Consider the following 57671-nt stretch of genomic DNA (forward strand, 5'->3'; position numbering starts at 1 on the left):
TGGCCCTAATGACCTGGTGGTAAACGCTTATCAGCCTAAAGCTGTACTCTTACATGTATTGCTGGAGCCGCGCACTTTTATTGCCGACTCAAACACGTATGATATTACCGCATGGGCGCTTCCTTATGCTTTTGGTCTTAAAGCTTATGGTGTAAAGGAGTCATTTAAACCGGCAAGCCCCACCTGGGGTGTACTTAAGGCGCAGCAATTGGTTAATACCCATGCTTATGCTTACGTTGCGTCATGGCAATCTGTTGGTGATGTTAAGTTCCTGGCTGCATTGCTGAAAAAGAAAATTAAAGTACGTTACTCCGAAAAGCCTTTTGAGGCCGGCGGTAAGCAGTTTCGGGCGGGATCATTGCTCATCGCGCGGGCAAGTAATGATCGTGCCGATTTTGACCAGGTAATTACCCAAACAGCTGCTGAACTTAATGAGGAATTAACGCCGCTTTCATCGGGCTTTGTTGATAAGGGGAACGATTTGGGGTCTGACGCGATACGGTACATTCGTCAGCCGCGCGTTATGCTAATGGCAGGCGACGATGTAAACTCCGAAGCTATGGGCGAAGTTTGGCACCTGTTTGAAGCACAGCTGGGCTATCCTGTTACCCTGGTTAAATATGATAATTTAAGCCGCACGCGGCTTGGCGATTATGATGTGATCATTTGCCCGGATGGGCGTTATGAGGATTTTCCTTCGGATAAGCTGCAAGGCTGGATTCGTGATGGTGGAAAGCTGATAGCTATGGAGAATGCAGTATCATTGCTGGCTGGCAAAAGCGGCTTCGGCATAAAAAAGAAGGATGATAAAAAAGACGACAAGGACGCTAAGGATAAAGACAAGCCAACAGTAAAAATATATGCAGATCGCGATAGGGATGCCATCCGCTCCATGATACCGGGTGCTATATTTAAGCTTAACCTGGATAATACACATCCGCTTGGTTTCGGTTTACCAAACTATTATTACTCACTTAAACTAAGCGATGATATTTATGAACTGCTTGGCGAAGACGGCTGGAATGTAGGCACTGTTAAAAAAGACAGCTATACATCGGGCTTTGCGGGTGCAGTATCAAAACAAAAAATTAATAATGGCTTATTACTGGGCGTACAGTCAATGGGCCGCGGCTCGGTAGTGTATATGGTTGATGATCCGCTGTTCCGCAGTTTCTGGGAAAACGGAAAGCTGCTGTTCTGCAATGCCGTATTTATGGTGGGGCAGTAGGGCTTCGGATGTGCAGATTTCAAATTACAGATTACAGATGTGCAGATTTCAAATTATAGATTTCAATTATTAATAAATGAAAAACGGCCCCAAAAGGGCCGTTTTTATATGAAAGCTATGTGGCTTCAATCTGCACATCTGTAATTTGAAATCTGCACATCTATAATCTGCACATTAATTGCTTCCCTTCACCCTGCCTTTTTCATCGTCGGCACCGCTGCGGTGTTCACGGGCTTTAATTTTATTGTTACCAAAGTTGTAGGTGAATGTTAAACGGAGTACCCGGGTATCGTTACGTTGTTTAATGGTAAAGTTGTTGTTAATAACATGACTGCTCAGGTCATTACGGCGGATGTTAAAGATATCGTCGCAGGCAAGTTTAACATTGGCTTTTTTATCCAAAAATGAATGGCTTACACCCATGTCAACAGAATATCTTGGTCTTATTTTATAAATGCCGTATGTTAATGGTGATTGATAGTCGCCCATTACCTCAAATCTGTAGGTTCCAAATTTAAATGTTTGGGTTGCCTTGGCCTGTGCGGCAACCTGGCCGTCGTTAAAATTAAAGCCGGCAAGCGAGTCTGATTTAAAGCCCATATAAAAGCCGGTTACGTTTACATTGCCTGTCCACCATTTGGTAATGGTGTATGGCGCGTTTATGTTAACGTTGTAATTGTTTTGTGTTTGCAGGTTTGCATTGGTTTGAAATGTTTTTTGACCCTGCGATAAAATAAGCTCGGTTATGGCATTGGTAGTGCGGCTGTAGCCCAGGCTTACGTTTATAGTTTTATTATAGGTATAGTTAAATTCGAAGTTTTGGGTGTATTGCGGGTTAAGGAACGCGTTACCTTTGCTAAAGGTATACGGATCAAGGTAATAAATAAAGGGGTTCAAGTCGTCGTATCCCGGACGATCTATACGGCGGCTGTATGACAGGCTGATCTCGTTTTTATCATTTAACGTTTGGTTAACAAATACACTTGGGAAAAAGTTAAGATAGCTGCGTTTCACAGGGGTGCTGCCCATAAGCTCGCCGTTTGATTCGGTTTGCTCGGCCCTTAAACCCAACTGTACCGATGTTTTTTTGAATTGCTTGTTAAGATTAATGTAACCGGCCTTAATTTTTTCACTGTAGATAAAACGGTTGGAGCGGGTGGTGTCATTAACATAATTGCTGCCGTCAAAGATCTGGGCGCGCAGGTCATTATCTGTTTTAACACTGCTGAATTTTGCTCCTGCTTCCAGTTTTATTGTTTTTGTAAGTGGTTTGGCGTAATCAACCTTGCCAGAGTATATGGTAATGTTTGATGGTGTTTGGTTTCTTAATAACTGAGGAGCGTGCTGTACGCTACCATCGGGCAAAAAGTAATCGGTATTATATTGAGAGTTGCTGTTGTTTTTAAACTTTGAGTAATCAAGATCGAAACTCAATTCCTGGCCACTGGTGTCAATTTTAAGCCTGTCGTTTAAGTTAAGGGCAAAGTTTTTGTATGATTGATGAAATTCAGACCCGGTACGTAATGATGAATCGGCAACACCAAATTGTTTACCTATAACGGTAGATGTGCTGTTGATATCATTCTCAGAATTTGAATAGCCGCTTACTACAAAACCAATGGTATGTTTTGCTGTAAGATCATAATCGGCACCTAACCGGTAGTTATTGTAATGGTAGGCACTTGGCATATTCGACATTTGGTTAAAATAGGTTTTGTTACCAACGCTATCTGTAACTATACGGTTAATACCCAGGTCATGCCCGCGTTTGTTATCGCCCCGGCTTAATGATCCAAACAGGTTAAGGTTACCTTCTTTATGGTTAATGTTTAAGCTGCTGTTATCTCTCCAGTACTTGCTTTTAGCACCGCCAACAGTGATACTGCCGTTTGTGCCATTTTGGGTGTTCTTTTTAAGTTTTATGTTGATGATGCCCGAATTACCCGCAGCGTCATATTTTGCAGATGGATTGGTAATTATTTCAATTGATTTAATGGTATTGCCATCTGTTGATTTTAGCAAGGTAGCCAGTTGCGCTGCAGATAGATAGGTAAGCTTATCATTTATCATTACGGTAACGCCCTGTTTGCCTTTAAGGCTTATGTTGTCGTCCTTATCAACGGTAACGCCGGGGGCTTTAGCTAATATTTCCATAGCGGTATTGCCGGCTGCAAGTACACTGTTTTCAACGTTCATAACGGTGCGGTCAATTTTGCGTTCAATAAGCGGTTTGCTGGCGGTAATGTTAACCTGGGTTAAGGCAGTACTTGCGGTACGCATGCTTAATGCAGGTGCAGCTACTGTGGCAGCGCTTTCTTCTACATTAAAAGGCTTGCTCACGGCTTTCTCGTAACCTATTACGGTAGCTTTGATTAGGTATTTGCCGGCGGGTATGCGGTCAAAAATGTAAACACCGTTGTCGTTACTCAGCGCGCCTTTAACAATTGTTGAATCTGCAGCACGCAGTAGGCTTACGCTGGCGTAGTCCATTGGTTTTCCCTGGTCGTTTAATAGCGAGCCGGATACTTTTGCGGTACCAGGTTTCGCGGTTTGAGCAAACGATACACCCCAGCTGATGGCTACAAGCAGGCATGTAAAGGTTATATTGATGATAGTTTTCATGTGAGTTTTTTTAAAAATTGGGCAATAAAAAGCCGTTAAGGGAAATGCTCCCTTTTAAAAATTCAGTAAATAAGTTTTTTAGTTGTCTGGGCTGTTAGCCTATGGTGTTTTTAGTATTGGTTGTTATATAAGCGTATTTTTCATAGTGTTTCGATTTATAATTCAAAGGTGCTGATAGAATAGTTTTTAGCGTAATGCTTTTAGGCGAAGACAGCTAAACTTCCGGTAAACGGCCGGAAATTACCGACGAACGCGCACGCCCCTTTTTTAATAATTTGAAAACTCTTTTATCTTTAAGCTCCGATTTATAGTTGTGTTGATTTTATATTAAGATGCAAAAACGCGGCAGAAGGTTACAGGCAATGTAAATTTTTTTAATGCCGGAAGATATTTTTAACTACCGCGTTAATAAGTATAACACCGGCAGCGGGCACATGAGCGGGGATGGTTTGCGCTGTTAATAAAGGAGTTGGCTTGCGCGATGAGGGGTGGGTTTTAAGGGGCAGCAGGTAACAAACAGGAATAATAAGCCCGCTGAATAACAGCAGGCTTATATATTTTATGAGGGTTTTCATGTAGGTAATGCGTGAGGTTTTTACTGAGCATCAACTTTAGCGGTATCAACCGCTTCTTTTTCTTTCAGTTTTTGCTGTTTTATGCTGTCGCGCCTAAGGCTGTCAAGGGTAGCCATCGGTACAGGCGGAATTTTGCACTCCAACCCATCGGCAGTCATCACAAATACCGAACCTTTGGGGTTAACCGGGTTGTTGTTTTGACCGCATTCATTAAGACCAAAATTTATGTTACGATCAAGCTTGCCGTCAATTACGAGGGTTGAGTTTAATGGAACTTTTATGGTGATGTGCAGTTCCTGACCATGCCATAAGGAGCCGGCAAGGCGCTCCAGGTGACGATCAAACTTCAGCACCGAATCTTTTTGTAAAAAGCGATAGCTGATGTTGCGGGCATTAATTAAAGCATCCTCATCGGTACGGCCACGGGCCGAGAATGATTCGATAAGTACAGGTTGCTGCACATCGCTTTTCTCTACATCAATGGTTACCCTATCCTGCGATCCAAAGTCATCGCCATTGTAATCATCATCTAAAATTATCATTCCGCTAAAACGTTCTTTGATCCTTAGGCGGGTACTGTCTTCGTTGCTCAGGTATTTAGAGTCGTTTAGTTCCAGGTAATAGGTGTTATTTGGTGTTGCCTTAATGTTGATGGTTTTGCTGATGCGCGCGCCTTCTTTAAAGTTGGCAGTTGCCCTCACCGCGTAATAAGTTACCGCACCCATTGCAGCCAGCCATACGCATAATAAGGTGGTGCCAATTGTACGGTTAAACGTAGCATTTTTAAACAAAAAGCCAATAACAAGCAGTATAACAGATAACAGCGGTATGGCCAGTAGTAAAAAACCGCCAAACAAAAATGCCAGGTTGGTATCGTGGTTAACAATATTGAAAGGGAAAATATGAAAGATATCTGTTTTTCCAAGGGCCAAAAATGCCACCAGGAAAACAATAAGAGTTATGGCGAGGCCAAAACAACCCAGTAAAATAGCACCGGCAATAAGTTTGCCCAATAAGCTACCTGCTCCCCTTATAAATGTACCAAGGTGTTCAAAAAAGTCGCCAATAAAATCGCGGGCCTGGTAAACAAAGGGGCGCGTTTCTTTGTGAAAGTTGGAGAGGTGTTCTTTAACCGAGCTCAACTCATCTTCAAAATTCTTTTTAAAGCCTTTTAAATCCTGCTTTTCGCCCTTCATGGCCATACGATCGGCACGGCTAACAGCTTTGGGAACTACTATCCACAATATGATATATAGTATAAACCCGGCGCCTGCACCCATCAGCGATATGGCGAAAGCAAGCCTTACCCAAACGGTTTGGATATCAAAGTATCCGGCAATGCCAGAGCAAACACCTGCCACCAAATGATCATCCGGGTCGCGGAAAAGCCTGCGGCGTTCTGTGTTATAAGTAAAGCTGGGGTTGCCTGCGGTTTTGGTGTCGTTTTCGGCAAATTCAAAATCTTCCACGGTACCCATTTGCTCAACAACCAGCTTCACGTCCTGCTCAACAATAACCTGCTTGTTTTGGTCGGCCAGTATTTCGTTAAACATTTCGGCAATGCGGTTTTCAATGTCGGTTGTTATTTCCAAACTATCGGCCGAGGTAGAAAAATGACGTTTTACGTCGGTCATGTAAAGTTTAAGTACGTCGTAAGCATCCTCTTCTATGTGAAATACGATGCCGTTTATGTTTATTATGATGGTTTTGTTCATGATGTGTTAAAATTTTTAGGTTTTTTTATTTTCTGTCGCCAATGGCAGTTTGCACGGCATATACCAATTCCTGCCAGGTTTTATCCAGCTGTTCCAGCACTTTTCTACCCTCGTCTGAGAGTACATAATACTTTCTCGGAGGGCCCGAAAGCGACTCGACCCAGTTGTAAGTGAGCAGGCCATTATTTTTTAAACGGGTTAACAACGGGTATAGAGTACCCTCAACTACAAGCAGTTGGGCTTTCTTAAGTTCAGCAATTATGTCTGATGCATATGTTTCGCCCTTAGCTATGATGGAAAGAATGCAGTACTCCAGTATGCCCTTCCTCATTTGGGTTTGTGTGTTTTCAACGATCATAATACAAAGATATATGTTTTAGATTGTATTATGCAATACATAGTACTAGAATTATTATAATTAGCCTTAAAAGTTATTTTTTTTAAAAAAAAACTATCTTTTTTTAGAAATAACTTGACTTTTTAATAATGTAACATTACTTTTATGATTAATTAACTATTAACTGATCTTATTTATTTAACAAATGAAAAAACTTCTACTAGCAAGTTTGTGCTTTCTGTTGTTATGCGTAACGCAGGTTTTCGCCCAAAATCGAACAATTACCGGGACTGTTATATCAAAAAGCGATGGTTTGCCATTGCCTGGGGTAACGGTAAAAGTAACAGGAACTACAATTGGTACTCAAACCAATACATCGGGTAAGTATTCCTTAAGTGTGCCGGCATCGGCTAAAACATTGACTTTCACATTTATTGGCTTTGCTGATTATCAGGCTACAATTGGTAGTGGTGATGTTGACGCTTCGTTGGTTGCAAGCTCAAGCCAACTAAACGAAGTTGTTGTTGTTGGCTATGGTAGCGGACGTAAAGCAAGTGACGTAGTTGGTACAGTATCATCTGTAAGCGGAAAAGATATTGAAAACAGGCCGAGTCCTAACGCTTTCGATGCGTTACAAGGTAAGGTTGCTGGTTTAAATATTTTATCATCTTCTGGTGAGCCTTCGTCAACTCCATCACTGTCATTGAACGGTTTGAGCTCTTTAGGAGCTAGTTCAACCCCTCTGGTTGTTTTGGATGGTATACCTGTTGATCCATCAACTGTGTTGACATTAAATCCTAATGATATTGAGAGCTTTAACGTGTTAAAGGACGCTGCCTCAACTTCTATTTATGGTTCACGTGCATCAAATGGTGTAATTTACGTTACCACGAAAAAAGGATCGCTTAATAGAGCGGCAAGAATTACTTTAACAAGTCAGTATGGTGTATCAAAATTAGCCAACACCGATTTCTTTGAAAATTTCATGAACGCGGCTGAATTTAAGGCTTTTCAGGTTAGCAGCGGGCAATTAACTCAAACGCAGCTTAATAATACCCTAAATGCTCTTGAAGTTAAAAATGCAGATACTAAATGGTATAAAGTTTATTATAAAGATAATACCCCACAGTATATGGAAAACATATCTATATCTGGCGGTGGTGGTAAAACTTCTTACTATGTTTCTGGCGGTTATACTAAAAATGAAGGTATTGCTTACCGTTCTGCTTATAAAAGATATACTCTGCGTTCAAATATCAATTCTGTTGTAACTGATTGGATGCAATTTGGTTTGAATTTAGGTCTGGCTTATGATGACAGGCAAACTAATCCATCAGGATCAAACAGTACTAACCTTGGTTTGGCTCAGTTGGCTGCTCCTTATTACTCGCCAAATGATCCTACAGGTCAGCAGTATAAATTTATTCCGGGATGGGGACGCTATCATCCAGCTTATAGGGCCAGCGTATTTACAGATGCCAATAACAACGCGCAATTTAATCCAACCGCATATTTACAACTTAACCCAATTAAAGGGTTAACCTTGAAAACACAAGGTGGCATGGATGCGTATGATTACAGGGAAACCCCTACTCAATTACCATCTTATCTTGGTTCAGTGGGTAACGGAAACATAGCAGAGTATTTTACAAGAGGCGTATCAAAAACCTTCACAAATACAGCCGAATATAAATTTAGTGTTCAAACAGAGCACCATTTTACTGCTTTAGCAGGTCAGGAATATACAGATGGTTCAACCAACGTTTTTGGTGCTTCGAGTGCCGGCTTATCTGATGATCGTATAGTCTTACTTGGTTCAGGTCCAAACAATAAGAATGTAACTTCTACTAATCCACAAGGTTTAGGTAATGAGGATTATGCTTACAACTCCTTATTTGGAAGGGTTGACTATGACTATAAGGAGAGATATTTTGTAGAAGGATCTGTACGTACAGATAAATCTTCAAGGTTTGGTATAAACCACCGTTCCGCAACATTTTGGTCGGCAGGTGGTAGCTGGAAAGCTAAACAAGAAAATTTCCTTAAAGATGTATCATGGTTAGATGACCTTACCGTAAGAGCCAGTACAGGTACAACAGGTAACTCATCAATTGGTAACTATCAAAGCCTTGCAACTGTAAGCACTATTGCAAATGGCGATGCATCTGGTTTCAACATTTCTGCAGCAGGTAACCCAGATCTTACATGGGAAAAACAAAGGCTTACTACATTTGGTATTACCACGTCATTTTTTGACAGAATTAGATTAGAAGCATCTTATTACATTCGTACAACAACCGATATGTTGGTTGATGTTCCTTTTCCATATACTTCTGGTTTTTCGTTGGTTACATCTAACGTAGGAGCATTACAAAATCATGGCTTTGATATAGAGCTAAATTTTGATGCCTGGAAAGATAAAACTCATAATGGTTACATTACCCCTTTTATAGTTGCAAATATTAACCACAACAAGGTTACAAGCTTATTCCTTGATAAAGATTATTATGTTGTGCCTAATACTGGTGTTGCATGGATAGTTGGTAAACCGGTTTCATTGGTTTATCCTTTATATAAGGGTGTAAACTCCCAAACAGGTGCACCAGAGTGGTATTTACCAGATCCAACAAACCCAACCAAAACACGAAAAGATCCTAATGCAGTAACAAGCGAATTCACCGACGATTTGCAGCAAAATACCGGGATTAGCCAATACCCTTGGTTAACTGGTAGCTTTGGTTTAGATGGTGGTTATGCAGGTTTTTATGTGCATACCTTGTTTAACTTTGCTTTAGGTAAGCACCTTATCAACAACGATAAGTACTTTTATGAAAACCCTAACATTTTTCCAGGCTTTAACCAAACTAAACGTGTAACTAACTACTGGAAAAAAGCAGGTGATAACGCTTTATTCCCGGATATTGAAAATTACCAGTTTACCCAGTTTGACTCTAACTTAATTGAAAATGCTTCATTCATGAGAATGAAGGAACTCACAATTGGTTATGCATTCCCTAAGGCATTACTGGAGCGTACTAAAGTTTTAAAAGGTGTTAAACTGTTTTTAACAGGCCGTAATTTATTTACCGTTACAAAATACACAGGACCAGATCCTGAGGTTGATTCAAACTTAGCGTTAGGTAATTACCCTAACACCAAACAGTATACTTTTGGTGCTGAAGTAACTTTCTAACATTACCTTTTATAAAATATTGACAAAATGAAAAAAATTAATTTATATATAACCACGGGATTAATGAGCTTTGTTGCCATTACATCTTGTAAAAAAATTGACAAATTACAGCCTCATGATTCTATTACTGTAGGTGAAGCTTTTAAAACCGTAAAGGATGCCGCCGCATGGGATGTTGGTACTTATGCTATTTTCAGAAATAATCAATACGGAGAGTTTATGGTTGGGACCGACGTACAAGGTGATCAACTGAATGCCAGTTTGGATTATGGAAACAGGAATGGTAGCGAGCACAGATGGGGACAGTTTTTCTTATCAAGTGACGGCCTATTAAGTGATATTTGGGGTTCTTATTATTCTGCAATTGCAAATATTAATACAGCTATTGAGGGTTTTAAAACCATTAAACCAGCAGATGCAACTGAAACCGCTTCATTAAACAAATATACAGGCGATGCCTACTTTGCAAGGGCTTTTTACTATCATAACCTTATACTAAGGTTTGCAAAGCCTTATGAGCCATCAACAGCTGCTACTGACTTGGGGGTACCTTTGGTTATCGCTTATAACTTACAGGAAAAGCCAAAAAGGGCAACGGTTAAAGCGGTTTACGATCAGATATTATCTGACTTAAATACCGCTAAAGGATTATTAGCAAGTGTAAAAGGTACGCAAGGTGCACAAGCATTTAATGTTGACGTAGTTACAGCCTTGGAGGCAAGGGTGAGATTAAATATGCATGATTGGGCTGGAGCTTATACCGCAGCAAATACGCTGGTTAATTCAAGCACTTATCAACTGATAACTGACGTGGATCAATTTAAAGATTACTGGACCAATGATGGTGTTAAGGAATCTATTTTTCAGAGCTACGTTAGCACCACTCAGTTACCAAATGCAAATACTATTTATTTAGGGTTTAATTCTGGAAATAGTAAATACGATCCGGATTTTATACCATCGCAATGGGTGTATGATACTTTTGCAAAAACGGATATCCGTAAAGCGACTTATTTTGATCTTAAAGCCTGTAATATTCAGGGTGTAGATTACAGTTTGGTTTTAGTGAACAAATACCCTGGTAATCCTGCATTGTTTACTTCTAACGTATCTAATTACGAAAATGCGCCTAAAGTATTCCGTGTTGCAGAACAATATCTGATAGCTGCCGAGGCTGCTGACAACAACTCCAATTCTTCTGGTGCTCTCACTGCGTTAAACGCTTTACGGGGTGCCCGCGGTTTAGTTCAGATATCTGCGTCTGGAGCTGCTTTAACAGATTCAATACGTGTTGAAAGATTCCGTGAACTCGCTTTTGAAGGTTTCCGTTTAAATGATTTAAAACGTTGGCATCTTGGATTCCAAAGACGTGATCCGCAGAACGTAGATGCTATTCAAACAGCAGGTAATTACTATGATAAATTAAAAATTAATGCTGATGACAATAAGTTTGTTTGGGGCATTCCTCTTAATGATATCACAGCTAACCTTAATATAAAGGATCAGCAAAACCCTGGTTGGTAATAAATTTTCAGGATTGTAATATTATTCTTGAATTAAAAATGGGGAGGCATTACGTCTCCCCATTTTTATTATAATACTGTATTTATAGTGCCAATAAATAAAGAACTGCAAATATTATGATGTCCTTAAATACTGGGATAACTGATAAATAATACATGAATGCATTAAAGGCCGCCTAAAAGCGCGACTATATCACCTTTACCTCGAGCCCGTTCACCATCAGATTTACTTTTTTACCCAAAATTAAACTGCAATTATCGGGGATATGGCCTGCCGGGAAATCGAAACATACCGGGTAAGCATATTCGTTTACTACATCCATAACAATTTCTGGTACGGTTTGGCCAAAGGGAATGTCATTGTCTTTAATGTCGGTAAAGCCCCCCACAATAAGTCCTGCCAGTTTACTGAGCTTGCCGGCCCGTTTAAGGTTGCGCAGCATACGGTCAATGGCGTAAAGATATTCGCCAACATCTTCAATAAACAATATTTTACCGCTATAGTCCATATCAGATACCGAGCCGGCTATGGCTATCAGTAATGATAAATTGCCGCCAATTAACACCCCGCTGCTATTGCCGCTGCGGTTAAGGCTATGCGATGTGAACCGGTAATCAAGTTCCTCACCGAAAAGTGCTTTACGCAGGGTATCCAATGACCGGACCGAGGCATCCGGAATATTAACCGGCATTTGCCCATGAATGGTGTGTGCCTGGTAATTGGCAAACAGATGGGCATGCAGTACAGTGATATCGCTAAAGCCTATAAGCCATTTGGGATGTTGCGCAAAATGGCTAAAATTAACCTTGTCAATCATTCTGATGGTGCCGTAACCGCCGCGGGCAGCTATAATGGCCTTTATACTGTCGTCGTCAATAAAACGCTGCAGGTCATGAGCGCGCAGGTCGTCGTCGCCGGCAAACTGGTGGTATGATGCAGTCACGGTTTCGCCCAATACAACTTCAAGCCCCCATGATTGTAAAAGCGTTATGGCATCCGTCATTGGCGCCGGTAGCTTTTTAGCCGGGCAGGTGATGGCTATTTTATCGCCTTTTTTAAGGTAGGGTGGCTGTCTGGCAGAAATTGAATCAGTTGGGTTGTCCATAAGCAATTATAGTAAAAGTTTTCTTTTCCTTATTTCAGACCTTATTGTCTTTCGGGCTTTTCCGACTTAAATAAATATCTTTGCAGATTATTTATAACCGCGCTTATAATGTCACAGCTTAACAAATATAAACGATTCACCATTACATCGGCCCTGCCATACGCCAACGGGCCATTGCATATAGGGCACCTTGCGGGCGCATACCTGCCGGCCGATATTTTTGTGCGGCATTTAAGGCTTCAAAAAAAGGATGTATTATACGTTTGCGGCTCTGATGAACATGGTGCTGCCATTACCATTAAAGCAAAAAGGGAAGGCACTACTCCGCAGGCCATTATTGATAAATACCACACCCAGATAAAGGAAAGTTTTGAAGAGTTTGGGATAGCGTTTGATATTTATCACCGCACATCATCGCCTATTCATCATGATCTTTCGCAGGAGTTTTTTCTGAATTTGTATGAAAAGGATGAGTTTATAGAGAAATTCAGCGAGCAATATTACGATGAAGATTTCGATCAGTTTTTGGCCGATAGATATATTACCGGTACCTGCCCCAACTGCGGCAATGACAGCGCCTATGGCGATCAGTGCGAGCGTTGCGGTACATCATTAAGCCCTACCGACCTGATAAATCCAATATCCACTCTAAGCGGCAAAACACCAATATTAAAGCCAACCAAGCACTGGTACCTGCCCCTTGATAAATACCAGCCCTGGCTGGAGCAATGGATAGATACTAAAGAAGGCAGTTGGAAAGTGAACGTATTTGGCCAATGTAAATCGTGGCTGAAATCTGGCTTGCAACCCCGCTCTATGACCCGCGACCTTGATTGGGGTATAGATGTACCACTTGAAGAGGCAAAAGGTAAAAAGCTTTACGTTTGGATGGATGCCCCTATAGGTTACATATCTGCCACCAAGCAATGGGCTATAGATAACAACAAAGACTGGAAACTATACTGGAAAAAGCAAGCCGACGAGCAGGATGATGCCTGTTTGCTGCACTTTATTGGTAAGGATAATATTGTGTTCCACTGTATTATTTTCCCATCTATACTACACGCGCACGGCGAATATATTTTGCCACAGAATGTACCTGCCAATGAGTTTTTGAATCTGGAGGGCGAAAAGCTATCTACCTCACGTAACCATGCGGTTTGGCTGCATGAGTATCTGGAAGAGTTTCCGGGTAAGCAGGATGAGTTGCGCTATGTGCTTACTTCCATTTTGCCAGAAACCAGTGATAGCGAATTTACCTGGAAAGATTACCAGGCGCGTATCAATAATGAACTGGTGGCCATATTGGGTAATTTTGTGAACCGGGTAATGATACTGATGCACAAATTTTACGAAGGTAAGATTGAGGCAGCTACCGATAAAGTTGAACTGCACGACGAATATCTGATTACTGAAATTGGTGTTTGTTACGATGATATAGAAAAAAACCTGGAGGCATATCGCTATCGCCAGGCATTGCAGGCCGTTATGGACATAGCCCGCCTGGGTAACCGTTACCTTACCGAAAAAGAGCCCTGGAAGAGCATTAAAACCAATCCTGAGGATGCTAAACAGACCCTGCATAATTGCTTGGTGTTGATAGGGCATTTGGCAACGGCTGCCCAGCCATTTTTACCGGCAACCGCAAAAAAAATAATAGGCATGCTGAATTTGCCTAATGAGGATATCACCTATGATCAGGAGATGTATTTTAACAATGGTCATCAGTTAAATCCGGCAGCTTTACTGTTTGAGAAGATTGAGGACGAGGTGATAGAATTTCAATTGCAAAAACTACAGGCCAAAAAGGCCGCCGCGTCGCCACCAAAATCTGTTGAAGTACAGCCGGCAAAGGAAAATATCAATTACGAGAGTTTTACCACGATGGATATCCGCACGGGTACCATCCTAACGGCCGAAAAAGTTGCTAAAACAAAAAAACTGCTGAAGCTAACCATTGATACAGGTATCGATGAGCGTACAATAGTATCGGGCATTGCAGAATATTATGAACCAGAGGCCATCATAGGCCAAAAGGTAAGTATCCTGGTTAACCTGGAGCCCCGCGAAATTAAAGGCATCCTATCGCAAGGGATGATATTGATGGCCGAAAACAGTGAGGGTAAACTTACATTTGTAGCCCCGGTTGATGATTTTCATAACGGAGCAGTAGTAAGATAAAGGCACGTATTACAGATTTAAAAAATAGCCCGAAAGGCATGTGATTTTTCATCTATAATTTGCACCTTTGCAAACTAATAAAGGATTTGCCTTTTCGAGGCCCGTCCGCCAACCGGTCCCGTAGTTCAACGGATAGAATAGGAGTTTCCTAAACTCTAGATATGAGTTCGATTCTCGTCGGGACCACAAAATGACCCACCGTATGCCAAGCATGGGAATAAAATTGAAAAGCCTTTAGATGAAAATCTGGAGGCTTTTTTGTTGTCGTATTCAAAGCGATATTAATTACCTTAGCTACAGCTATGAAACATATTATTCTGTTTTAACTTTTGAAAAAACATTACTTAGCAATCGTAGCGAGACACCCGACAAATTTTGAACCGACACATTACTGCAAATGAATGCCGACATATTTTTTCAAAAGATTAGGACCTATCACAACATTTCTCAACAAGCAGAATTGGCGTGGACCAATCTTTTACGTCTGAAAAAATACAATAAACACGACCACTTTGTAACTATTGGACAATACCCCAAAAAAATTGGTTTTGTGATTAAAGGACTTTTCTCTCAAAACTACATCAATGACGACGGAAATACGGTTATTAAATATTTCTTTCCGGAGCAAAGAATGGCAGCTTCATTAAGTGCGATGTTGGCTAACAAAGCCAGTGAATTTTATATCACTGCCATTGAAGACACAACCGTGTTGGAATATGATTTTTTTGAATTCAAAAAACTATTTCCCACTTATCCAGACCTTGCATTATTTTATATCGCCTACAACGATTTGCATTGGATAATAGAAAAAGAGCCTTTGGAAATTTCAATAAGAATTGAAACATCTGCCAAACGCTATGACGACTTTCTTAAAAAATATCCTGCTCTTCTAAAGCGACTAAAAAAGCATCACATTGCTTCTTACTTAGGCATTACGCCAACGCAGTTGAGCAGAATTTTTCTCATCAATAAATAATTCCATTTTCTCAACATATGTAAAAGTTTAGGGGAAATAATTCCCTCATCTTTGTTTCATTAATTAATAAAAAAAATGGCAAAGAAAATTTTTATTAATCTGCCTGTTGCAGATTTACAAAAGGCAACGACCTTTTACACAGAGATCGGGTTTACAAATAATCCGCAATTTACAGATGAAACGGCAGCTTGTATGGTACTGACCGATGAAATTTATGTGATGCTTTTAACGCATCTTAAATTTAAGGAATTTACAAAAAAAGAAATTGGCAATGCTTTCACAACGGCATCAGTTATTAACTCTTTATCAGTAGACGGCGAAGATGAAGTAAACACAATGGCAGAGAAAGCGCTTTCGGCAGGCGGTAAAGAAACTAACGCCCCCAAAGACTATGGCTTTATGCAGCAACGAAGTTTTCAGGACTTAGATGGGCATCTTTGGGAAGTGCTTTATATGGATGTAACAAAATTTCCTACTGAGTAATTTCCTAAGCTTAAACCTTATCTAAAATGACACACTGAGAAGGAATTAGCCATATCGCCGGTCTAATCTTTAATTATTATCCAAACCCGCTGCATTGTGCAAATCACGCATAAAAGAGTTCGAGTTTTGTAGTATAGGGACCACTTATAACGCTCTTTTCATGAACGAAAAGGGCGTTTTTTGCGTAATGGGTAAAGTAATAGGGCAGATTTTATTGACGGTTAATGAGGGTAAAACCAGCAGATTTGAAGCTAAAAGATGATTTAGCCGTTTACGAATAGGATCTGACTGATGCCAAGATAATGAGCTTTGATGACCACTTTACCCATCATCAAAACAGGTAAAATTATCTTTAAATCATCCTCATTTAAGAAATTGTTGAGTTAATTAAGAATAATAATAGATCAAATTAAACCGCTGCTTATTAATTTAGATTTAAACCGAAAGGAGAAATCTCCGGAGCGAATCGAGCAATTTAAGTGTCGAAAGCTCACACGAGCGCAACGAACTACCCTTTAAATAACCTCCCCCGATCATTTCTTAAGCCGCGGCATGACTAAAATCGCTTAAAATGAAACGCCTGTATTAAAGCGATGGATGGAAATCTGAAGGCTTTTCAATAACCCTTTTTCAAACCAATATTCTGTTAAAATTTCATCTAAATAAAGCCCTTTGTATTGCATTAGCCTGCTTTTGGCAACGATGGCAAGACGACACCCAAGAAAAACAAACATTACTTCCCGGTAATTTTCTTCCGGTGTACAATTCCCCAACCTGAAAGTTCGCTGATGATGGTTTGCAGCGTATTGCCATGCTCCGTCAATTCATATTCAACAGTTATGGGTTGAGTAGCTAAAACGGTCCGGGTGACCAGCTGGTTGAGTTCCAGTTCCTTCAATTCTTTGCTCAGCATTCTGTTGGAAACTCCTTCAACATCATTCAAAATATCAGAAAATCTTCTTTTGCCGTAGCAACAAATCGACGAGATAATAGCGATTTTCCATTTTCCGTTCAACGCGTCCATGGCATCCTGAACGGATCTCATCCTTTTCTTTTGTTCTTGTTGGAACTCTGTTATTGCACACCTCATAATGTTACTTAGTTACACCGATGTTACTGTTATTTATCAGTACAAAGTTACTAAAAATAACTTTAGTGGTATACCTTTGTTGCTCAATCTTAAGAAAAAGAAATAATGAGTAAACTAAAAAATAAAGTAGCCGTAATCACAGGCGGCAACAGCGGTATCGGGTTTGGTATTGCTGAAGCATTTAAAAATGAAGGTGCTAAAGGAGTTATTGTCGGCAGAAATCAGGAAACTTTAGATAGTGCTGTGGCTCAGCTTGGCGATAATTTTATAGCCATAAAGGCCGATGTAACCAACCTTGCCGACCTGGGCAGCGTGTTTGCGGTAACAGCTGAAAAATTTGGTAAAATAGACGTGGTTGTAGCCAATGCGGGCGCTGGAACTGTAGGAACTGTGGCAAGTTTAAGCGAAGCCGAGTTTGACAAGACAATTGATTTAAATCTGAAAAGTGTTTACTTCACTGTTCATAAAGCACTGCCCTATATGAATGATGGTGGCTCTATTATTCTTATCGGGTCAAATGCAGCACATCGTGCATATCCGAATTTTACGCTTTATGGTGCTGCAAAAGCGGCTGTGATCTTTTTTGCGAAAGCATTTTCAAGCGACCTTTTAGGTAGAAAAATCAGGGCAAATGTAATAACACCAGGTACAACAGATACACCAGCATTTGAACAGTTCGTTCCCGCAGAACAAATTGAAGCGATAAAAAAACACTTTGCAGGTGAAATGCCGATAGGCAGGATCGGGCAACCAGCTGACATTGGCAAAACTGCGGTTTTCCTGGCTTCTGATGATTCTTCATTTATGCTTGGTGCTGAACTTCTTGTTGATGGTGGTATGACCTATTTGGCTAAATAATTAAAATAATTTCAAAATGATTAATTCAGAAAATAAAGCAGCAAGCTACGCAATTATCGGCTTTGGCAAGATCGGCCAGGCTTTGGCCAGGGCGTTTGCCCGCAATGGCATCGAAGTATCTGTTGCAACCACACGCGACCCGGAAAGCTTTGCATCCGATGCCGCCGCGATTGGCCGCGGGATCATTCCCACAACACTGGCCGAAGCCGTCAAGGCAGACGTCATCTTTTTGGCTGTGCGTTTTGAATCGCACACGGATGTCGCGAAGGCGCTACCCAACTGGCAGGGGAAGATCATCGTAGATGTGACTAATGCCTACGGCGTGCCCCCTGAGAAAATGGGAGGACTGCCTTCTGCAAAGTTCGTAGCGCAGGCTTTCACTGGTGGAAAACTGGTTAAGGGCTTCAACCATTTGGGCGCTGCCATTCTTAACCAGGATCCGGCCGTACATGGTGGCAGGAGAGTGGTGTTCCTGGCGAGCGACGATGAAGGCGCAGTAGCTGAGATTGGTGCGCTTGCGGAAAATCTCGGTTTCGCGCCAGTCAAACTTGGCAGCCTTTCGGAAGGCGGACTGCTTGTGCAGGCGCACGGAAATACCTGGGGCAAACTCATCTTTCAGGACCTGGTCAAGTTCGACTGATGAATTGTGATCGTAAACAAGTATAAATTTCTTTCAAATCCCTGTTTCTTCCGGAAGCAGGGATTTTTGTTGAGCATGTGAACTTGTGGCAAACCCCGCACCTCATTAATTTTTTAGTCTTTTATCGGGCAGCTTAAGTAAATTGCGAATAATTATATACTTGAACGATGTCCAATTTTGAAGCGTTTTTCGATTACATCCAGGAAATATCAGGTAAACTGCTTTCAGCCGATGATAAGCATTTGTTGATGGCACATTTCAAACCCAAAAAACTTCGAAAACGGCAATACTTTTTACAGGAAGGGGATGTATGCAAATATATTGGGTTTATTGTAAAAGGATCTGCCAGAACCTTTACGGTAGATGAAAAAGGGCATGAACATATCCTGAAATTATCTTTGGAAAATTGGTGGCTGGCCGATTTTGAAAGCTTTTACCTGTTAACGCCAAGTCGCTTTAATATTGAAGCGCTGGAAGATCTGGAAGTTCTGCAATCAACCAATGCTCAAATTGAGGAGTTTCTTAAGCATATACCTGCCTTTTCAGCGATGGCGAACGTAATCAGTCAAAATTACACCATTGCAAACCAAAAAAGAGTGCAGGCTGCTATGAGTTATACAGCCGAAGAGCGTTACGAGGATTTGATCAGCAATTATCCGCATTTTTTAAAGCGATTCTCACAAAACATGATCGCTTCTTATCTGGGCTTATCCCCCGAAACTTTGAGCAGGATACGGAAAAACTCTCTTAAATAGATCTTACAAAGATTGCCGCTTCAGCCTCCCCATAGAAATATCTTCCTTAATGTAAAAAAAGTGCTCAACAACGCAAAATACGCCGTTGTGATCTTTCTGGCTTTCTGCTTCCCGGGTTTTCCTCGGATATCTTAAGTTACTTTTTTACAATTAGTTATCCTATTAACGTGATTTAGGTCACTACCCTGAGTTGATCTAAATCAAAGGTACTTAATGATTCATGTCAATAAACAATCCATCACGGGGTTGCATCTTTGAATATACTTCAGGAGCGGAAAATTCACCTGAAGGATTTGAATAGATTAACATATAAAATCATGAGTAAATTAAAAAACAAAGTAGCGGTAGTTACCGGTGCTTCAAAAGGAATAGGCGCATCTATCGCAAAACACTTCGCGGCAGCCGGTGCAAAGGTTGTTGTAAATTATGCCTCAAGTAAAGAGGGCGCAGATAAAGTGGTTAAAGAGATAACCGACAATGGCGGCATAGCCATTGCGGTACAGGCCGATGTATCGAAAGAAGCTGATGTAACCAGGCTGTTTGACGAAACAAAGAAGGCTTTCGGAAGCCTGGACATTTTAGTTAACAACGCGGTTTCTCAGGGATACGCACCCATTGAACAAATATCAGCAGCAGATTTTCATCAGAGCTTCAACGTCAATGTGTTAGGGTCTATACTCACTATACAGGCAGCTTTGAAATTATTTGGCGATAAGGGCGGTAATATCATCAATATCAGTTCGGGTGCAAGCAAATACCCTCTTCCTAATGCCTCGTTGTATTCAGCTACTAAGGCGGCGTTAGATGCCTTTACCATTGCGTTATCAAAAGAACTGGGTGCAAAAAATGTTCGTATCAATTCTATTTTGCCGGGTGCTACAGAAACAGAGGGTGCAACCAGCGCGGGCGTTACTGCCGGCAGCGAGTATGAAAAAATGTTTATTGCCAACACACCGCTTGGTCGCAGAGGTCAGCCAGAAGATATTGCGAAAGCCGTAGTATTTCTTGCTTCCGATGACGCAGCGTGGATCACTGGAGAGCAAATTTCGGTTTCGGGTGGTATGTATGGGTTTTAAATAGGTTGAAATACTTCTCGTGCCATTTTTCAAATCGGAGCCTAAAATAACCCATACCCGGGTATGCTTTGTAAAAAGCCTTTGGATGAAAGTCTGAAGGCTTTTCAATTTAATAAACTATAGCTATTTGACTTGAAGCTAAAACATTCTTAAATAACCTCCGAACTCTTTTTCAAGAGCATCCTTGGCCTCTTTTGGATTCAAATACCAAGTCTCATTAAATACCTTATTATTCTCATCCAGAAACTCAATCCATATTGTTGTAGAATAGGTAATACTAATCCAGCGGACAGAATATGGTACTTTAGGTGGTTCATCTGGGTTCTGGTCTATGAATCGCTTAACAGACCCATCTATACTAAAATTACGCGCTTGGGAATTAAAAACCGTCGATTTGGTATTGATGACAGAGGTTTTAAAAACTCTCAGCAAATAAAAAAAATCATCAAATGCTTTTATGTCATCGTTTAAATTACGATTGGATATTTGCCAAAAAAAACCGCCAGCAAGACCATAGTTTTCATCAATATGTCCCAGCAGCCATGTACTAAAATAACCAAAATTAGGCGTATCCGGTTGTTCAAGTTGTTGCTTGTTTGCTGCCAATAGATATCCAGTAGTGAAACTCTCTAAGGATTGAAAAGTGTACCCATTGCCAAGAAACATTGCCTTCCTTTTTTCCAATTCGTCAAATATGCAGTAGATGTTATTACACTCTTTCATTTTGCTTTAATAAGGAATAATATACTGAATATTAACTTTATATGCAACTGTGGCAATCGTTTTTTTTATTGTTTCACCCCTAAAAATTTAGAAAGCTATTAATGGTAAAATTTCTCCAAACCCGCTGCATCATGCAAGTCACCAATAAAAAGACTTCGGGGTTTGTGGCTTAGAGATCCCTGAAGTATTTTTTATAGTATATTTTTAACTATAACAGGTTGCCTGTTTTAATACAATTACCAATTGCCTATTTTCGTAACCCTAACAAAGTTTTATATTAAACCATGAAACCCGATTCTCAGAATGTAACCGACTACACCAATAACAATACCATATTTATGGTGTGGAGTTTTAACGATGGTGTAGAGGTTAGCGATGTTTTTAGCAAGCTTTGCAAGCTGATTATCAACCTTAATAATTCTGCTAATGTACGTTTCCCAGTTTCCAGGGCAAGCTGTGTAATGGGAATTGGATATGATGCCTGGCTTCGGTTGCAACTCCCGGTTCCTGTACCAAAAGAACTGGTGAATTTTGTTCCTATTGTTGGCGGGAAACATACGGCAGTTTCTTCCAAAGGAGATTTGCATTTTCATATAAGGGCAGATAATACGAGTATCTGTTACGATATAACATCGGCAATAGCTGATGTTCTAAGCCCGGTGGCAACCAGTACAGAAGAAATTCATGGTTTCAGGTATTGGGACAGCCGTTCTATTTTAGGTTTTGTCGACGGTACAGAAAACCCGCAGGGGCAGGACAGGGAACTCTTTAGCATGGTGGGGGAGGAAGACCCAGCTTATACAGGAGGAAGCTATCTTTTTGTACAGAAATATATCCACAATTTAACATCATGGAAGGAGCTCTCTACCGAACAGCAGGAAAAGGTGATCGGGCGGTCTAAATCGAACGATATAGAAATGGCCGACGATGTAAAACCCTCAAACTCCCACATAGCTTTGGCCAATGTTGGCGATGACCTTAAAATTGTTCGTGATAATATGCCTTTTGGCAATATGTCTACCAATGAAATGGGTACTTATTTTATAGCTTATGCAAGTACATTCACTACGGTACAAAAAATGCTGAATAATATGTTTATCGGCACGCCTGTTGGCAATTATGACAGGATATTAGATTTCAGCACAGCAAAAACAGGGAGCTTGTATTTTGTGCCTACATTTGATATGTTGGATGATTTTTCAGGGTAGTGAAATTCCTCAACCTTGAGTTTGAAACATCATTGCCGTTCTTACTTGCGCAATTAACATAGTAATTCCTCAAAAATCATGAGAAGCGTTATTACGACAACCCCCACTAAAACAAGCTTGAGAAACTCCTTAGCCCTGCCGAAATAGCACTGATAAACGCAAGCGAAGTATACGAGGTGTCATTGGATGGAAAAGTTTACTTCCATATAAAAGACCTGGAAGACGGCGATTTTATCGGCATAGATTCGGATAAGATCATTTATAAGATCACCCATGATCCATGCGAAATAATTCCCTTGCCAGAATCGTTGAAAACGGTGCTAAACGGGTAATTTAAAGGGCTTTGAATAATAGCATTATATTTATTTCAATCAATACTATTTCTGATGGCACATAGTTTATGATTTATTAGAACGAAGGTTATTGATGTACTCAGTTAAGAAATATATTAGGGCGATAATATTTATCATTGGTTTTTTGCTTATGATCAAAAGTTCGTTTGGGCAACAAGTCCGATATAACTTTGATCAGGAAAAACAAAAACGAATTACCTTAACCGAATTTCACCAATGTGTCGATAGAGCCACTTATCTTCTTCAAAAAAGAGAACTTTCAACCATTTCAGACAAGGATCATATAGCTATTATAATGTGTTTAAATACCATTTTTATGGCTAAGGCCGGCTTCCGCAGTTCCGACAGAAGATTTAATGATGACAGATGTAGAAAACTTGAAACTGTTGCAGATGAAAAGGAATATCGACGAAACATTAACAAGGTTTATCCTCAATCGATTTTTAGTAGGGGAATGGGGTTATATTATCCTAAGCTAAAAATGGAACTCTATGGAACTCCAAATCCATATGCCACATTTGATGTTTCGAAATAGAATGTTAACTACCACACAACCCCAATCACCCACAAAAAGTTTAGATAGGCGAAATAAACCACTACTTTGAATCCGACACTACTTTGGCCAGGTCCATTGCTTTTTGCATATTGGCTATACCGTATCCGTAAGGCATAATGGGGTTATTGTACCTGTCGGCCGATTTCCTGATCACGTCCATCAGCTCTTTATTGTTGAGTTTAGGATAGGCCTGCCACAGGCAGGCAGCCAGGCCGCATATGATGGGGCTGGCATATGAGGTACCGCTTCTTGGCTCCTGAACGCCTGTATTATTAATTACACTTGCACCGCCACCCAGGGCAACAATGTCGGGTTTTACACGTCCGTCAACGGTAATGCCCCATGACGAAAAGCTATCGATATTAAACGTTTTATTTATGGAACCTACCGTAAGCACGTTTGGCGAATCGGCTGGTGTGCCTACCCATTGTTGTTCGTTACCGGCGCTACAAACAATAAAAATGCCTTTGCTAAAAGCCATATTGGCCGCGCGACTGGCCAGGGCTGTCTTACCGTCCATGTCCTCAAATTTATACCGCGCCGAAGGCAGGTAATAGCCAGTGGTATAACTTAACGACGAATTGACGATATCTACCCCAGCACTATCGGCATATTCAATGGCATTTGCCCAGTAATCTTCCTCAATCGGGTATTCTGACGTTTGATCTTCTGTATGCAGCAACCAATAACTGGCCTCGGGTGCTGTACCCACGTAAAAACCAGGTTTATTAACAGCCATACACGATGTTACCCACACGCCATGGTCATCTGTACTGTAAGGGTCTGGCTGCTCGTAAACAAAGGATTTTGCGCCTTTGATATTAATATTGTTAAATGCCGGGTTAGTTTTCAGATTGATGAAACCTGCATCAATATCAGCAATTTCTATTCCGGCGCCTCTAAATCCTTTATCATGCAAGGCCTGTCCGTTTGATACGCTGATGTTATTCAGGGCTGTGCCGTAATCTAAAGGGCCATTAGCTGTTTGGTTGTTACCGGCCTGCGGCGCATCAACATATTTGGTTAAGCTGCCTGTACTTCTTTTGCCCTCCCAAACCAATATCACATCTTTTACAAAGGGTAAAGTCTTGTATTTATCAATCGAAAGTTCGTCGGAAGTATTTATGCTTACCGTGTTAAGCCACTTGCTTTTGGCTACTATAATACCGCCCACATTTTGTATCGCTTTAATATAATCGGGAGATATAGGCAAGTCGGATTGGTCTATCGGAATGTTCCGCTTCCTGCGGCGTTCTATTGCCCGTGCCGAAAGAAATTCGCCGGGGCTGCTTATCGAATATGCGGAAGTGCCTTTATCTTTCAGCACCAGTCGGTACTTGTAATCATCACCATCAGATACAGTCACCTTGCACTTGGCAACCGCAGTGCCGCCGGATAATGTGGCAACAATATTTGTTTCGCCGGCAGCTATACACATAACCAGTCCACTGGCGGTTACGGTGGCGATTCGTGGATTTTCTGAACTCCAGGTAATTTGGTTAGATCCGGAACCGTTGGCAACGGTAGCTTTTAACTGGTAAGAATAAGCCAGGCTTTTGGCCACGTTTAAAAAAGAGGGGTCAATGGATACAACCTGCGCTGCAGGTTCTGGCGGCGCTGTTTTTTTACAGCCAACAACAAAAAAACAGGTTAATAATAAAAATAAAGGCAGGGTATAAAGTTTGGTAGTCATTAGTTTGGCAGGCGGGTATTTTCGATCTTGATATAATGGGATGATGATTGCTGTTACAGGTAAATATACCGCCCCTTTAAACGGGGCGAATGTATTATTATTACCGGTGTGCGAAACTAAGGAATAAGAACAATCAATAATATATATTTACTGTCAAATAATAATTATGTTAAAAACAGCGATTGCAATAATGCTTTTGTTTTTTGTTGGCTGTACGCAAAATAAAACGGTTAAAGAGCAGCATAAAGCAAGAAAATATACCTGGGTTAAACAAGAAAATAGCAAATACTCATTTGAGTATCCAAGTGATTGGGTTATAACGCAAAATGCCGGGCCTTTGGCAGAGGCAATTCATATCAACTCGAAAGCCAGCGCTGCAATTGATTTTAGTTTTATGCTATTGCCGGATACCGTTCCCGGTGATGAATATATCGACCACATGATTTCGTCAATAACCCCTCCAAGATCAAAGCTTATCAAGCATGTCCTGGTAAGGAAAAACAATAAAAGCTATACCGATATTTTATACACACAGGAGGATTATGCAGGGGTTTGGAAGCACGAACATATTTTATATACCGATGGACAGAAAACATATTCCCTGCAATTTACCACCCTTGAAAACAAAACTGCAAAGCAAATTACAGCCGACGGAAATAAAATACTGCAATCGTTTAAGGTGAAATAGGCTTATAGGGTATGGCTAACCTATAAACTTCAGTTTTTTACTAACGTGTTTAATCCATTCCCGGGTCATCAGTTCGTGCCCGTTTGGCATGGGGTGTATGCCATCCCAAAGCCAGTAATCATCTGGTGGATATTTCCCTGCGGCTTTAGTGAAGCACTCCTGCAGGGGAACAAAAATGGCATCAAATTCAGCCGCCAGTTTTTTGGCTGCCGCCTGCCTGCCGGTTACCTCCCGCTGGAAATCTTCCCACTTATCTTTTACCCTGCCCACCGGCAATATAAAAGGTTCCAGAATTACCAGTTGTGTTTGCGGAAGCTGCTGGCGGGTTTTGGTTAGTAACGCCCTATACCCTTCTGTGTAACTTTCTATTGTGTAACTTTTATCGCCCTCTACAGCATGGTTGGCGTCGTTTATGCCAATTAATATACTCAGCAAATCTGGTTTTAACGCTATTGTGTCCTTATCCCACCGGGCGGTGAGGTCGTTAACGGTATGGCCGCTTATACCACGGTTAAAAAAGTGAAATTTCTTTTCCGGCAATTGAAACCATAACCTGGCTGCTATCATATAAGCATAACCATGCCCCAGTACGTGGTTCCAGTCGAGATCGCGTGTGCGGTTGCCGTCGGTAATGGAATCGCCCTGAAATAAAAACGTATAGTTTTCACCCGCTTTTGCATCCACAGGCAAGGTGAAGCTGCTCAGTGCTGCCGGTAATGCAAAGGCCCCTGCTCCAATAACAGAGGCCTGCTTTATAAAATTTCTCCGGGACGATTCTTCTGGTTTTTTCATAGTTAAATATCTTACGCTATGTTATTATGATACAGGCAAGATATAAACAATAGGGAAAAGTTTATTTTAAATCTATTTGCAGACCCATTACTTTCCAGGCGGGCATATCTGATGGTTTTGTAATTACAAGTGCATCATCTTCCTGTTTCCATTTAAGTTTTTGCTTGCTGCCTAATAGCGATACCCCGGTGATTTTTTTGTCGTTAAGTTTTGAACTTTTACCAAGAGATTTTATCTGGATATCGGTTTCAGGAGTTTCCATGCAAAAGGCGTAAAGGCTGTTGCCCTTAGTGGTAAAACGAATATCGGTATGCTGGTAAGCATGGGTATCGCTTAGTCCGCCAAATTGCCCCTTTTTTTGATTTTCTTTAATTGTTGATGGTCCTTCGCCATAAACTTTCCAGGGGCGCGTACCGTAAATACCTTTGCCATTTGCCGGCATCCATGCGGCTATTTGCTCAACTATATTTAATACATCGGGTTCAAGATCGCCCTCTGGTGTTTGCACAACGTTAATGAGCAGGTTACCATTCTTACTTACAATATCAACCAGCATTTGTATCACTTCGGTACCTGTGCGGTATTTTTGCCCGGTTTGATAATACCAATCACCTATAGAGGTATCGGTTTGCCACGGGTACGGACTAATGCTGTCCTGCACTCCCCGCTCAAGATCCTGCACCCATTTGCCGTCGGATGCTTCTTTGCAATTATAAACGGCGGTAGCTTTACCCTGGTGATAAGCCAGGTTACCATTGTAAAAGTTAGCAAGCATACTGCGGCCAACTTCATCAAAAGGCAGTTTGCTGTCTGAGTAAAGCAGATCGGGGTGATAGGTATCTACCAGCTCCTTTACATCGGCATACCACTCCTTCATCCATTCGGGGTTGGTGGTTAACCAGCCGTAATCGCCCGGGGCAGCTTTGGTATGATAAAGATCGGCCAATTGGGGATCGGCACCATCATAAGGTACGCCTTTAAACTGGCCGGCGGTATCTGCACCGTGTGCGGTTTGAAACCAGGTATAACTGGCCGCCAGGTGTTCTGATACGCCAAATTTTAGCCCCTCTTTTTTAGCCGCTTTTTGCCATAAGCCAACAACATCCTTATGCGGCCCCATGTTAAAGGCGTTCCATTTATGGATCTTTGATTTCCACAAAAAGAAATTATCATGATGGCTGCCCATGCTTACAAAGTATTTTGCACCGGCCCGTTTATATAATGCCATTAACTTTTCCGGGTCCCATTTTTCGGCTTTCCACAAGGGGATAAGGTCCTTGTATCCAAATTTTGATGGCGGCCCGTAATGTTTAACGTGATATTTGTATTGCCTGCTATTTTCTGCATACATGTTGCGTGCATACCAATCGCCCTGGCGCGGTACCGCCTGCGGACCCCAATGTGCCCAAATGCCAAACTTGGCATCCCTAAACCATTCGGGATATTTATATTCCTTTAACGACTCATTTGTTGGTTTAAACGGACCCTGATTTATGGGCAGCTGTTGCGCTTGTACAGTAAATATACTTGTTAGCAGTATCCCTGTTAAAAGGTGTTTAAGGTTTATACTCATAATTTATTTGATGTTGGTTAATCAAATAAAGGCGTTTTTAAAACGCTAAAAATTGAAAAAGTATCTGTTTATTATGGAATTTTACCCCAATATCAATCAATGGGTCAATATCATGAGTAAAAATATACCTGAAAATATGAAGATAGCATAGTTTAGCTTCCCATCCGCTTCAAAAGTTCTTTTTTATAAAGCTGCCCTACAGGTATAAATGATTGGTTGGAGAGGATGATATTATCTGGTTGAATACGGCTTATAAAAGTTTTATTCACAATGTATGACCGGTGCGTTTGTATGAAGTAATTGGGGTTTAGTTTTTCAAGGATGCCCTTAAGCGTATGGTAAATAATATGCTGCCGCTCTTGTGTTATGATCTTTACATAATCGCGGCAACCTTCTACATAAATAATATCCTGCTGTTTTATGATCTGCGAGCCCTGCTTATCTTTTACCAGCAACGTGTTCAGTAAATCGCCTTCGGCAGTATCAAGGTCGCCTTTAACCTTTTGAACCGCTTTGGTAAACCGCTCAAAAGAAAATGGCTTTAACAGATAATCCACTGCGTCCAGCTCAAAACCGTCGTAAGCATATTGTTTGTAGGCGGTTGTAAAAATAGTACGGGGCGGGTTGCTTAAGGCCTTCAAAAAAGTGATGCCGTTTACCAGCGGCATTTCAATATCAAGAAATAGCAGATCGGCCTGGTGCTTGCCCAGGTATTCAAAGGCCTCCATGGCGTTTCTGAATTTAGCCAAAAGCGTTAAGCCCGGTGTTTCGGCAATGTAATGCTCCAGCACCTGGTGGGCCAATGGCTCGTCATCTAAAATCACACATTTCATATCGCTATAGTTAACTCTGCCATATAATGATTATCGTTTTCCTGTAACAAAAGGCTATACCGCGATGGGTAATATAACTCCAGTCGTTTTTTAATATTGATTAAACCAATGCCCCCGCGTGTGTTTTTCTTGGCTAATGCTGCCTGCCCAAGTATATCGTTTTTAATACTGAAAACAATGCTTTTGCCGGTTATGGTAAGTTTAGCCTCTACCCCGGCGCTGTCTTCCAGTTTGTGCTTGCCGTGTTTAAAACTGTTTTCAACCAGGGGCAAAAATAGTAAGGGCGGTATTTTTATATCGGGTGTTATATCAGGTGTCGTTAAATTGATCTTCGCGGTTGGGAATTTCTTTTGTTCCAACTCAAAATAGCCGGTTAAAAATACCATCTCGTCTTGCAGGGTAACCAGTTCCTTATCGCAATCATACAAAATATACTGCATCATTTGCGATAGCAGCAATATAAACCTCGGCGTATCTTTTGACCCCTGCAAACTCATGCCATACAAGCCATTAAGCGTGTTGAATAAAAAATGCGGCTGCAGCTGGGCTTTAAGCATACCGAGCTGCAGTTGCAGGTTATCGGTTTCTATCTGGTGCCGCTGCACTTCGTTCTGGTAGGAGAAACGGGCAAAAGCGATACAGAAAAAAGCCAGCAGATCGGTTACCAGCAGGTTAGGGTCCATTCCGTACCAGCCCAACATATTTGCGAAAAAGGTATTTACCGGTAAACCGGCTGTTAGTTTAGCAAATATCCAAACAAAAACCATCCTGTTTAGTGGCGTGATAACTAAAAACATCAGCAGCGTTACACCGAATAGTATCCAATATCGTTTGGCATATAATAAGCGGGGCACGGCCCAGCGGTAGTAGGGAATAAGGCACAATGTACTACAAATACCGAACGCGCAAATTTGCAGGTAGGGAAAATTGCTATCGCGTTTTACCGGGAGATGCGCCAGATCCAGATAGTAGGAATATTTATACATACACACATAAAACAGCCATATAAGCAGTTCAAATGCAATGGGGAAGGTGATGGCGTATTTCTTTGGCACAATGCTAAAGTGAAGCTAATTATCAGTTTAAATATTCATTTTTCGACTAAAGTATGGTTTTGCACGATTAAACCAGTGCGCATTTTTTCTGTAGCGGATATTTAACCACCCGTCGAATAATGTATCCGTGAAGGTAATTATCTCAGTTGATTTGCATCATCATAAAAAACAAATTACTCCAATGAAAAATATTCTGTTCACTATCATCGGTACCATTACATTATTTTTTGCGGGCCGTAACCTGGTTTTCGGTCAGGCAAAAGCCGACAGCAATTCTACATTGCAAATAAGCGCCATTAAACCTGTATCGATACAAAGTTTTGAGGCTTTTAAGGCATCAATAAAACCGCTTATTGAAAAAATGAGCGCCAAACAAATTGTGGGCCTGGGCGAAGGAACCCACGGAACCGCCGAGTTTTATAAGGTGCGTTTTTGGATAAGCCGCATCCTGATTGAGGAAAAGGGTTTTAACCATATCGCTTTTGAAAATGATTACAGCGACTCATGGCTTTTAAATAACGAGCTGAATACCACTACCAATTTAGATGCCCTCATGAAAAAACGCTTGTTGAGCATCTGGCAAAACCAGGAAACTAAAGAACTGCTTGCCTGGGTAAAACAGTACAACAGCAAACACCACAAAAAAGTAACCATCGACGGGCTCGACTATGTATATATAACCCCGGATGTGGAGGTATTGAAACAACTGCTTACAAAAACGCCCGCTGTCAACCTGTTAGATTCAATGGATGTGATAACCAAAGCGGCTAAATTTCAGGATGAAGTGTGGGAAGGCTCGAACCACAGCGAGTATAAAGTTAATATGGACTCGGTTAGTAAAAGCAGCTATGCCGGTTATGTTGCCGCCGTAAAATTGGACAAAGCCCTTAATGTTGCTGTATTGCCGCAGCAGGTTAAGGACGATTGCCACATGGCCATCCTTAATATTGAACAAGCCTTTGCCCCGTTTTACGATGAAGCCGCTAAATTACCTGAAGCATCGCGCGATGATAATATGGCGCAAAATGCTGCTTTGATCATGAAAAAACCGGGTACCAAAATGATTATCTGGGCGCATAACGTACATTTGGCAAAAACAGGCATCTACAATAACGAAGTTGGTGGCACCGGCGGAATCATCCTTAAAATGTTCCCCAATAATTATTTTATATTAGGCACGGGCACGGCTACAGGTACATTTGCCGCAACAAAGGAAAGCCGCGATACTTATACCAACCCAATGGCAGCCTACCCGCTTGAAGTGCCGGTTAAAGGCTCATGGGAAAATTTATTTAGCGCGATGGGTAAGCCTGTTTTTTATGTAGAGCCATCGGCATTAAACCCTCAAAAACTGCAAAAGCAAATGCGCTTTGTAGGTTATACCCCCGAGAGCGGCCCTAAAAGTTATGATAAAACCAATATGAATGACCTGTTTGATGCCTATTTGTTTATTAATGAAACCCACGCCCCTGCCCCTTTAAAATAATAAGGCATTCATCTTTATGAAAAAAAAATATCTGTTGCTCATTGTATTTATAGCGTTATACCACAATTGTTTTTGCCAAACCATAACCCGGTATTCGGTTTACAAACTGGAAAACCGGATAGGCCGGGAAGAATCATCAGAGGATCCGTCGGGCGGTGTGCATATCAACATCACTACTAACGACAGGGGTACAGCTATGACGTTAGCAGCTTCTTTTTCTGTCGATAAAGGCAACGTCAGGTATACATCTGCAGGCAACACCTCAAGGTTTACTACAGAAAGTATAGATACCTCCTTTTCGCAAGATAAGGGTTTCCCAATGAGTAAAAACGGCTCCATCAAAACGCGGGAATTATTGATTGCAGATTGGAACAAAGCTGGCCGACCGGATTTTATTCCATCAGTACTGAATGGCCAGCCTATCAGCATCTCCGTTATCGGCAAAGAAAAAGATCCGTTGACTAATGGTGAGCTTGCCATCATAAAAATCAATACCGACCTTGATGAGATTCTCTGGGTTGATGAGAAAGGCAATGCAGTGTACCTGTCCATCTGCGATGCCGAGGGTGATAAAAGAGAAGTGATTAACGATGCGTATTTGCCATTTTTTAAAGTGTTTAACCATACATCAAATCAATACCTCATAAAAACCTATGCCGATGGTAATAAAAACTTAGGACAATCTTACGCAGTAATAGCTGTTTTGGGCGGGAACATAATTGATGTTGCCGATAGTGGTAAGATAAGCTATAATACGCTGGTGCTGCTCAAAAACGGCAAGATAGCTTATATAGGCAAGGCCGATAAAGCCCTTATTCCCGCCGGGGCAACCATCATTGATGCTACAGATAAATTCCTGATTCCCGGTCTTTGGAATATGCACGTACATCTTTTTCATCCCGAATACCTGAAGCGCGAACTGCTTACCGGTGTAACAACCGTGCGCGATATGGCCAACGAATTTGACTTTATAACCAACCTTAAAAAAGTAGCCGATGATGTTTCATTCCCGGCCCCGCGTATTTTAAATGCCGGTGTGCTGGATGGTAAATCGCCCTACGGTTTGGGTGTAATACGCGCTACCAATGAGCAAGAGATAAAGGCCAATGTAAAAATGTATCATGATGCCGGCTTTAACCAGATCAAGATATACAGCTACATTAAAAAGAACGATTTTGATGCTATTGTTAAAGAAGCCCGGCTTTATGATATGGATGTGGTTGGTCACCTGCCGGTAGGCTATACTGTTGGCTATTTTATTGATAATGGCATACAAAGCATTAGCCATATCCACTACTTTATGAACAACATAAAATGGGATGGAGATTTAAAGGCAACCAATAAACCCCTGCTGGATAAGCTGATTGAAAAGAAGATTTACCTGGATCCCACGCTTAACATATACAATTTAACCGGCGATAAAAAAATACCGCTTTATAATAAACTGGTTAAACTGTTTTTTGATTATGGCGTGCCCATTGTTGCCGGTACCGATAACGAAGGAACAATACCCGACGAGATACAAAGCTATGTAAAACTGGGATTAAGTCCACTTGATGCGCTCCGTTCGGCTACTATTGTTCCCGCAACCATGATGAAACTGGATGCCCAAAGCGGCAGCATTGCAACCGGCAAAAACGCCGATCTGCTCATCCTTAACTCAAACCCTTTAATCAATATGGATGCTTTGGATAATATTGCCGTTATTATTAAAGGGCAGCTGGTTATCAATAAAAACGCAGATAAATAAATATAAAGCCCCGAAGCAATAGCTCCGGGGCTTTATGTTTAAAAGGTTTATTAAAACTCAATGTGCGCTATGTGCACCTACTTTATAATCACCGGCCGGGGTGCGGAACGCGATGTTAAAGCGATTATAGGTATTGATGGTAGTAATCGCTAAAGTAAGGTCGATAAGTTCCTGGTCGGTAAATTGACTTTGGACTTCAGTGTAAGCTTCGTCGGGTACATTACCATTGGTGATCTTGGTTACCGCCTCGGCCCATGCCAGTGCCGCGCGTTCACGGGCGGTGTAGGCGGTAGCTTCGCGCCAAGCATCCAGCATATACAGGCGTTGTTCGGTTTCGCCTTTGGCGCGCAGATCCTTTGAGTGCATATCCAAACAGTAAGCACAACCGTTAATTTGCGATACCCTGAAATAAATAAGGTTTAAAAGCGGCTGCTCTACCGGCGATTTTGCAAGATATCCGCCTATACCATATAAAGCCTTCATCGCGTTTTGACCTTTTTCGAAAAAATTGATTCTCTGTTCCATTATGTATTGATTTTATTTAAATATTGATCTATACACCTATAAGGAACGAGATCCCAGAAATTGGACAACCGGATGAAAGTTTTTTTTCGAGGGTTATATTTTCTTTTAATTAACCGGATTAACCTGTTGCAAATGAGCCAGGGCTATCTTTTTTAAATGGTCTATATTATCTACAGGCACATGGGTTTCTTTGGCCATATCATCCCAGTAACGCAATCGTATAATAAGTTCGGCATCGGGGTTAAGCTCAAAATCGGCAGCCTCTGATTCGGTCATAACACCGCCCTGGAAATTTAGCGTTGTTTTGCTGGCGTCAGACAAGCGGTTGTAATATTCAGGGAATTTATAGGTAAGGTATCTTTTGGCAATTACGTGGCCTTGTACCAGGTTTGCCACCCTTTCAGAAAACCCCCGCTCCAGCAGGTAATCGGCACCTAATTGTTCGTGGTCAACATTGCCAAGGCCGTCCATGCTTTCTGTTCCGTCTTCATCATCAGCACATAAATGTCCAATATCATGAAAAAAAGCTGCGAGTATTACCTCGTCGTCAAAACCTTCGGCCTGCGCTAATGCAGCCGCTTGCGACATGTGCTCCAGTTGCGAAACCGGTTCGCCTATATAGTCTTCGTCGCCATATTTTTCATATAGTGAAAACACTTCTTTAATTACACACTGCGGATCATAAGAGTTGGTTGCCATATTAGGTAGATTTAGTTGTTGCAAATAAAGAATATGCAGGTTATGATACCATTAAGTGTTTGTAAAATAAAGTAGCTGGCTAAACCTTAACATAAATTTAGTTTACTGTTAATATACAAAGTTTAGTATTGCTAAATATTTAAGCTGATGCTATGCTGGTAAATTTATTTGTTTTTGATATAGCCTGTACATTAAAAACAGTTGAAATAGCAAGCTGGTAACGATGGAAATGGTGCAGCAACTACGATCAAAAGTGGCAAAATTGCCATATCCGGTTATCTCTATAATGGCGGCGGTTTCGGCGTTTGGCTTATACACATCTATGTACGCCTTTCGCAAGGCTTTTGCGGCCGGCACGTTCACCGGGCAGCAATACCTTCATATAGATTATAAAGTTTGGCTGGTAATAGCCCAGGTTATTGGCTACACTTTCAGTAAGTTTTATGGCATCCGTTTTATTGCCGAGGTAAACAGTAAAAACCGCGCCCGTTATATATTGGTGTTAATTGGCATTGCCTGGCTTGCGTTGCTGGCCTTTGCATTTGTACCTGCGCCATTTAATATTGTTTTCCTGTTCATCAACGGTTTCCCCCTCGGGCTTATCTGGGGATTAGTTTTCGGTTACCTGGAAGGGAGGCGCTCAACCGAGTTTATGGCTGCTGTATTATCTATCAGTTTGATTTTTGCTTCGGGCTTTGTTAAAACTACAGGTCGCACGCTCATCAGCGTTTTTCATGTGAACGAGTATTATATGCCATTTTTAACGGGCGCCATATTTGTATTACCGCTGCTGCTGTTTGTTTTTGTTATTGAACTTATACCACCGCCTACTGCCGAGGATAAACAGTTACGCGCCGAACGTACCCCAATGAATGCCGCCGAGCGTAAGCAATTTTTAATGCGATTTTTGCCCGGCATCATCCTCACTATTATTATATACGTGTTGCTTACCATTATGCGTGATGTGCGCGATAATTTTGAGGTAGAGATCTGGGCCGACCTGGGGATCAAAAGCAATAGTATTTATACCAATATAGATACCATAATATCTATTATAGTACTGGTTGCCATGAGCCTGCTCATCCTGATAAAAAGAAATTTGCTGGCCTTTAGCATCATCCATGCGCTTATCATAACCGGTTGTGTGCTGGTTGGTGTATCAACATTGTTATTTTCGTATAAGCTAATTGGTCCGGTTAGCTGGATGACGGTTGCAGGATTAGGTCTTTATCTGGGTTATGTGCCTTACAACGCCATATTTTTCGATCGTATGATTGCTTCCTTTAACTACCGCAGCAACGTAGGTTTTATCATGTATATTGCCGATTCTATGGGGTACCTGGGCAGTGTAAGCATTTTGCTGGTGAAGGAATTAGGCCGCCCAACCATAAGCTGGGGTAGTTTTTTTAAAGAGGGCGTAATGATAGTGGCCATTGTTGGCGGGGTATGCTGCCTGCTATCGCTGCTTTACTTTTTGCAAACGGCTAAATCCAGCGAAAAGCCGAAATTAGAGAATGAAAACACCGCCGGCGATTTGCTGGCAATCTCCAATAAATAAAAAATGAGTGATAAAAGAAGTGCCATAATCATAGGCGCAGGAATTGTAGGCTTAGCTACGGCAAGGGCATTGGCCTTGCGTGGTTACCAGGTAACGGTATTTGAACGTAATGAGCGTGCTGTTGGCGCGTCTATCCGTAATTTTGGTATGATATGGCCCATTGGGCAGGCAACCGGACCAATGTATGAACGCGCTATGTTATCGCGCAGCATCTGGAAAACAATTTGTACCGAAGCCAATATCTGGCACAACGAGGTGGGTTCCTTACATCTTGCCTACCATGATGATGAATTGCAGGTGATACAGGAATACGTGGAAGCTAACCATACTTTTCGTGATTGCGCCATACTTACACCGGCGCAGGCGCTTGAAAAATCCCCCGCCGTAAATCAAAGCGGTTTAAAGGGTGCTTTATGGAGCGGCGAAGAAATGATCATCGAATCGCGCGAGGCTGTTGGGCAGGTAGCTCAATATCTGGCCGATAAATTTGGTGTTGAATTTCATTGGAACACCGCCATTAGCGAAATAGAACATCCTAAAGTTACTGCGGGCAACCAAAGCTGGCAGGCCGACGAGATTTTTGTTTGCAGCGGTGCCGATTTTGAAACCTTATACCCTGAATTATTTTCACAAACAGCCATTACAAAATGTAAACTGCAAATGATGCGCCTGGTTTCCCAGCCGGATGAATGGCGTATCGGGCCCTCTTTGTGTGGCGGATTATCTATGATCCATTACCCGGGTTTCCAGGTTGCGCAATCATTACCTGCCCTGCGCAAACGTTATGAAGAGCAATATCCAACCCAGTTAAAATGGGGTATCCACGTAATGGTATCGCAAAATCATACCGGCGAATTAACCATTGGCGATTCGCACGAATACGGACTGGTATTTGATCCTTTTGATAAGGCATTCATCAATACCATGATAACCGATTACTTAAAAACCTTTGCCTCATTTAAAGATTGGCAGTTGTTGCAATCATGGCATGGCATCCTGCCCCGGATGACCAACGGTGCTACGGAATTTATTACCGAAGCCGAGCCCGGCGTAACCATCATTAACGGCCTCGGCGGTAACGGGATGACACTTTCTTTGGGTTTATGTGAGCAGTTTATTGCTGGCAGAGAGGCATAGATATAAGTTTTCCTAAACCTGATCGTATATATTATCAAAGCCCTTGTTGTAATCAATGAGGGCTTTGGTGTATCATTACTTGCCTTTAATAAACGCCAGTATCCTTTTCGATTCCTCGGGATATATGGCGATATAATGGGTGCGTACCATATAAGGAATTACCATTTTACCACCTGCCGACTCTACCTTTATTACATTGGATGGTTTAGCAGGCATGTGGCAATCAATGCAGTTACTGTTTATGGTTAAGCCAACAGTTGCCGTCATTTTGCAGGTATTATGGTTGGCGTTGGTATGGCAGCTTGTACAACGTTGCGAGTACGCAATCAGATTGGGCTTTGCCGCTGCATGCGTATCGTGGCAGGTATTACAATCCATATTGCTCATTAAAAAACATTTGCTGGCTTTAAGTAAGCCATTTTGATTGCCATGCACATCAATTGTTTCAGGGTTTACATTTTCGTGTAAAAACGATGGTTCCTTGAATTTGGCAAGCGTATCGCCCATTTTAAAGTTAAACAGGGATGTTAAATAATTATCCTTCCCGCCCGAGTGGCAAACGGCACAGGCATCCAATCGCTGTGCCCTCGTCATTATTTTAAAACTGGCCATGTACATGGCTTTTTTATCATTAGGGTGCTGGGTTTGGAACTCAACGTGTTGGGCCGAGGGACCGTGGCAGCGTTCGCAATCAATCCCATAAACTATGGATGCATTATCAAACCTGACATCCCTGTTTTGTATGCCGGGGCTTGGCTGTTCGCGAATGTAGGAGCTGTGGCATTCAAAGCAACGGGTAACTATGGGCCGCTCGAAATTTACCTTGCCGCTGGCATAGCCCGGGCCGTTGGTCCAGCTATGGAGTGCCCCAAAGTAGGAGATGGGTAGCTCAAAAAGCTGGTCGTTTTTCCAGTACAGGTACGTTTCGGCCTTTTCGTTGCCAAAGGTTATATCAAAGCGGTTGGCGGCAACTTGTTTGCCATTGTTATAGGCTACCTGGTACAGGCCGCTGTCGCGCTTTTCCATCACAATCTTTAGGCTATCATTAAAGCTAAAAGCGTTTGTACCGGGAGCGAAACTGCCATGTATGCTATGTATAGCAGCCGGGCGGGATGATTGATTGTGCGGCGTATTAAAGTAATCCTGGTAAATACGCTGATGACATTTTATACAAGAGGCCGATCCGGCGTAGTTTTCACCACGCGGATCGGCCTTTTTGTTACTCATACATTGCGTGAGTATAGCACATACCGGTATTAAAAAAAGGACTAACAGTACATACAGCTTATTATTTTTCATATTACCGGTATCGCTTAAAGCTTACCATACATAGGTAGCTACCGCGCCTGCAGGCAGGCTGGTATTTACCATTTCTGAATTAAATTTAATATTGAACGATTGCGCATTTGCACCTGCATTTAAAACTATCAGCACCTTTGTGCCATCGGTATTTTTAAAGGCAACGCTTTGCAAAGTATTTGTCAGGTCCGAAGCTATCCGTACGGCGCCGGGTCTTACAAATTTTGAGGCATGAGCAATGATGTAGTAAGATACATTACGGGTTACATCGGAGCTTATGGTTACCGCGCCCAGGCAGCTGTTACATCCGCGGGGGGTATGTGGGCCATAATTAGGATCAGATGCAAGGTTCCATTCCAATACGTTACGGCTCCAGTTACGGGTTGCACCAATGATCAGGTTGCTGACGTGCCAGTTTAAATCATCAGCAAACTTGCCATTGCCAAATGTTGCCTGCTCGGTAAAGTAAAGGTTTTTGTTAGGGTACGCATCATGTACGGGCCCCATTGCATTAATGTTACCGCCATACAGGTGAAAAGCCGCTCCGTCAACAAATTTGCTGGTGGCTGGGTCTGCAAAAATAGCGGTGGCGTATTCCGGGTGGTCCAGGTTATGATCATACACAATTATTTTTGTGTTGATGCCCGCCGCCAGGAAAGCGGGACCTAAATTTTCCCTTACAAACTTAGCCTCATCTACAGATAGCATTAACATTGCAGGCTCATTGTAGGCGTTTAACGGCTCGTTCTGTGGGGTAACAGCATCAATGGTAATGCCGTTTGCTTTCATTTGCTGTATGTACTTAACAAAGTATTTCGAATACAGATCAAAGTTTTCGGGCTTTAAGCTGCCGCCGTAAAAGTTGTTATTATCCTTCATCCATGCGGGCGCACTCCATGGGCAGGCCAGTATTTTTATATTAGGATTAATGGCTATTATTTTTTGCAGAATAGGGATAAGGTCTGTTTTTTCTTTATCGAGGCTGAAATTGGCAAGCGTAACATCGCCGTTTGTATCGTCATAACTAAAAGCGGCCGCGCTCATATCAGACGCGCCTATGGTAATGCGGATATAGCTGATCCCGATGCTTGTAGAATCGGTACCGAAGAGCTCTTTAAGCAGCGCGGTTTTTTTAGGCTCGGCAACACTATTTAATAAATAGGCACTGCCACCTGTAAGGCAAAAACCAAAGCCATCAATAGTTTGGTAGGTGATGTTGGCATCTACATTTAAGGTTGGGTTGGTATTTGCTTTGCTGTTAAATACCAATGATACATTTTGCTTTGCCAATAACTGCTGCTGATCGCCTTGGGTAAGCCACATAGCCACATCTGATTTAACCGGGACAACAGGTACCACGGGAACTACAGGCGGGGGTACAGTATCTCCAGAGCCACCAGATTTTTTGCTGCAGCTGTAACCGGTAGCTACTATACTGCCGATACCAACGATGAGCGCGTATTTTATAAAATTTTTCATTATTTCAGTTTAAAGGGAAAGCAATGGGTTGTATTTGTGATTTGTAGCAGGTGTAAGTTTATTTGTCGGATGTGATCATTTTATAGAAGTGCACGTAATCTACCTGCATTGCAACAGGGAAAATGGTATCGTCAACGCCCTGTACACCACCCCAGTTACCACCGATGGCCACATTAAGCATCATGTGGAAGGGTTTGTCAAACGGCCATGTGCTAAAGCCTTTGCCTTCGTTTGCAAAAGTAAATACCAGCGTATTATCATAGTATCCTTTAACAGCATCTGGTGTCCAGTCTACCCGGTAAAGGTGAAAATCTGAAGAAACAGTTGGGATATTTAAGGTGCTGGTTTTGGAATTGCCGCCGTTGTTAACCTGGTCATGAATGCTAAAATGTACGTTACCCTGGTCGTACCCTACGTGTTCCATAATATCAATTTCGCCGCTGTTGGGCCAGCTGCCATAAGCGTAATCATTGGGCAGCATCCAAATGGCAGGCCATGTACCCCTGCCGGCGGGTAGTTTTGCCTTTATCTCGATACGGCCGTACAGCATATCGCTGCTGAATTTTGACGCCATGCGTGATGATGTATATTTCATCCCGCCCAGATCTTCCTTCCTGGCTACAATGGTTAACACCCCATCTTTAACATAAGCGTTATTGGTAGTATTGGTGTAATATTCCAGTTCGTTATTACCCCAGCCGCCGCCGCCGGTATCATATTGCCATTTATTGGGGTCAGGCGCTCCGTCAGTACTAAAATCGTCGGTCCAGGCAATGTTGGTATCAAAGCTATACACCTTTGGCGTTTGTTCTATTGGCTTGAAAACGGGTAATGGTGCCTGTTTTTTTGAGCATGACATATTGCTTAATAGCAGCAACGGGCATATCATCAGCGATAAATTTTTAAAGATCATAATATACATGGTACAAAGGCTGCTTGGGTTAGCAAGCAGCCTTTAATGTTTATAGATTAGTTTGTTCCCCTAAACTCTACCTTGGTAAACGAAATACCGGTTACCCCAAGATTGGAGCCCCCGCTTTTTATTACCAGATACACTTTTCCGCTGGTTGGAAAAGAGAATACGTTCTTACTATCAACCCCTGAACATGACAGGGCAGAAAGCTTACCGCTGAAAGCAGTTTTTCCGCAGCCGGCCCATGTATTCAGGGAGATCAATTTGTTTGACGAAGGATAGTCGACCCCGTTTTGAGGTACCTTGGTATCAACGTATACTTCAAACCAGGTATCGGTGGCGCCGCTGCCAGAAACCAGCATATCAACCTTGTATTTTTTACCACCAATAATATCAATTGCCTGTGCAACCGCAGCATGACCGCCATTCCCGCCTATTGCAACCATCTTACCATCGCTGATAGACATGGTTACGCCTGCCGAAAAGGTTAAATGTGTCCAGTAGGCATCGTCAGAAGCAGCCATATTGCCGCCCAATACCAGGTTACCTGCAACAGGATCTGATGTGGCAACGGTTATATCCTGCGATGCGGTTTTTTGTGTACCACCTTTGCCAACCGTGGTAAGTGTAATGGTATACTTGCCGGCATCAGGATAAAACACGGTATCTGTGGCTTTACCAACTGCCGAGCCCGCACCATCGCCCAAATCCCATTTTACAGCTAATACACCTGTTTCATCCGCTTTTAAAACGTAGTAGTTTGCCTTATTGGCAACCGGCGTTACTGTAAATGACGCATTAAGGTTGGGTGACGACAAGCCATTACCATCGCCAAATTTCTCGGGTTTACAACCCGCATATATACCTACAGCTACAATTCCGGTAGCTACTAAGTAGGTTTTTATTGAGTTTAATTTCATTGTAAATAATTTAAACAGTTAAATTAAAGGGTACCGCCGTACTCTTTGCTTTGCTTCAGTTTAGTAGCATTCAAATCATTAAGCGGGATGGGTAAAATTTCGTTTCTGCCGGCTTTAAAGCCTTTGTAGCCAAGTACGGCTGCTGCATCGCCCCAGCGTACCAGGTCAAACCAGCGGTGGCCTTCGGCGGCAAGTTCTGCGCGTCTTTCGGTTTTAATATTGGCCATGGTTGCAGCAAGTGGGTGCGTTTTTCCGTCGTTATAAGCACGGGTGTGTACGGCAGTCATTAATGCAGCAGCACGGGTTAAATCGCCGCCACCGGATATAAGGGCTTCTGCCTCCATCAGGTAAGTATCGGCCAAACGGATCTCATACATATTTTGCGGATAGTTTAAAACCGGCTCGCCGCCACCTGTAGTTTTGTCTTTAGCATGCCCGGCAAACTTATTTATGAAAAACCCGGTGTTATCATAACCTGCCACATAATCTGCAATACCAGCTGCTTTTAAGCTATCAAGGTTGGCTACGGTTGCAAAGTTTCGCGGGTCGTTATGGATAAAATCGAAGAAGTTTTTTGTGAACGGAATAAAGCTATAGCCAGAAATATAATCTGGCGCATCGGCTGTTTTTGTCACATAGCCACGAGGGCCTACCATGATATTTAAAAGGTTACCCTCGGTACAGGCAGCGCAATCCCATGTTCCTGCCGATTTTGACGAATGGCCTATTTCCAGTATTGATTCAGAATTGAATTTATTCTGAACTTTCCACAGGTCGGCAAAACTTGTAAGCAATTTGTAGCCGTATGTTGAGTTGGCTTGCCCTGGGGTACCGTTTACCTCCGCAAATTGAGCTGCAGCTTCGGTATATTTTTTATCAAAAAGATAAATCTTACCTAATAATGCGTGTACTGTACCCATTGTAAACCTGCCGCCATCGGTGGCCACATTTACCGTATTGGGTATGTTTTTAGCGGCAATAACTGCTTTCAGGTCATTTTCAATTTGGGTATAAACTTCGGCAGGGGGTACTTGAAGTACGTCATTTATCGCATCTGAAGGCACTTCTTTTAAGATCAGCGGAATGTTTTTAAACATACGCACCAAATCAAAATAGAAATATGCACGCAACGCCAGCGCTTCATCACTGTAGCGGGCTTTTAACCCTGCATCCATAGGAACTTCAGGAAGTTTAGCCATAATTACGTTTGCACGAAAAATGCCCTGGTAACTTCCCTGCCACATTGCAGTTGAAGGGCCCTGGGTGGCGTTAAGCGTATAGTTATTAAACACCTGCAAGTCCGACACATCATTTGAGCCACCGCCACCAGCTACATGATCGTCGCTGCCGCTATCCATTACGTCTGCCTTGGTTAGCAGGCCTCCGCTTTGATAACCTACAACATCATAAACCGCTACAAGACCGTTAAATGCTTCGGCTTGATCTTTATAATAATTCGATTCCAAACTGGTGCCTTTTGGTGTTACCGTAAGGAAGCTTTTTTTACATGCAGTAACAACAACAGAAATGCCTACCGCACAAATTGCTAAATATTTTAAATGCTTTTTCATATTAATTTATATTAAAATCCAACACTTAAGCCAACCAGGAATGTACGTGCCTGCGGATAAAAGCCCTGATCAATACTGCCTGAGATATCAGGATCATATCCTGTGTATTTTGTAAATGTTAAAAGGTTTTGGCCGGTTGCATAAATGCGTACTTTTTGCAAACCAATTTTATTTATCAGGTTTTTATCAAATGTGTACCCTAATTGCAATGTTTTAATGCGCAAATAGTTACCGCTTTGAAGGTAGAAGTTTGAGTTGTATCCAAAGTTGCTGTTATCGTCTTTATCGGTTAAGCGTGGATAGGTATTTGACGTTCCCGGACCCGTCCATCTGTTCAGCGCAGCGGTGGTGTAGTTGGCGGTTAATATATCAAGGCGATGTAAACCCTGGAATATTTTGTTACCTGCCTGGCCCTGTGCAAATACAACGACATCGAAATTTTTGTAAGCCGCTGTAGCCGTAAAGCCAAATTGCCATGATGGTAAAGATTTACCTATGAATTTACGATCTTTATCGCTAATAGTACCGTCGCCATCAGTATCAACCCATCTGAAATCGCCGGGCTTTGCATTAGGCTGAATGGGCAATCCTGTTTTTGGAGATATATAATTATTGACATCGGCCTGTGTTTGAAATATACCTGTGTTTTCGTACCCGTAAAATGAACCATAAGCATATCCAACCTGGGAACGCGTTACGCCACCCTGGATATTTTGAACACCAGCACCATTTAAATAATCCTGTCCGGGGGCTAAACGGGTAACCTTATTTGAAAGGTGAGATACGTTACCATCAAAACCGAGGTTAAACTCGCCCACTTTTTTGTGATAGCCTAATTGAAGTTCCTGGCCGTTATTTTCCATATCTCCTATGTTGGCATAAGGATTATCAATAGCGCCAATATAAAAAGGCAGGCTTGGCTGCTGTAGGATGCCCGTAGTTTTTTTCTTGTACCACTCTAATGTTAAATTAAAATCGTGAAACAATATCGCATCTAAACCAATATTTGTTTGCGAGGTTTGTTCCCATTTCAAATTTGGATTTGATGGCGCATTGGGGCTGTAACCACTAATGTAGGTGTCGCCGGTTCCAAAGCTATAGTTCCTGCCGCCACCGATGGTGGATAGGAAGGCGTTATCACGGATAGCATCATTACCCACAACACCATAACCGCCACGTAGTTTCACAAAATCTATCGCCTCAGTTTTTGGCCAGAATGATTCTTTAGATGGAACCCATCCTACTGAAACCGATGGGAATGTGCCATACTTAAAGTTAGACCCAAATCTTGAGGAGCCATCTCGCCTCACTATGCCCTGAATGATATATTTTTCTTGATAATCATAGTTTAAACGGGCAAATAAAGAACTTAAATGGTGTGGCTGCCCCTCGCTCCCGTAACCAATCCTGTCAATCGCCGGGATTGCAAAGTTTAAAGAAGCATCGTTATAGTTGGTAACAGGTAAACCATACTCGGTAACGCCCGAAGCAATGGTAGCCGCATCAACATACGCACCCTGGCCCAATAACACTGTTATGTTGTGTTGATTGATTGAGCGGGTGTATGAAGCAGTATTTTCCAGGTTCCAACTAAACACACGGGTTTGATCGCGGTTATAATTGTTTCTGGAACCAATGGTAGATGCATTCAGGAAATAAACGGGTGTAAATGATTCGTCGCCATAAAATGCCATTTTTGTACCAACTGTAGATCGAATTGCCAAACCTTTAATTGGATTAATTTCCATATAAGCATTACCAACAATATTATGCGCCCAACTGTGGTTGCCCAATTGTTTTTGGATGTACGCTAACGGGTTAGTAATTTCCTGCCCTACATAGTTTGAAATTCCATAATAATATCCCTGGGCGTTTTGCAATGCCGGCGGATCGCCTGCATTTCTGATGTATGGTGCTTTTGCTGCAACCGTTGGGTCTGTTATAATTACTGGCGTAGTGGGGTCAAGGTTAATGGCGGAACTTAGCGGGCCGCCGAATACACTATTTGTATTACCTAAACCAATTGATTTATTGTAGGTGTAGCCAATATTCTCTCCAAAATTCACATATTTTGAAGGTTTAAAGGTTGAATTGGTACGGAAGTTTATACGTTTATATTTTGATATATCGGTAGCAACAATACCATCCTGCTGTAAATAACCAAAGGAGGTGTAATAGGTTGATTTATCTGTTCCGCCAGCTACACTTAATTCATGATTTTGCTGTTTGGCACCTTTGTTAAATATAACCGATTGCCAGTCTGTGCCTTTTCCAAGCGAAGCAGGATCTGGAAATAGGATACCTTTACCGCCTGCAACGCTGGATTCGTTTCTTAAAGTTGCATATTGGGTAGCATCTAACAAATCTAACTTACGCGCCGGGGCAGATGTGCCCACATAACCAGAGTAGTTGATTTGTGTACGGCCTGCTTTGCCTTTTTTGGTGGTAACCAAAATAACACCCGCAGCGGCACGTGTACCATAAATGGCCGATGAAGCAGCATCTTTTAATACCTCGATAGATTCGATATCCGACTGGTTAAGGTAACTGATACCTCCATTATCAACCACAACACCATCAACCACCCATAAAGGATCATTATTGTTGAATGTAGTTACACCGCGTACGCGTACTGTTGCACCGTCACCGGGTTGTCCGTCGTTAGTGGTAATGGTTAAACCGGATGTTCTGCCCTGCAGGATTTGCTCAATGCGTGTTACCGGCTGATCTTCAAATTCCCTGGCAGATACGCCTGAGATAGAACCAGTGGTAACGCTTTTCTTTTGTGTACCGTAACCAACTACAACCACCTCATTAAGGCCGCTGATGTTTTCGCTTAGCGAAATACTGATGGACGTTTGATCGCCTACGGCAACCTCTGTTTTACGGTAGCCTATAAAGCTTACCACCAGCACCGCATTTTTATCGCTTACGCTTAGTTTAAAGTTTCCGTTGATGTCGGTATTAACGCCGTTGGTTGTACCTTTTTCAACAATGGTTACGCCTGGTAGCGGCAAGCCTTTTTCATCAACAACTTTACCCGTTATTGGGATGCCAAGCTCTTGCTGGTCGGCGGCATCGGCATTCTCAGCAGATATGGCCGCCTTAAAATCGCCTGTGCCGGTTGCGGTTAGTTTGCCTAATATGATCCGGTTCTTTAATACCTCGTAATCAATGCCGTTTTTCTTCAGCAACTGATCAAGTACATTTCTAAGTGGCTGATCAACAAAGTTAACGGATACCCTTTGTGAAAGGTTTACAGAGTTTTTACTGTAAATGAACTTAACATCGTGATTTTTTTGAAAATAGGTTAATACTTCTTGTAATGTTGCATTATTGAATGACAGGCTATATGTTTTATTTAAGATGTCCTGCGCCTTCAACGGACTTGAATAAGCCATGCCGCTTATCATTATTGCTATCATTATTTGACTAAATGTAATCTTCATGATTTTAGACCAGGGGATGGGCTTTCGTAAATGAAATTTCATATATTTGTTATGTTTCTATGTTAAAATGAGACAATAAAAAGCCCTTACACCATTTTTATGGTGTTCTTCAAGCAGGGCTTGCTTTAAACTTGGGAGTGCTCGCAACACTTCTAAGTTTTTTTGTTTTAAAGGGTCTTCACTTCAGAAGATTGAAGTGTTCGGGGGAGGTTATGTATGTATTTTAATCTTCATACGCTACTTAATTTGGTTTATAGATCGGTTAATTGGTTAATTCAGTTCGATGGTATTATCATCTTTAATCTCGTAGTTCACGTTAATTGATTTTTTTAGTGCTTCGAGCACATCCGGCAGGTTAAAACCGGCAAAATCGGCATTAAAAATAAAGTGATTCAGCTTCTCATTCATCACCTTTATATGAACATTAAATTTTGTGTTAAGCACCGGAATAATATCCCTGAGCGGCTGGCCCTCAAATGATAAATTAAGCCGTGTATATAATTGCAGATCGCGCTCGCGAATAGTTGTTCCTGGTTTTAAAACATTCAAATCGGCCAGGTAAGTTGCTTTTTGATGTGGGTATAACATGATCTCGCCTTTTTCCAATTTTAACACTGGGTTGTGTATCCCCGCACTGTGCTTTATGCTTACCGATACCTTACCTGTTACAACAGATACATCGGCAGTGGCGCTTTTATAACTGTCTCTCACCAAAAAACTGGTGCCCCAAACCTTAGTTACTATAGATTGGCTGCTGATAATGAAGGGTCGCTGTGGGTTTTTAGTAACCTCAAAAAAACATTCGCCATCCATTGATACCATGCGGGCCTTTTCGGCAAAAGATTTTGGATACCTTAAATTGGCTCCGGGGCTTAGCCAAACAACGCTATTATCGGGCAGTACAGATTTGTAGATCTGGTTGGTGTTGTTGGTAATGTTAACTTCTTCAATAGTTACGGCGGCGGCCTGTTCGGTATTGTATTTTACAGGTTTGTAGGCAACTAAGTAAGCAACGGTAATAAATATGGCAGCAACAGCGGCGGCGGCAAACCATTTTCCTATGCTACGATTGCCGGCGCGTTCGATCTTAAGCATTTCATCATCCCTGCTGTCGTCTGCAGGTAAATTAATATTTTCGATGATGCGGTGATATATGCGTTCTTCAATTTCTTTTTCTTCAATAAAATCTACATCCGAAACATAATCATGCTCGTCTTTAAAAGATTGATACCACTCTTTAACTAATAATACCTCTGCATCAGAGCAATTACCATTTAAATACTTTTCCAGTAAATTAATGGATATAGGTTTTTTCATGAAGATGAAAATAAAATTGGTTTATAAAATGATTGACGTTTAAAAGTACGGCACCCCCTACTGTTAATTAAAATAAATTTAATTATTTTATTAACGCAATGGAAATCAGTACAATATAATGCCCCAGATTTAAGCGAAGACGCTTAAGGGCTTTGGTTAGGTGGTTTTCGACGGTTTTTTCTGAGATACCAAGGTATTGGGCAATTTCCTTGTTTGTTTTATTTTCAATGCGGCTGAGTTCATAAACCGACCGGCATTTATCGGGCAGCTGGTTAACTTCCGATTCGATGCTTTGCATCATATCTTTAAGCATAATAGCATCCTCGGTAGATGTATCGGCCTCGGAGTATACCACCTTTAAGCTTTCTTTATATTTAAGCCTCACCAATTCTTTGCGGTAATAATCAATTACCAGGTTGCTCACGCTCGAATACAGGTAGCCGCCCAACGTTGTTTTTACGTTAATGGCGTATCGTTTATGCCAAACAGCTGTAAATAGCTCCTGCACAATCTCTTCAGATAGTTCTTTGCTTTTTAGGCGCTGATAGGCTTCGGCATATAGCACCTTCCAGTAGCGGGTGTATATTTCTCTGAAAGCCCCAAGCTTATCCTGCTGCAGCAAACTAATCAGTTCGTCCTCATTAAGCTTTGAAAAATCGGTCATAAAATTGGTGCGGATTGATCAACGTTATATTAATTAATCATTAATCAATAAACAAAACTGAACAAAAAACAAATAATTAGCAAGTGTAAAAGCCTATTACTTTGTTTGATAATAAATTAGGAGGTTAATTTATTTACTATTATGTGTGCTGTATTAATTGGTTTGATAATTAGCCATGGTAACCATTACGGTTTTGGCAATGCAAGAATATAATTGAAATAAAAATGATATTCTTTAAGGTTCATACAATGTGTATAAATTTTTTGATCAAAATTTATTTATAGCCTTTTGGAGTAGTTTTTTTCTTGCGTTGTCGTGATTTTATCAGGTATCAATTAAAATTTCAATTGTGTTTAATGGCATGTGTTTTAAATAATCGCCTTTTGTTAAAATGCCATATATAATTCGTCTTTACGTTGCATTGGCTGGTCACATGTTTTATTAAACCGGTACTTTTTGTAATAAAAATTTAACATAGGTCATTTTATGTTTTGTATTTAGATGAAAAATTGTACTTTTCGAAAAATTTTAATAAGTTAGTGTTCGCTATTAAATTTCCACTTTTAAACCCCCGTACTTATGCAATCTGATTGTAATGAAAAGGAGCTTTTAGGTAACCTGAAACAGGGATGCAGTGTGGCGTTTAATGCTATTTATCAGCTATATAGTAAGCCTATATACATATATCTACTGCATAAGTTAAAAGATCCAGATATGTGCAGCGATGTGTTGCAAGATATATTTGTAGCCTTATGGGAAAAGCGTGAAGCAACAATTATTGATACTTCATTAAAAGGGTACCTTTTCCAGTCGGCCCGGTTTAAAATTGTCGACATTTATCGGAAGGACAAAAAATTCCAAAGCTATCTTGCTGGCTTGGGAAGCTATATGGATGCCGATTATTCGATGCTTGGCGATGTGCTTGATCATCGCAAACAACTTGCCGATACAATGGATGAAATAAATAAGATGCCTTTAAGAATGAAGGAGATATTTATTGCCAGCCGTATTGAACAGGAAAATATTCAGCATATAGCTAACCGTTTAAGTATCTCCAAACAAACGGTAAAAAACCAATTGGGTAAGGCAATGCGCATTTTACGCATGAATTATTCGGGCGTTGAGATGATAATTATGTTCATCGGCCTGCTGCTCATAAAAAAATAACAAAAAAATAACTTTTTTTTAATTTCCGATGGTACTTTTTTGATAGTACGCCGACTACCTATCAAAACCACCAATTATTGGACACCCGGAAAATTAAAAATCTGCTGCGCAGGTACAGGCAAGGGCTAACTTCACAACATGAAAATGATGCGGTGGAGCAATGGCTTGGTCATTTAAAAAATGACGACCCCACATACTTTGATGAGGATACGATAAACGCGTATCTGGCTAATGCCAAGGCTGTTATAGATAGCCAGATAAAAGAGCCCGTAAATATTTTTAAAAATAACTTGGGCAAGCTTGGTGTGGCAGCCTCCCTTATTTTAATTTCGGGCACGGCAATAGCAATATGGTTTTGGTCGCAAAAAAATATTGATAAAACCCCTGCATTACAGGCATGTAAAGTGCAGCCTAATGTTGTTATCCGCAAAAGCAATGGTTGGATATACCTGCAAACCAAAAAGGCGGTAAAGTACACCGCAACACTGAGCGATGGTAGCGTAATTGTGCTTAATGCGTCAAGCCGCCTGCGTTACCCCGAAAGATTTATAAACCACAAACGCCCTGTTTACCTGGAAGAGGGTGAGGCCCTGTTTACCGTAGCGAAAGATAAAACCAGTCCGTTTACGGTTTATACTACCAAGTTTGCCACCACCGCTTTAGGTACAGCATTTAACATTCGTAATTATAAAAACGAACATAAGATCTCTATATCGCTCATACACGGAAAAATACGTGTTGATAACATGGTTAAGGCAAAAAGCCAGGCCGCTTCAAGAATAGTATTACCTCATCAGCAGATAATAGCCAACGACGATTTAACCAATGTTAAAAGCAGCAGCTTTGATGACGAAACAACCGTAACCGGATGGAAGGATGGCATTTTATCATTCAAAGATGCCTCGATGCCCGAAGTGCTTAATTCTATCGAGAACCGCTTTAACTTAAAAATAACAAACAATAGCAAGCAAGTTAAATGGAGCTACACCGGTGTGTTTAAAAAAGAAAGCCTTGCCGATGTGCTGGAAACCATTTGCTTAACCGAGCGCATTCATTACAAAACCAACAACAATGAAATTATACTTTATTAAATAATTTATATAAACCAACCAACCAATATGAAATCAACTTTACGCTTTTTAAAGATCTGCAGTCTTTCGGCGTTACTCGTTTCACCAACGGGATTAATGGCCCAACCTGCAAACCCAGTGGCAATTACCCAGCCCATGATGCTGAGTATGAACGTAACCCGTAAGCCGGTGGAAAATGTGCTGGAAAGTTTAGGTCGCAAAACCGGCCTCGACGTACATTTTGACAGAAATGAGGTTAACGCCGATAAACTGGTATCTATTAACTGTAAAAACCAGCCGGTTAAGGAAGTTTTGGCCAGCATCAGCGACCAAACCGGCCTGCGTTTCGAGGTGTTTAACAACAAGCTGATTGTTTCGGCAGCCGAGGGTCTTACAGCGGAGGCAGCCAAAATAACAGGTACCGTTAAAGACGCCAGCGGCCAACCGCTTGTAGGTGTTAGTGTACATATAAAAGGCACAACAACTGGCGGCCAAACCAATGCCAGCGGTATATTTGTTATTGATGCCAAACCAGGTGACGTTTTGGTGTTTTCGTACATTGGGTACATCCCGCAGGAAGTAACGGTGGGTAACGATGCCAACATCACGATTACATTAGCAACCGATTCAAAAAGCTTGCAGGAGGTGGTAGTAACTGCTTTTGGTATCAAAGGTCAGAAAAGTCACTCACTTACGCTACGCAAAGGGTAAGCAGCGAACAATTGAACACTGTAAAAACGGATAACCTTATAAATTCGCTTAACGGTAAAATAGCGGGCTTGACAATTTCACCCGGTGCATCTGGTGTAGGTAGCTCGGCTAAAGTGGTATTACGTGGTAGCAGGTCTGCCAACGGTAGCAATCAACCGCTGTACGTTATTGATGGTGTACCTATCCTGAATACAGGTAATGCAAACGCTCAACCTACCGGTACTTTCGGCGGAACTACTGATGGCGGCGATGGTATCTCTAACCTCAATCCGGAAGATATTGAAAGTATAACCGTGTTGGAAGGCGCTTCGGCAGCTGCGCTTTACGGTAGCCAGGCGCAAAACGGTGTATTGCTTATCACTACCAAAAAAGGTAAAGTAGGCAAAGCGCAAGTTGATTTCTCATCAAGCTTTACAGCTAATAACACGGCTTATCGCCCTAAATTTCAAAATCAATATGGCCAAACTCCAGGTACTGTAAGTGGCGATGTAACCAGCTGGGGACCATCAATTTCAAACTCGGAAGATAACCTGAAAAAATTCTTCAGAACCGGAACTAACCTTACAAATGCCATTAACTTTTCATCAGGTTCGGAGCTTGCTCAAACTTATTTCTCTTATGCCAATACGCACGCAACAGGCATAGAGCCAGGCAATAAGCTTGATAGAAACAACTTTAATTTACGCGAAACCGGCAGTTTTCTAAATAATAAATTAACTGTGGATGGTAGTGTTAATTATGTAAATCAAAAAATTCAAAACGCGCCGCAATTGGGTATCTATTCTAACCCGCTAATTTCTTTGTATGCGTTTCCTCGCGGTGTAGATATACAGCCGTATAAAACTCAATACGAATTTCCGGATAACGTAGGTGTTGATCGTCAGAACTGGATAACCCATGGTGGCGATTTTCACCAGGATAACCCTTGGTGGATCATAAACCGCGAGCCCAACTACGCAAAACGCAACCGTATGTTATTAAACGGAAGTGTAAAATACACTTTTAACAATTACTTAAACATACAGGTACGCGGTAACGTTGATCGTATTTCTGATGATTTTGAGCAGGATATTTATGCAGGGTCAAACAATTTATACAACTCGCTTGAAACTGGAAATTTAAAATTAAGCAACCAAACACTTACTCAAAAATATGGCGATGTGCTTGTAAACTTTACAGTGCCGCTTAAAAATTCAGATTTTAAAATAAACGGACTATTAGGTGCCAGTGTTAACGATCAACAGTTACAAGGCTATTCATTTGGCGGCGATCTTCAAACGCCAGATTATTTCACAGCCGGTAACATCATTGTTTCACGTGCAGGTACAAGCTCCAGCAATACCACGCTTAATTCAATTGCTTCACTGGTAAATAGTTTCGCGCTTCCTCCTAACCACAGCCAAACGCAAGCCATTTTCGCTAATGCCGATTTCTCTTACAAAAACTGGGCTTACTTAACAGTTACCGGTAGAAAAGATTGGTCGTCAAACCTTTCGTTCACTAATAATGATTCTTACGTTTATCCTTCTGCAGGTCTATCTGTGATTTTATCGCAGGCACTTGAATTACCTAAGGCCATAAACTATGCCAAGGTACGTTTAAGCTTTGCCCAGGTTGGTAATACCGTACCACCGTATTTAACCAATATTCAAAATACACAGGATGGTAGCGGAGCATTGGTATTTAACACAGCTGGCTATAATGGCACATTAAAACCAGAAAAAACCAATTCATTTGAATTAGGTGCCGACTTGCGCTTTTTAAATGATAAGCTCAATTTTACTTTTACTTACTACAAAACCAACACGCTTAACCAATACATCCCTGTATCATACAGCGCGCCAACATTGATTTCAACAGGTTATGTAAATGCAGGTAACGTTCAAAATACCGGTTTAGAATTCACTTTAGGTTACGATGTATTTAAAAGCAGCAACTTTAGCTGGAATACTACAGTAAACGCATCTACCAACAAAAACAAGATCATAGATGTTGACTCCAAAGATGGCATAGATAAATTCTTCCTTACAAACGATGGTAACAGCTATCAGTCTGAACTGGTAAAAGGAGGTTCTTATGGCGATATTTATGCCCCAACTTTACTACGTGATGATAAAGGACGTGTAGTATTAGGCGGAGATGGAACCGCAGAACACCCTTATGCGCCAACACCAAGTGCAGCCTATAACCTTGTGGGTAACCCTAACCCTAAATTCCAATTAGGCTGGAGCAACAGCTTTAGCTACAAAAAATTAAGTCTTAATTTATTAGTTGATGGTAAATTTGGCGGCAAGGTAATGTCAATAACACAAGGATTATTAGATGCTACCGGTGTTTCTGAAGAATCGGGCCAGGCGCGTGCGCAAGGCGGAGTAAAGGTGAACGGTGTAAATGCCGCCGGACAGGCCGTTACAACTGTTGACGCGCAAACCTGGTACAAAACAATAGGTCAGCGCGGTGGTATCACCGGCGAGTACATGTACAGTGCTACCGTAGTGCGTTTGCGTGAAGCATCTTTAGGTTACACCTGGAGTATTGCTAACAGCGGTATTAAAAGTGTTAAGCTTTCGGTAGTTGGCCGTAACATTTTATATTTTTATAAGAAAGCGCCATTTGATCCGGAAATTGCCATGTCAACAGGTAATACCCTTTCGGGTATTGATGTTTTCAACCAGCCAGCTACACGCAACCTTGGTTTAAACCTTAACGTTAGTTTCTAAAACCACTCCATTTAACTCTTTGAAAATGAAAAATAATTCAATAGCAATACTTAAACAGGGCAAAAATAGCTTTGCTGGTATTTCCATCTTAATGGCGTCGTTAATGTTGCCAGGATGTACAAAAAACTTCGAAAAATACAATACAAATCCATCTGCTTTAACAGTTGAACAAAGCAGGTCAATCGCATCAACAGCTATAGGGCCATTGGAACAGGCTATATATAGCAATTATCAGATAGCACAGAATTTGAGCGCCGATGCTTACGCAGGTTATATGATGTCGCCAACTGATTTCAGGGGTGGAAACAACAACCTGAAATATGCGCTGGTTGATGGCTGGAATGTGACAGGGTTTAACGACCAGTATAAATTGGTTATGGCGCCCGTAAGTAAAATAGCGCAGGCGGGTGCAAGAACATTAAACCCGGATTTATGGGCCGTTGCACTGTTAATACAGGTTGAAGCAATGGATAGGGTAACTGATCGTTTTGGTCCAATTCCTTATACAAAGGCAGGCACGTCATTAATAAGCATCCCTTATGATGACCAGGCTACTGTTTACCAAACATTTTTTAAACAGATTGATACAGCTGCAACTAACTTACAAACTTATATTGCCGCTAACCCAGGCAAAGCGCCTATTGGCACCGGCGATTTAATATATAACGGTGTTTATACACAATGGCTCAAATTTGCAAATTCACTACGTCTTCGCTTAGCTATGCGTATTGTAAAGGCTGATCCAGCTACGGCTAAAACACAAGCCGAAAAAGCAATGAGCGCGCCGGGTGGTTTATTAGCCGCTCCTGGCGACGATGCTGCTGTAGCACAATCAGGTTCAAGGGTCAATGACCTTTACACGGTTACTATTGCCTACGGTGGCGATAATCATTTGAATGCCGCTATCGGATCTTATTTAGGGGGATTTAATGACCCACGTGGCCCTATTTATGTTACACCCGCAACAAAAGGCACGCCATACACAGGCATACGCCTTGGTGCCGATGTTACCAAAGGCGATTACAAGAGCTTAGCATCATATAACTGCCTTACCACATTTACTCAAAAGGCTCCCCAGTTAATAATGACGGCTGCCGAAATGTGGTTTTTGAAAGCCGAAGCAGCAGTACGTGGCTGGACCGGTGCAGGCGTTGCCAAAGATAATTATGAAAAGGGTATAAATATTTCTATGGAACAATGGGGTGTAGCTATAGGCGATTATCTTAATGACGCTACAAGCAAACAGGCTGCCTATGTTGATCCGTTGAATGCAGCTAATAACGCCGATCCTATATCAACCATCACCGTCAAGTGGGATGAGGCTGCTGCAAACGAAGTGAAACTGGAAAGAATCATTACTCAAAAATGGCTGGCTATTTTTCCAGACGGACAAGAAGCATGGGCCGATTACAGACGTACAGGCTATCCTAAATTATACCCTAACCTGAGTAACTTAAGCGGCGGTACTATTGATACCAAAATACAGATTCGTCGTATACCTTACCCGAGCACCGAGTACAATACAAACTCAGCTGCTGTAAATGATGCGGTAAAAGTATTAGGCGGACCAGATAATGGCGGAACCAGGCTTTGGTGGGATGTTAATAAAGGAAACTTTTAACGCCTGATCGAAAGTTATAACACTCAAAAAAGGGCAGCCCATTATTAATGGGCTGCCCTTTTGCTTTTGGTAAAAAGAGTAATAAATGTCTATAAATCAGCTACAAACTCGCGCATAGCCTGGCCTGGGTCGGGTTGTTTCATGAAGTTTTCGCCGATTAGGAAACCGTTGAAACCGGCCAGTTTAAGGCCACGAATGGTTTCCTGGTCGCTGATGGCACTTTCTGAGATTTTCAGGAACTCGGCCGGGATGTGTTTGGCAAGGTCATAGGAAGTTTGTACAGACACTGTAAAATCGGCCAGGTTACGATTGTTTACGCCTATAGCATCCAATTTGGGGTGGATGCTGCGTTCCAGCTCTTCGAGGTTGTGCACTTCCAGTAATACATTTAAACCCAGGCTTTTAGCAAGGGTTGCCATGGTGTCAATTTCGGCTGGGGTTAGTATGGCGGCTATCAGTAATATGATATCGGCACCCAAGGCTTTGGCCTCAATTACCTGGTATTCATCTATCATAAAATCCTTGCGCAAAAGTGGGATGGTATTAACCGAACGAGCTTTTACGAGGTCGGCTTTGCGGCCCATGAAAAAGTTACGATCTGTTAAAACCGATAGTGCCGAAGCACCCGCAGCGGCATAGTCGGTGGTTACTTTACTTACCCGCGAGGTATCATTAATAATGCCTTTTGATGGCGATTTGCGCTTATATTCGGCAATAATGCCGGTGCGCGAAGGATCCAGCAGGAAGTCTTTAAACGAGTATGTTTCGCGGTGAAAGTACTCTGATTCTTCCAGCTGTACGTATGATGTGCGGCTTTTAGCATAGGCTACTTCCTTCTTTTTATTGGCAACTATTTTATCAAGTATGTTCATACCCTTAACCCCAAATGGCTGTTTTATGTTAGTTATTATATATGTCGTCAGCGAGCGTCAGTAGACCGTCAGCGGGCGTCAGTATGTTATCAGCAAGCGTCAGTAGGCCATCAGCAGCCGTCAGTATTAAATATCTTTATTTTTTTAAAGATACACCATAATGGTGCCGCTTTTACAATTTTAACCAGTTGCCCATCATCTCCTTGCCAAACTCGGTTAAAATAGACTCGGGGTGAAACTGCACGCCGCGAACGTCATACTCCCGGTGCGATAGTGCCATGATAGAATTATCCTCCTCATCAATGGCAGTTACCTGCAGCACGGCAGGCAAATCTTTATCGCTAACTACCCATGAATGATAGCGGCCAACTTTAAAGGTGTCTGGCAGTCCCGCAAACAATGGCTCCCCGGTATTGGTAACCTTAATGGGAGTGGCAATACCGTGCATCGGCTGACTAAGGTTGTACAAGCTGCCGCCAAAAACTTCGGCAATGGCTTGCTGACCCAGGCAAACGCCAAAGATACTTTTTGTAGGCGAATACTTCCTGATCACCTCTTGCAGCAGGCCGGCTTCGGACGGGATGCCCGGGCCGGGCGACAGGATGATCTTATCATAAGCATCCACATCGGCAATGGCAAATTTATCATTCCTCCAAACCTCGCATTGCTGCCCCAGCTCGTTAACCAGGTGCACCAGGTTGTAGGTAAAGGAATCGTAATTGTCAATTATTAATATTTTGTTCATCTTCTAACTCTTAAAAAGAAATTCTAAATCCTAATTTCTAAACTCTAAATATGAAATCCGAAAGTTTAATTTCGAAATTCTAAAATAAGGAGCAGGCCTCTATCACGCTCCGCGCACCGGAAACCCGCTCCCCTGTAAAGAACATGCCCGAACCTGGCTCCCCGCT

The 57671-nt window shown here is 41.7% G+C and carries 47 protein-coding genes and 1 tRNA gene (1 of these 48 running past the window's edge); 24 read left to right on the forward strand and 24 right to left on the reverse strand.

Translation table 11 applies throughout. The annotated features are described in order from the left end of the window. A protein-coding gene (locus tag BLS59_RS19380; protein ID WP_091151640.1) for a M14 metallopeptidase family protein crosses the window boundary here: on the forward strand, positions 1–1228 show its 3' portion. 1277 nt of this gene lie to the left of the window's left edge; only the last 1228 of its 2505 coding nucleotides appear in the window; the start codon falls outside the window, past its left edge; the stop codon is at positions 1226–1228. Positions 1229–1402: 174 nt separating this feature from the next. Here the strand turns inward: BLS59_RS19380 and BLS59_RS19385 are convergent, their stop codons facing one another. From BLS59_RS19385 to BLS59_RS19400, 4 genes are all read right to left on the reverse strand, one after another. Continuing rightward, positions 1403–3850, reverse strand: a complete 2448-nt coding sequence (locus tag BLS59_RS19385) for an outer membrane beta-barrel family protein (RefSeq protein WP_091151642.1) — start codon at positions 3848–3850, stop codon at positions 1403–1405. Between the two features lie 374 nt (positions 3851–4224). Then, positions 4225–4425, reverse strand: a complete 201-nt coding sequence (locus BLS59_RS19390) for a hypothetical protein (protein ID WP_091151644.1) — start codon at positions 4423–4425, stop codon at positions 4225–4227. Positions 4426–4445: 20 nt separating this feature from the next. Then, complete coding sequence (locus BLS59_RS19395; RefSeq protein WP_091151646.1) at positions 4446–6140, reverse strand: PspC domain-containing protein; 1695 nt, start codon at positions 6138–6140, stop codon at positions 4446–4448. Between the two features lie 25 nt (positions 6141–6165). After that, positions 6166–6498 (reverse strand): PadR family transcriptional regulator, encoded by a 333-nt coding sequence (locus tag BLS59_RS19400; protein ID WP_091151648.1) that lies wholly within the window; start codon positions 6496–6498, stop codon positions 6166–6168. A 184-nt stretch (positions 6499–6682) separates the two neighbouring features. Between BLS59_RS19400 and BLS59_RS19405 the strand changes: the two genes are divergently transcribed. Beyond that, on the forward strand, positions 6683–9670 hold the full coding sequence (locus BLS59_RS19405; RefSeq protein WP_091151650.1) for a SusC/RagA family TonB-linked outer membrane protein: 2988 nt from the start codon (positions 6683–6685) through the stop codon (positions 9668–9670). Positions 9671–9697: 27 nt separating this feature from the next. Then, positions 9698–11194 (forward strand): RagB/SusD family nutrient uptake outer membrane protein, encoded by a 1497-nt coding sequence (locus BLS59_RS19410; RefSeq protein ID WP_091151652.1) that lies wholly within the window; start codon positions 9698–9700, stop codon positions 11192–11194. 187 nt (positions 11195–11381) lie between these two features. Here the strand turns inward: BLS59_RS19410 and BLS59_RS19415 are convergent, their stop codons facing one another. After that, complete coding sequence (locus BLS59_RS19415) at positions 11382–12299, reverse strand: S66 peptidase family protein (protein ID WP_091151654.1); 918 nt, start codon at positions 12297–12299, stop codon at positions 11382–11384. A 108-nt stretch (positions 12300–12407) separates the two neighbouring features. Here BLS59_RS19415 and metG point away from each other — a divergent pair, with 108 nt between their 5' ends. The 4 genes from metG to BLS59_RS19435 all read left to right on the forward strand — a co-directional run bounded on the left by metG (position 12408) and on the right by BLS59_RS19435 (position 15939). Further along, on the forward strand, positions 12408–14480 hold the full coding sequence (metG, locus tag BLS59_RS19420; protein WP_091151656.1) for a methionine--tRNA ligase: 2073 nt from the start codon (positions 12408–12410) through the stop codon (positions 14478–14480). A gap of 114 nt (positions 14481–14594) precedes the next feature. Further along, positions 14595–14666: transfer RNA gene (locus BLS59_RS19425), tRNA-Arg, on the forward strand. 211 nt (positions 14667–14877) lie between these two features. Continuing rightward, the gene (locus BLS59_RS19430; protein ID WP_091151658.1) at positions 14878–15456 is read left to right on the forward strand and encodes a Crp/Fnr family transcriptional regulator; all 579 of its coding nucleotides are present in this window, start codon (positions 14878–14880) and stop codon (positions 15454–15456) included. 75 nt (positions 15457–15531) lie between these two features. Further along, entirely contained in the window at positions 15532–15939 is a 408-nt protein-coding gene (locus BLS59_RS19435) for a VOC family protein (RefSeq protein ID WP_091151660.1), read from the forward strand. Positions 15940–16672: 733 nt separating this feature from the next. On the opposite strand, the gene BLS59_RS19440 is transcribed toward BLS59_RS19435, so the two are convergent. After that, positions 16673–16984 carry a winged helix-turn-helix transcriptional regulator gene (locus BLS59_RS19440; protein ID WP_240315285.1) on the reverse strand — a complete coding sequence of 104 codons (312 nt, stop codon included), beginning with the start codon at positions 16982–16984 and terminating at the stop codon, positions 16673–16675. 150 nt (positions 16985–17134) lie between these two features. On the opposite strand from BLS59_RS19440, the gene BLS59_RS19445 reads away from it, so the two are divergent. From BLS59_RS19445 to BLS59_RS19460, 4 genes are all read left to right on the forward strand, one after another. Next, on the forward strand, positions 17135–17887 hold the full coding sequence (locus BLS59_RS19445; RefSeq protein ID WP_091151664.1) for an SDR family NAD(P)-dependent oxidoreductase: 753 nt from the start codon (positions 17135–17137) through the stop codon (positions 17885–17887). Positions 17888–17903: 16 nt separating this feature from the next. After that, positions 17904–18527, forward strand: coding sequence for an NADPH-dependent F420 reductase (locus tag BLS59_RS19450; RefSeq protein ID WP_091151666.1), 624 nt, complete (start codon positions 17904–17906; stop codon positions 18525–18527). Positions 18528–18694: 167 nt separating this feature from the next. Further along, complete coding sequence (locus BLS59_RS19455) at positions 18695–19282, forward strand: Crp/Fnr family transcriptional regulator (RefSeq protein ID WP_091151668.1); 588 nt, start codon at positions 18695–18697, stop codon at positions 19280–19282. A 317-nt stretch (positions 19283–19599) separates the two neighbouring features. Next, positions 19600–20358: an SDR family NAD(P)-dependent oxidoreductase gene (locus tag BLS59_RS19460; RefSeq protein WP_091151670.1), complete on the forward strand. Its 759-nt coding sequence runs from the start codon at positions 19600–19602 to the stop codon at positions 20356–20358. Between the two features lie 138 nt (positions 20359–20496). Here BLS59_RS19460 and BLS59_RS19465 read toward each other — a convergent pair whose 3' ends face one another. Further along, positions 20497–21081, reverse strand: coding sequence for a hypothetical protein (locus BLS59_RS19465; protein WP_091151672.1), 585 nt, complete (start codon positions 21079–21081; stop codon positions 20497–20499). A 284-nt stretch (positions 21082–21365) separates the two neighbouring features. Here BLS59_RS19465 and BLS59_RS19470 point away from each other — a divergent pair, with 284 nt between their 5' ends. The 3 genes from BLS59_RS19470 (at position 21366) to BLS59_RS19475 (ending at position 23177) form a co-directional block, all read left to right on the forward strand. Then, on the forward strand, positions 21366–22289 hold the full coding sequence (locus tag BLS59_RS19470; RefSeq protein ID WP_091151673.1) for a Dyp-type peroxidase: 924 nt from the start codon (positions 21366–21368) through the stop codon (positions 22287–22289). A 182-nt stretch (positions 22290–22471) separates the two neighbouring features. Continuing rightward, positions 22472–22621 carry a hypothetical protein gene (locus BLS59_RS31670; protein WP_162842699.1) on the forward strand — a complete coding sequence of 50 codons (150 nt, stop codon included), beginning with the start codon at positions 22472–22474 and terminating at the stop codon, positions 22619–22621. Positions 22622–22772: 151 nt separating this feature from the next. After that, complete coding sequence (locus BLS59_RS19475; RefSeq protein ID WP_143014173.1) at positions 22773–23177, forward strand: hypothetical protein; 405 nt, start codon at positions 22773–22775, stop codon at positions 23175–23177. A 61-nt stretch (positions 23178–23238) separates the two neighbouring features. Here the strand turns inward: BLS59_RS19475 and BLS59_RS19480 are convergent, their stop codons facing one another. Beyond that, positions 23239–24891 (reverse strand): S8 family serine peptidase, encoded by a 1653-nt coding sequence (locus BLS59_RS19480; RefSeq protein ID WP_091151677.1) that lies wholly within the window; start codon positions 24889–24891, stop codon positions 23239–23241. A 166-nt stretch (positions 24892–25057) separates the two neighbouring features. On the opposite strand from BLS59_RS19480, the gene BLS59_RS19485 reads away from it, so the two are divergent. After that, positions 25058–25579 (forward strand): PsbP-related protein, encoded by a 522-nt coding sequence (locus BLS59_RS19485; RefSeq protein ID WP_091151678.1) that lies wholly within the window; start codon positions 25058–25060, stop codon positions 25577–25579. A 15-nt stretch (positions 25580–25594) separates the two neighbouring features. On the opposite strand, the gene BLS59_RS19490 is transcribed toward BLS59_RS19485, so the two are convergent. The 4 genes from BLS59_RS19490 to BLS59_RS19505 form a co-directional block, all read right to left on the reverse strand. Then, a complete protein-coding gene (locus BLS59_RS19490; protein ID WP_091151680.1) occupies positions 25595–26371 on the reverse strand; it encodes an SGNH/GDSL hydrolase family protein in 777 nt (258 codons plus the stop codon). A 61-nt stretch (positions 26372–26432) separates the two neighbouring features. Continuing rightward, positions 26433–27944 (reverse strand): alpha-L-fucosidase, encoded by a 1512-nt coding sequence (locus BLS59_RS19495; RefSeq protein WP_091151682.1) that lies wholly within the window; start codon positions 27942–27944, stop codon positions 26433–26435. Between the two features lie 152 nt (positions 27945–28096). Then, positions 28097–28777 (reverse strand): LytR/AlgR family response regulator transcription factor, encoded by a 681-nt coding sequence (locus BLS59_RS19500; protein ID WP_091151684.1) that lies wholly within the window; start codon positions 28775–28777, stop codon positions 28097–28099. Further along, on the reverse strand, positions 28774–29832 hold the full coding sequence (locus BLS59_RS19505; RefSeq protein ID WP_091151686.1) for a sensor histidine kinase: 1059 nt from the start codon (positions 29830–29832) through the stop codon (positions 28774–28776). The genes BLS59_RS19500 and BLS59_RS19505 overlap by 4 nt, the downstream gene beginning before the upstream one ends. A gap of 181 nt (positions 29833–30013) precedes the next feature. Between BLS59_RS19505 and BLS59_RS19510 the strand changes: the two genes are divergently transcribed. Both BLS59_RS19510 and BLS59_RS19515 read left to right on the forward strand, forming a co-directional pair. Next, entirely contained in the window at positions 30014–31318 is a 1305-nt protein-coding gene (locus tag BLS59_RS19510) for an erythromycin esterase family protein (RefSeq protein WP_091151688.1), read from the forward strand. A 16-nt stretch (positions 31319–31334) separates the two neighbouring features. Beyond that, positions 31335–33068, forward strand: coding sequence for an amidohydrolase family protein (locus tag BLS59_RS19515; protein WP_091151690.1), 1734 nt, complete (start codon positions 31335–31337; stop codon positions 33066–33068). Between the two features lie 57 nt (positions 33069–33125). Here BLS59_RS19515 and BLS59_RS19520 read toward each other — a convergent pair whose 3' ends face one another. Then, the gene (locus BLS59_RS19520; RefSeq protein WP_091151693.1) at positions 33126–33593 is read right to left on the reverse strand and encodes a carboxymuconolactone decarboxylase family protein; all 468 of its coding nucleotides are present in this window, start codon (positions 33591–33593) and stop codon (positions 33126–33128) included. A 105-nt stretch (positions 33594–33698) separates the two neighbouring features. Continuing rightward, a complete protein-coding gene (locus BLS59_RS19525) occupies positions 33699–34292 on the reverse strand; it encodes a phosphonate degradation HD-domain oxygenase (RefSeq protein WP_091151694.1) in 594 nt (197 codons plus the stop codon). A 223-nt stretch (positions 34293–34515) separates the two neighbouring features. On the opposite strand from BLS59_RS19525, the gene BLS59_RS19530 reads away from it, so the two are divergent. Further along, on the forward strand, positions 34516–35850 hold the full coding sequence (locus BLS59_RS19530) for a DUF5690 family protein (RefSeq protein ID WP_205411309.1): 1335 nt from the start codon (positions 34516–34518) through the stop codon (positions 35848–35850). Positions 35851–35853: 3 nt separating this feature from the next. Then, complete coding sequence (locus tag BLS59_RS19535) at positions 35854–36987, forward strand: TIGR03364 family FAD-dependent oxidoreductase (RefSeq protein ID WP_091151696.1); 1134 nt, start codon at positions 35854–35856, stop codon at positions 36985–36987. A 75-nt stretch (positions 36988–37062) separates the two neighbouring features. Here the strand turns inward: BLS59_RS19535 and BLS59_RS19540 are convergent, their stop codons facing one another. From BLS59_RS19540 to BLS59_RS19575, 8 genes are all read right to left on the reverse strand, one after another. Continuing rightward, a complete protein-coding gene (locus BLS59_RS19540) occupies positions 37063–38214 on the reverse strand; it encodes a multiheme c-type cytochrome (protein WP_091151698.1) in 1152 nt (383 codons plus the stop codon). 93 nt (positions 38215–38307) lie between these two features. After that, on the reverse strand, positions 38308–39765 hold the full coding sequence (locus tag BLS59_RS19545) for a glycoside hydrolase family 30 protein (RefSeq protein WP_091151700.1): 1458 nt from the start codon (positions 39763–39765) through the stop codon (positions 38308–38310). A gap of 58 nt (positions 39766–39823) precedes the next feature. Next, a complete protein-coding gene (locus tag BLS59_RS19550) occupies positions 39824–40678 on the reverse strand; it encodes a glycoside hydrolase family 16 protein (RefSeq protein ID WP_091151780.1) in 855 nt (284 codons plus the stop codon). 56 nt (positions 40679–40734) lie between these two features. Further along, entirely contained in the window at positions 40735–41598 is an 864-nt protein-coding gene (locus tag BLS59_RS19555; RefSeq protein ID WP_091151702.1) for a PKD domain-containing protein, read from the reverse strand. A gap of 23 nt (positions 41599–41621) precedes the next feature. Then, positions 41622–43169 carry a RagB/SusD family nutrient uptake outer membrane protein gene (locus tag BLS59_RS19560; RefSeq protein WP_091151704.1) on the reverse strand — a complete coding sequence of 516 codons (1548 nt, stop codon included), beginning with the start codon at positions 43167–43169 and terminating at the stop codon, positions 41622–41624. An 11-nt stretch (positions 43170–43180) separates the two neighbouring features. Continuing rightward, on the reverse strand, positions 43181–46618 hold the full coding sequence (locus tag BLS59_RS19565; protein ID WP_091151706.1) for a SusC/RagA family TonB-linked outer membrane protein: 3438 nt from the start codon (positions 46616–46618) through the stop codon (positions 43181–43183). A gap of 270 nt (positions 46619–46888) precedes the next feature. Further along, positions 46889–47935: a FecR family protein gene (locus tag BLS59_RS19570; protein ID WP_091151708.1), complete on the reverse strand. Its 1047-nt coding sequence runs from the start codon at positions 47933–47935 to the stop codon at positions 46889–46891. A gap of 82 nt (positions 47936–48017) precedes the next feature. Next, positions 48018–48599, reverse strand: coding sequence for an RNA polymerase sigma factor (locus tag BLS59_RS19575; protein ID WP_091151709.1), 582 nt, complete (start codon positions 48597–48599; stop codon positions 48018–48020). 579 nt (positions 48600–49178) lie between these two features. Between BLS59_RS19575 and BLS59_RS19580 the strand changes: the two genes are divergently transcribed. The 5 genes from BLS59_RS19580 to BLS59_RS19600 all read left to right on the forward strand — a co-directional run bounded on the left by BLS59_RS19580 (position 49179) and on the right by BLS59_RS19600 (position 55888). Next, the gene (locus BLS59_RS19580; protein WP_091151712.1) at positions 49179–49766 is read left to right on the forward strand and encodes an RNA polymerase sigma factor; all 588 of its coding nucleotides are present in this window, start codon (positions 49179–49181) and stop codon (positions 49764–49766) included. A gap of 77 nt (positions 49767–49843) precedes the next feature. Beyond that, a complete protein-coding gene (locus BLS59_RS19585) occupies positions 49844–50857 on the forward strand; it encodes a FecR family protein (protein WP_091151714.1) in 1014 nt (337 codons plus the stop codon). Positions 50858–50884: 27 nt separating this feature from the next. Then, on the forward strand, positions 50885–51547 hold the full coding sequence (locus tag BLS59_RS19590) for an STN domain-containing protein (protein ID WP_091151716.1): 663 nt from the start codon (positions 50885–50887) through the stop codon (positions 51545–51547). Positions 51548–51558: 11 nt separating this feature from the next. Further along, positions 51559–54267 carry a SusC/RagA family TonB-linked outer membrane protein gene (locus BLS59_RS19595; protein WP_240315286.1) on the forward strand — a complete coding sequence of 903 codons (2709 nt, stop codon included), beginning with the start codon at positions 51559–51561 and terminating at the stop codon, positions 54265–54267. A gap of 25 nt (positions 54268–54292) precedes the next feature. Then, positions 54293–55888: a SusD/RagB family nutrient-binding outer membrane lipoprotein gene (locus BLS59_RS19600; RefSeq protein WP_091151720.1), complete on the forward strand. Its 1596-nt coding sequence runs from the start codon at positions 54293–54295 to the stop codon at positions 55886–55888. A gap of 89 nt (positions 55889–55977) precedes the next feature. Here the strand turns inward: BLS59_RS19600 and trpC are convergent, their stop codons facing one another. Together trpC and BLS59_RS19610 are read right to left on the reverse strand one after the other, a co-directional pair. Then, entirely contained in the window at positions 55978–56760 is a 783-nt protein-coding gene (gene trpC, locus BLS59_RS19605; protein ID WP_091151722.1) for an indole-3-glycerol phosphate synthase TrpC, read from the reverse strand. A 172-nt stretch (positions 56761–56932) separates the two neighbouring features. After that, a complete protein-coding gene (locus tag BLS59_RS19610) occupies positions 56933–57505 on the reverse strand; it encodes an anthranilate synthase component II (RefSeq protein WP_091151724.1) in 573 nt (190 codons plus the stop codon). Between the last annotated feature and the right edge of the window lie 166 nt (positions 57506–57671).

The sequence above is a fragment of the Mucilaginibacter pineti genome (assembly GCF_900101875.1).
In the GTDB taxonomy this organism is placed as follows: domain Bacteria; phylum Bacteroidota; class Bacteroidia; order Sphingobacteriales; family Sphingobacteriaceae; genus Mucilaginibacter; species Mucilaginibacter pineti.

Coding starts and splice junctions, on each gene's coding strand:
- BLS59_RS19385 (WP_091151642.1), bottom strand. CDS start 3,850: ATGAAAACTATCATCAATATAACCTTTACATGCCTGCTTGTAGCCATC.
- BLS59_RS19390 (WP_091151644.1), bottom strand. CDS start 4,425: ATGAAAACCCTCATAAAATATATAAGCCTGCTGTTATTCAGCGGGCTT.
- BLS59_RS19395 (WP_091151646.1), bottom strand. CDS start 6,140: ATGAACAAAACCATCATAATAAACATAAACGGCATCGTATTTCACATA.
- BLS59_RS19400 (WP_091151648.1), bottom strand. CDS start 6,498: ATGATCGTTGAAAACACACAAACCCAAATGAGGAAGGGCATACTGGAG.
- BLS59_RS19405 (WP_091151650.1), top strand. CDS start 6,683: ATGAAAAAACTTCTACTAGCAAGTTTGTGCTTTCTGTTGTTATGCGTA.
- BLS59_RS19410 (WP_091151652.1), top strand. CDS start 9,698: ATGAAAAAAATTAATTTATATATAACCACGGGATTAATGAGCTTTGTT.
- BLS59_RS19415 (WP_091151654.1), bottom strand. CDS start 12,299: ATGGACAACCCAACTGATTCAATTTCTGCCAGACAGCCACCCTACCTT.
- metG (WP_091151656.1), top strand. CDS start 12,408: ATGTCACAGCTTAACAAATATAAACGATTCACCATTACATCGGCCCTG.
- BLS59_RS19430 (WP_091151658.1), top strand. CDS start 14,878: ATGAATGCCGACATATTTTTTCAAAAGATTAGGACCTATCACAACATT.
- BLS59_RS19435 (WP_091151660.1), top strand. CDS start 15,532: ATGGCAAAGAAAATTTTTATTAATCTGCCTGTTGCAGATTTACAAAAG.
- BLS59_RS19440 (WP_240315285.1), bottom strand. CDS start 16,984: ATGAGATCCGTTCAGGATGCCATGGACGCGTTGAACGGAAAATGGAAA.
- BLS59_RS19445 (WP_091151664.1), top strand. CDS start 17,135: ATGAGTAAACTAAAAAATAAAGTAGCCGTAATCACAGGCGGCAACAGC.
- BLS59_RS19450 (WP_091151666.1), top strand. CDS start 17,904: ATGATTAATTCAGAAAATAAAGCAGCAAGCTACGCAATTATCGGCTTT.
- BLS59_RS19455 (WP_091151668.1), top strand. CDS start 18,695: ATGTCCAATTTTGAAGCGTTTTTCGATTACATCCAGGAAATATCAGGT.
- BLS59_RS19460 (WP_091151670.1), top strand. CDS start 19,600: ATGAGTAAATTAAAAAACAAAGTAGCGGTAGTTACCGGTGCTTCAAAA.
- BLS59_RS19465 (WP_091151672.1), bottom strand. CDS start 21,081: ATGAAAGAGTGTAATAACATCTACTGCATATTTGACGAATTGGAAAAA.
- BLS59_RS19470 (WP_091151673.1), top strand. CDS start 21,366: ATGAAACCCGATTCTCAGAATGTAACCGACTACACCAATAACAATACC.
- BLS59_RS19475 (WP_143014173.1), top strand. CDS start 22,773: ATGATCAAAAGTTCGTTTGGGCAACAAGTCCGATATAACTTTGATCAG.
- BLS59_RS19480 (WP_091151677.1), bottom strand. CDS start 24,891: ATGACTACCAAACTTTATACCCTGCCTTTATTTTTATTATTAACCTGT.
- BLS59_RS19485 (WP_091151678.1), top strand. CDS start 25,058: ATGTTAAAAACAGCGATTGCAATAATGCTTTTGTTTTTTGTTGGCTGT.
- BLS59_RS19490 (WP_091151680.1), bottom strand. CDS start 26,371: ATGAAAAAACCAGAAGAATCGTCCCGGAGAAATTTTATAAAGCAGGCC.
- BLS59_RS19495 (WP_091151682.1), bottom strand. CDS start 27,944: ATGAGTATAAACCTTAAACACCTTTTAACAGGGATACTGCTAACAAGT.
- BLS59_RS19500 (WP_091151684.1), bottom strand. CDS start 28,777: ATGAAATGTGTGATTTTAGATGACGAGCCATTGGCCCACCAGGTGCTG.
- BLS59_RS19510 (WP_091151688.1), top strand. CDS start 30,014: ATGAAAAATATTCTGTTCACTATCATCGGTACCATTACATTATTTTTT.
- BLS59_RS19515 (WP_091151690.1), top strand. CDS start 31,335: ATGAAAAAAAAATATCTGTTGCTCATTGTATTTATAGCGTTATACCAC.
- BLS59_RS19520 (WP_091151693.1), bottom strand. CDS start 33,593: ATGGAACAGAGAATCAATTTTTTCGAAAAAGGTCAAAACGCGATGAAG.
- BLS59_RS19525 (WP_091151694.1), bottom strand. CDS start 34,292: ATGGCAACCAACTCTTATGATCCGCAGTGTGTAATTAAAGAAGTGTTT.
- BLS59_RS19530 (WP_205411309.1), top strand. CDS start 34,516: ATGGAAATGGTGCAGCAACTACGATCAAAAGTGGCAAAATTGCCATAT.
- BLS59_RS19535 (WP_091151696.1), top strand. CDS start 35,854: ATGAGTGATAAAAGAAGTGCCATAATCATAGGCGCAGGAATTGTAGGC.
- BLS59_RS19540 (WP_091151698.1), bottom strand. CDS start 38,214: ATGAGTAACAAAAAGGCCGATCCGCGTGGTGAAAACTACGCCGGATCG.
- BLS59_RS19545 (WP_091151700.1), bottom strand. CDS start 39,765: ATGAAAAATTTTATAAAATACGCGCTCATCGTTGGTATCGGCAGTATA.
- BLS59_RS19550 (WP_091151780.1), bottom strand. CDS start 40,678: ATGATCTTTAAAAATTTATCGCTGATGATATGCCCGTTGCTGCTATTA.
- BLS59_RS19555 (WP_091151702.1), bottom strand. CDS start 41,598: ATGAAATTAAACTCAATAAAAACCTACTTAGTAGCTACCGGAATTGTA.
- BLS59_RS19560 (WP_091151704.1), bottom strand. CDS start 43,169: ATGAAAAAGCATTTAAAATATTTAGCAATTTGTGCGGTAGGCATTTCT.
- BLS59_RS19565 (WP_091151706.1), bottom strand. CDS start 46,618: ATGAAGATTACATTTAGTCAAATAATGATAGCAATAATGATAAGCGGC.
- BLS59_RS19570 (WP_091151708.1), bottom strand. CDS start 47,935: ATGAAAAAACCTATATCCATTAATTTACTGGAAAAGTATTTAAATGGT.
- BLS59_RS19575 (WP_091151709.1), bottom strand. CDS start 48,599: ATGACCGATTTTTCAAAGCTTAATGAGGACGAACTGATTAGTTTGCTG.
- BLS59_RS19580 (WP_091151712.1), top strand. CDS start 49,179: ATGCAATCTGATTGTAATGAAAAGGAGCTTTTAGGTAACCTGAAACAG.
- BLS59_RS19590 (WP_091151716.1), top strand. CDS start 50,885: ATGAAATCAACTTTACGCTTTTTAAAGATCTGCAGTCTTTCGGCGTTA.
- BLS59_RS19600 (WP_091151720.1), top strand. CDS start 54,293: ATGAAAAATAATTCAATAGCAATACTTAAACAGGGCAAAAATAGCTTT.
- trpC (WP_091151722.1), bottom strand. CDS start 56,760: ATGAACATACTTGATAAAATAGTTGCCAATAAAAAGAAGGAAGTAGCC.
- BLS59_RS19610 (WP_091151724.1), bottom strand. CDS start 57,505: ATGAACAAAATATTAATAATTGACAATTACGATTCCTTTACCTACAAC.